This window comes from Rhodoglobus aureus, from assembly GCF_039527955.1.
Taxonomy (GTDB): Bacteria; Actinomycetota; Actinomycetes; order Actinomycetales; family Microbacteriaceae; genus Rhodoglobus; species Rhodoglobus aureus.
Genome location: NZ_BAAAKW010000034.1, coordinates 55937 through 113607 on the forward strand (window position 1 = coordinate 55937; position 57671 = coordinate 113607).

The 57671-nt window shown below is 61.7% G+C and carries 48 protein-coding genes, 2 pseudogenes and 1 riboswitch (1 of these 51 cut by a window edge); of the genes and pseudogenes, 21 read left to right on the top strand and 29 right to left on the bottom strand.

All coding sequences use genetic code 11. The annotated features are described in order from the left end of the window. Positions 1-405, top strand: the 3' end of a protein-coding gene (locus ABD112_RS10680; protein ID WP_343925718.1) for a transketolase family protein. It extends 1626 nt beyond the left edge of the window; 405 of the gene's 2031 nt are visible here — the last part of the coding sequence; its start codon lies beyond the left edge, outside the window; it ends in the stop codon at positions 403-405. Positions 406-409: 4 nt separating this feature from the next. On the opposite strand, the gene ABD112_RS10685 is transcribed toward ABD112_RS10680, so the two are convergent. The 4 genes from ABD112_RS10685 to ABD112_RS10700 form a co-directional block, all read right to left on the bottom strand. After that, positions 410-1963, bottom strand: a complete 1554-nt coding sequence (locus tag ABD112_RS10685; RefSeq protein ID WP_343925720.1) for an FAD-dependent monooxygenase — start codon at positions 1961-1963, stop codon at positions 410-412. Between the two features lie 83 nt (positions 1964-2046). Next, positions 2047-2628, bottom strand: a complete 582-nt coding sequence (locus ABD112_RS10690) for a TetR/AcrR family transcriptional regulator (protein WP_343925722.1) — start codon at positions 2626-2628, stop codon at positions 2047-2049. A 113-nt stretch (positions 2629-2741) separates the two neighbouring features. Then, a complete protein-coding gene (locus tag ABD112_RS10695; protein WP_343925724.1) occupies positions 2742-5369 on the bottom strand; it encodes a multicopper oxidase domain-containing protein in 2628 nt (875 codons plus the stop codon). Beyond that, positions 5366-6520 (bottom strand): hypothetical protein, encoded by a 1155-nt coding sequence (locus ABD112_RS10700; RefSeq protein ID WP_343925726.1) that lies wholly within the window; start codon positions 6518-6520, stop codon positions 5366-5368. The genes ABD112_RS10695 and ABD112_RS10700 overlap by 4 nt, the downstream gene beginning before the upstream one ends. Positions 6521-6597: 77 nt before the next feature. Continuing rightward, a riboswitch (guanidine-III (ykkC-III) riboswitch) is annotated at positions 6598-6662 on the top strand. Between the two features lie 9 nt (positions 6663-6671). On the opposite strand from ABD112_RS10700, the gene ABD112_RS10705 reads away from it, so the two are divergent. From ABD112_RS10705 to ABD112_RS10735, 7 genes are all read left to right on the top strand, one after another. After that, positions 6672-6995 carry a DMT family transporter gene (locus ABD112_RS10705; protein ID WP_343925728.1) on the top strand — a complete coding sequence of 108 codons (324 nt, stop codon included), beginning with the start codon at positions 6672-6674 and terminating at the stop codon, positions 6993-6995. A 219-nt stretch (positions 6996-7214) separates the two neighbouring features. Continuing rightward, complete coding sequence (locus ABD112_RS10710; protein ID WP_343925730.1) at positions 7215-7901, top strand: Crp/Fnr family transcriptional regulator; 687 nt, start codon at positions 7215-7217, stop codon at positions 7899-7901. 224 nt (positions 7902-8125) lie between these two features. Then, positions 8126-8332, top strand: coding sequence for a heavy-metal-associated domain-containing protein (locus tag ABD112_RS10715; RefSeq protein ID WP_343925847.1), 207 nt, complete (start codon positions 8126-8128; stop codon positions 8330-8332). A 41-nt stretch (positions 8333-8373) separates the two neighbouring features. Then, positions 8374-10311, top strand: a complete 1938-nt coding sequence (locus tag ABD112_RS10720) for a heavy metal translocating P-type ATPase (RefSeq protein ID WP_343925732.1) — start codon at positions 8374-8376, stop codon at positions 10309-10311. A gap of 2 nt (positions 10312-10313) precedes the next feature. Beyond that, on the top strand, positions 10314-10526 hold the full coding sequence (locus tag ABD112_RS10725; protein ID WP_343925734.1) for a hypothetical protein: 213 nt from the start codon (positions 10314-10316) through the stop codon (positions 10524-10526). Between the two features lie 73 nt (positions 10527-10599). Further along, the gene (locus tag ABD112_RS10730) at positions 10600-10959 is read left to right on the top strand and encodes a cupin domain-containing protein (protein WP_343925736.1); all 360 of its coding nucleotides are present in this window, start codon (positions 10600-10602) and stop codon (positions 10957-10959) included. Positions 10960-11046: 87 nt separating this feature from the next. Continuing rightward, a complete protein-coding gene (locus ABD112_RS10735; RefSeq protein ID WP_343925738.1) occupies positions 11047-11355 on the top strand; it encodes a DUF2249 domain-containing protein in 309 nt (102 codons plus the stop codon). A gap of 62 nt (positions 11356-11417) precedes the next feature. Here the strand turns inward: ABD112_RS10735 and ABD112_RS10740 are convergent, their stop codons facing one another. The 4 genes from ABD112_RS10740 to ABD112_RS10755 form a co-directional block, all read right to left on the bottom strand. Then, positions 11418-12749: a dihydrolipoamide acetyltransferase family protein gene (locus ABD112_RS10740; protein ID WP_343925740.1), complete on the bottom strand. Its 1332-nt coding sequence runs from the start codon at positions 12747-12749 to the stop codon at positions 11418-11420. Positions 12750-12758: 9 nt separating this feature from the next. Further along, complete coding sequence (locus ABD112_RS10745) at positions 12759-13772, bottom strand: alpha-ketoacid dehydrogenase subunit beta (protein ID WP_343925742.1); 1014 nt, start codon at positions 13770-13772, stop codon at positions 12759-12761. Further along, entirely contained in the window at positions 13769-14863 is a 1095-nt protein-coding gene (pdhA, locus tag ABD112_RS10750) for a pyruvate dehydrogenase (acetyl-transferring) E1 component subunit alpha (protein ID WP_425563829.1), read from the bottom strand. Before pdhA ends, ABD112_RS10745 begins: the two co-directional genes overlap by 4 nt. Before the next feature lie 580 nt (positions 14864-15443). Then, positions 15444-16112 (bottom strand): mechanosensitive ion channel family protein, encoded by a 669-nt coding sequence (locus ABD112_RS10755; protein WP_343925746.1) that lies wholly within the window; start codon positions 16110-16112, stop codon positions 15444-15446. 76 nt (positions 16113-16188) lie between these two features. Between ABD112_RS10755 and ABD112_RS10760 the strand changes: the two genes are divergently transcribed. The 6 genes from ABD112_RS10760 to ABD112_RS10785 all read left to right on the top strand — a co-directional run bounded on the left by ABD112_RS10760 (position 16189) and on the right by ABD112_RS10785 (position 22873). Then, positions 16189-17619 (top strand): cryptochrome/photolyase family protein, encoded by a 1431-nt coding sequence (locus ABD112_RS10760; RefSeq protein WP_343925748.1) that lies wholly within the window; start codon positions 16189-16191, stop codon positions 17617-17619. A gap of 278 nt (positions 17620-17897) precedes the next feature. Further along, positions 17898-18311: a hypothetical protein gene (locus ABD112_RS10765; protein ID WP_343925750.1), complete on the top strand. Its 414-nt coding sequence runs from the start codon at positions 17898-17900 to the stop codon at positions 18309-18311. 145 nt (positions 18312-18456) lie between these two features. After that, the gene (locus ABD112_RS10770) at positions 18457-19143 is read left to right on the top strand and encodes a metal-dependent transcriptional regulator (RefSeq protein WP_343925752.1); all 687 of its coding nucleotides are present in this window, start codon (positions 18457-18459) and stop codon (positions 19141-19143) included. A gap of 96 nt (positions 19144-19239) precedes the next feature. Then, positions 19240-20262: an iron ABC transporter substrate-binding protein gene (locus tag ABD112_RS10775; RefSeq protein ID WP_343925754.1), complete on the top strand. Its 1023-nt coding sequence runs from the start codon at positions 19240-19242 to the stop codon at positions 20260-20262. A 38-nt stretch (positions 20263-20300) separates the two neighbouring features. Beyond that, positions 20301-21824, top strand: coding sequence for an ABC transporter permease (locus ABD112_RS10780; RefSeq protein ID WP_343925756.1), 1524 nt, complete (start codon positions 20301-20303; stop codon positions 21822-21824). Continuing rightward, positions 21821-22873, top strand: coding sequence for an ABC transporter ATP-binding protein (locus ABD112_RS10785; protein WP_343925758.1), 1053 nt, complete (start codon positions 21821-21823; stop codon positions 22871-22873). Before ABD112_RS10780 ends, ABD112_RS10785 begins: the two co-directional genes overlap by 4 nt. Position 22874: 1 nt before the next feature. Here ABD112_RS10785 and ABD112_RS10790 read toward each other — a convergent pair whose 3' ends face one another. The 4 genes from ABD112_RS10790 to ABD112_RS10805 form a co-directional block, all read right to left on the bottom strand. Next, the gene (locus ABD112_RS10790; RefSeq protein WP_343925760.1) at positions 22875-25526 is read right to left on the bottom strand and encodes an AMP-binding protein; all 2652 of its coding nucleotides are present in this window, start codon (positions 25524-25526) and stop codon (positions 22875-22877) included. Positions 25527-25669: 143 nt separating this feature from the next. After that, positions 25670-26542: a metal ABC transporter permease gene (locus tag ABD112_RS10795; protein WP_343925762.1), complete on the bottom strand. Its 873-nt coding sequence runs from the start codon at positions 26540-26542 to the stop codon at positions 25670-25672. Continuing rightward, positions 26539-27282, bottom strand: a complete 744-nt coding sequence (locus tag ABD112_RS10800; RefSeq protein ID WP_343925848.1) for a metal ABC transporter ATP-binding protein — start codon at positions 27280-27282, stop codon at positions 26539-26541. Before ABD112_RS10800 ends, ABD112_RS10795 begins: the two co-directional genes overlap by 4 nt. A gap of 56 nt (positions 27283-27338) precedes the next feature. After that, the gene (locus tag ABD112_RS10805) at positions 27339-28301 is read right to left on the bottom strand and encodes a metal ABC transporter substrate-binding protein (RefSeq protein WP_343925763.1); all 963 of its coding nucleotides are present in this window, start codon (positions 28299-28301) and stop codon (positions 27339-27341) included. A 146-nt stretch (positions 28302-28447) separates the two neighbouring features. On the opposite strand from ABD112_RS10805, the gene ABD112_RS10810 reads away from it, so the two are divergent. The 3 genes from ABD112_RS10810 to ABD112_RS10820 all read left to right on the top strand — a co-directional run bounded on the left by ABD112_RS10810 (position 28448) and on the right by ABD112_RS10820 (position 31665). Beyond that, positions 28448-29776 carry a flavin monoamine oxidase family protein gene (locus ABD112_RS10810; protein WP_343925764.1) on the top strand — a complete coding sequence of 443 codons (1329 nt, stop codon included), beginning with the start codon at positions 28448-28450 and terminating at the stop codon, positions 29774-29776. Between the two features lie 165 nt (positions 29777-29941). After that, a complete protein-coding gene (locus ABD112_RS10815) occupies positions 29942-31525 on the top strand; it encodes a sodium-dependent transporter (RefSeq protein WP_343925765.1) in 1584 nt (527 codons plus the stop codon). After that, on the top strand, positions 31522-31665 hold the full coding sequence (locus tag ABD112_RS10820) for a MetS family NSS transporter small subunit (RefSeq protein ID WP_343925767.1): 144 nt from the start codon (positions 31522-31524) through the stop codon (positions 31663-31665). Before ABD112_RS10815 ends, ABD112_RS10820 begins: the two co-directional genes overlap by 4 nt. Positions 31666-31709: 44 nt before the next feature. Here ABD112_RS10820 and ABD112_RS10825 read toward each other — a convergent pair whose 3' ends face one another. From ABD112_RS10825 to ABD112_RS10845, 5 genes are all read right to left on the bottom strand, one after another. Further along, positions 31710-33167, bottom strand: coding sequence for an SPFH domain-containing protein (locus tag ABD112_RS10825; RefSeq protein WP_343925769.1), 1458 nt, complete (start codon positions 33165-33167; stop codon positions 31710-31712). Between the two features lie 122 nt (positions 33168-33289). After that, positions 33290-34702, bottom strand: a complete 1413-nt coding sequence (locus tag ABD112_RS10830; protein ID WP_343925771.1) for an aminopeptidase P family protein — start codon at positions 34700-34702, stop codon at positions 33290-33292. Between the two features lie 44 nt (positions 34703-34746). After that, positions 34747-35457 (bottom strand): GntR family transcriptional regulator, encoded by a 711-nt coding sequence (locus ABD112_RS10835; protein WP_343925773.1) that lies wholly within the window; start codon positions 35455-35457, stop codon positions 34747-34749. Beyond that, the gene (locus ABD112_RS10840) at positions 35454-36401 is read right to left on the bottom strand and encodes an ornithine cyclodeaminase family protein (RefSeq protein ID WP_343925775.1); all 948 of its coding nucleotides are present in this window, start codon (positions 36399-36401) and stop codon (positions 35454-35456) included. The genes ABD112_RS10835 and ABD112_RS10840 overlap by 4 nt, the downstream gene beginning before the upstream one ends. Beyond that, entirely contained in the window at positions 36398-37414 is a 1017-nt protein-coding gene (locus ABD112_RS10845) for a proline racemase family protein (RefSeq protein WP_343925777.1), read from the bottom strand. The genes ABD112_RS10840 and ABD112_RS10845 overlap by 4 nt, the downstream gene beginning before the upstream one ends. A gap of 209 nt (positions 37415-37623) precedes the next feature. Here ABD112_RS10845 and ABD112_RS10850 point away from each other — a divergent pair, with 209 nt between their 5' ends. Further along, positions 37624-38397 (top strand): integrase catalytic domain-containing protein, encoded by a 774-nt coding sequence (locus ABD112_RS10850; RefSeq protein ID WP_343925779.1) that lies wholly within the window; start codon positions 37624-37626, stop codon positions 38395-38397. Between the two features lie 184 nt (positions 38398-38581). Here the strand turns inward: ABD112_RS10850 and ABD112_RS10855 are convergent, their stop codons facing one another. Further along, on the bottom strand, positions 38582-38932 hold the full coding sequence (locus tag ABD112_RS10855; RefSeq protein WP_343925781.1) for an HPF/RaiA family ribosome-associated protein: 351 nt from the start codon (positions 38930-38932) through the stop codon (positions 38582-38584). Between the two features lie 189 nt (positions 38933-39121). Between ABD112_RS10855 and ABD112_RS10860 the strand changes: the two genes are divergently transcribed. Then, the gene (locus ABD112_RS10860; RefSeq protein WP_343925783.1) at positions 39122-40600 is read left to right on the top strand and encodes a hypothetical protein; all 1479 of its coding nucleotides are present in this window, start codon (positions 39122-39124) and stop codon (positions 40598-40600) included. 6 nt (positions 40601-40606) lie between these two features. Here ABD112_RS10860 and ABD112_RS10865 read toward each other — a convergent pair whose 3' ends face one another. The 4 genes from ABD112_RS10865 to ABD112_RS10880 form a co-directional block, all read right to left on the bottom strand. Next, positions 40607-41362 (bottom strand): NAD(P)H-hydrate epimerase, encoded by a 756-nt coding sequence (locus ABD112_RS10865; protein ID WP_343925785.1) that lies wholly within the window; start codon positions 41360-41362, stop codon positions 40607-40609. A gap of 44 nt (positions 41363-41406) precedes the next feature. Continuing rightward, positions 41407-43263: a glycoside hydrolase family 15 protein gene (locus ABD112_RS10870; protein ID WP_343925787.1), complete on the bottom strand. Its 1857-nt coding sequence runs from the start codon at positions 43261-43263 to the stop codon at positions 41407-41409. 245 nt (positions 43264-43508) lie between these two features. Continuing rightward, a complete protein-coding gene (locus ABD112_RS10875) occupies positions 43509-44309 on the bottom strand; it encodes a DUF427 domain-containing protein (protein ID WP_343925788.1) in 801 nt (266 codons plus the stop codon). A 73-nt stretch (positions 44310-44382) separates the two neighbouring features. Continuing rightward, positions 44383-45948, bottom strand: coding sequence for a carbohydrate-binding domain-containing protein (locus ABD112_RS10880; RefSeq protein WP_343925790.1), 1566 nt, complete (start codon positions 45946-45948; stop codon positions 44383-44385). 611 nt (positions 45949-46559) lie between these two features. Between ABD112_RS10880 and ABD112_RS10885 the strand changes: the two genes are divergently transcribed. Further along, the gene (locus tag ABD112_RS10885; RefSeq protein WP_343925792.1) at positions 46560-46883 is read left to right on the top strand and encodes a hypothetical protein; all 324 of its coding nucleotides are present in this window, start codon (positions 46560-46562) and stop codon (positions 46881-46883) included. A 10-nt stretch (positions 46884-46893) separates the two neighbouring features. On the opposite strand, the pseudogene ABD112_RS10890 reads toward ABD112_RS10885, so the two are convergent. From ABD112_RS10890 to mvaD, 7 genes and pseudogenes are all read right to left on the bottom strand, one after another. After that, positions 46894-47388, bottom strand: a pseudogene (locus tag ABD112_RS10890) (SOUL family heme-binding protein); the annotation flags it as partial. Positions 47389-47591: 203 nt separating this feature from the next. Further along, positions 47592-48653 carry a tellurite resistance/C4-dicarboxylate transporter family protein gene (locus tag ABD112_RS10895; protein ID WP_343925794.1) on the bottom strand — a complete coding sequence of 354 codons (1062 nt, stop codon included), beginning with the start codon at positions 48651-48653 and terminating at the stop codon, positions 47592-47594. Positions 48654-49933: 1280 nt separating this feature from the next. Beyond that, positions 49934-50689: pseudogene (locus tag ABD112_RS10900) on the bottom strand (nucleotidyl transferase AbiEii/AbiGii toxin family protein). Continuing rightward, a complete protein-coding gene (locus ABD112_RS10905; protein WP_343925796.1) occupies positions 50686-51267 on the bottom strand; it encodes a type IV toxin-antitoxin system AbiEi family antitoxin domain-containing protein in 582 nt (193 codons plus the stop codon). The pseudogene ABD112_RS10900 and the gene ABD112_RS10905 overlap by 4 nt, the downstream one beginning before the upstream one ends. Before the next feature lie 391 nt (positions 51268-51658). Continuing rightward, positions 51659-53971, bottom strand: coding sequence for a hydroxymethylglutaryl-CoA reductase, degradative (locus tag ABD112_RS10910; RefSeq protein ID WP_343925798.1), 2313 nt, complete (start codon positions 53969-53971; stop codon positions 51659-51661). Then, positions 53968-55026 (bottom strand): mevalonate kinase family protein, encoded by a 1059-nt coding sequence (locus ABD112_RS10915; protein ID WP_343925800.1) that lies wholly within the window; start codon positions 55024-55026, stop codon positions 53968-53970. The genes ABD112_RS10910 and ABD112_RS10915 overlap by 4 nt, the downstream gene beginning before the upstream one ends. Next, complete coding sequence (mvaD, locus tag ABD112_RS10920) at positions 55023-56015, bottom strand: diphosphomevalonate decarboxylase (RefSeq protein WP_343925802.1); 993 nt, start codon at positions 56013-56015, stop codon at positions 55023-55025. The genes ABD112_RS10915 and mvaD overlap by 4 nt, the downstream gene beginning before the upstream one ends. 144 nt (positions 56016-56159) lie before the next feature. On the opposite strand from mvaD, the gene ABD112_RS10925 reads away from it, so the two are divergent. Next, positions 56160-57650, top strand: a complete 1491-nt coding sequence (locus ABD112_RS10925; protein WP_343925804.1) for a hypothetical protein — start codon at positions 56160-56162, stop codon at positions 57648-57650. Positions 57651-57671 lie beyond the last annotated feature (21 nt).

Below are 57671 nucleotides of genomic sequence, written 5' to 3' on the forward strand. Positions count from 1 at the left end.
TTGGATGCCAAGGTCGCCCACGGCGGTTATGTTGCGTGGCAGCACGGTGAGGGTCTCGATCTCGCGCTCATCGCCACCGGCAGTGAGGTATCGCTCGCGCTTGAAGCGGCAGAGGCTCTGGCGGCAGAAGGTGTTTCGGCACGCGTCATTTCGATGCCGGGTGTTGAGTGGTTTGCGGCCAGCGATGCTGCCTACCGGGAAACCGTGCTGCCCGCAGCCATCACCGCCCGCGTTGCCGTTGAGGCCGGGCGGGGCGACGGCTGGTACCGCTGGGTCGGGCTTAACGGCGAAGTCGTGAGCATTGAAGAGTTTGGTGAATCCGGATCGGGTGCCCAGGTGATGGCCCGTCGCGGGATCACCCTGGGTGCCGTGCTGGAAGCTTCGCGGCGCACGCTGGGGCGGTAGTCGGCTAGTCGCCTTGCCCGGCATGCAACAACTGAATCCGACTCGGCAAGGCATAGCCCAATGATTCGGGGTCGGTTCCTGCAGCAGCAATATAGCGATCTGGACGAACCAATACAACAGCAGTAGAGCGCGGACTGCTCTCGCCGTGCTGAAGGTCTGACTCTTCCAACACAACTAGTGGCAACCCCATCCAGCGCGGCGTACCCCCATCACGAGCATCCGGTGTCACTGCGTGGTTGCTGAAGACTACCCAGCTGTAGCCGGTCTTAGGCAGGCGGTCGTAAAGTCGCTCACCGTCGCGAAGTGTTGGATTTGGCAGCCGGTGGCCCGCAACCCACTTGCCGGAGTCATGGATGCGTCGGCGCCGTGAATATGCGAGGTTGAGCATCCCAACGCCCCGTGCCAGTTTCGCCTGCACGAAGGGCCGTGACACGACAATTGGCGCGATCACACTACGGATACGTCGAGCGACGAACCGCGGCGAAGTCATTATCGCGGTCATGCGCGCGACGCCGCCGACCATCGCACCAGCGGTGCCCTGACGCTCACTCTCATACTCCGCCAATAGCTCTTCTGCACGCTCTGGCGTAGCGGCCCGTGATGCAGCGATCCGCCACATCAGATTGTGGGCGTCCTGCACGCCGGTGTTCAGGCCCTGCCCGCCAACGGGGCTGTGAATGTGCGCGGCGTCACCCGCCAAGAAAATCCTGCCAGAACGGAAGCGATCAGCAACACCGTGGCTGAGGTCGAACTGAGATGTCCAACTGACGTCGTGCGCACCGAACGTGATGCCTGCCCGGTCAGCAATAAGGGCGTCGAGCTGGGTGGCATCGACGGAGCCCAATAGGTTCTCGGCGCCGGACGGCACATGGGCGATCATCCTCCATTGGCGAGGCTCAGGCATTGGCACGAGGATGAGCAACCCTTCGGGCGCGAGGAACATGTGCCCTTCATCCTCAATGAGGTCGCTGGTGGTCTTCACATCTGCTAGAAGGAAAGTGGCCCCAGCACCGGTGCGCTTGAGCGCGATGCCCGCCTGCTCGCGAACGGTGCTTCTGCCGCCATCACAGCCGATCACCCACCCTGCTCGGACTACTTCGGCTTGTTCGTCGCCGACAAGTGTGGCCTCAACAAAGTTTCCGCGATCCTCTAGCTGGTGCAGATCGGTAGACCACTCCACCCGACCACCAAGACTGCTCAGGCGGTTCTCTAGAACTCGCTCAGTGTCATGCTGAGGCACAGAAAGCCAGAAGGGAAAAGCGGTGTCTCCCCACGGCTGGGTGAGCAGGTCAACGTGGACGCGCTTTTTCCGGTTATTGAAGTGGAGGTTGAGGGCCGCGAATGGTGTTCCTGCTTCGCGGATGTCGCTGTCTACGCCCATAACGGCGAACACCTCCATCGTGCGAGCGTGCACCACTAGAGCCTTGGAGAACATGCCCCGCTCCGACTTACGTTCCACGATGCGCACGGTCAGCCCGTGACGAAGCGCTTCGATGGCGGCTGTAAGGCCCGTGGGGCCAGCGCCAATAACAAGAACATCGATGTCTGAAGCGTCCACAGTTCTCTCCGTGGGCGACGTCGCGCTGGCGTGGGTCGGGTCTTGGGTCATTCCCTCATGCTACGGAAATGAGACAAGAGTGTCTAGTTTTGTGTGCTGTGCGTTCCCTGAATGCCCAGGGAGAGAGTGCCGAACACGAGCTCGACGACTTCTTCCTCAGAGAGACTCGCGTCCATACGCACCGCCGCCGCGAGCAGTGCCATCAAAGCCGCAACAACCCACCGCACCGAAATTTCAGCCTTGACCTCACCGGCGCGTTGCCCCCGCTGAACGATCACCGCAACCGGCATGAACGCTTCTTCGCGTCGCCGCAAGAACTCGGGATCCTGAGCCGCGCCCTCAAGAAGTAACGGCCGAAACCGGGCACCCAACGAGACGATTCCCGCAACGACTCTCCGGAGCGCTTCCAATGCCGTTCCGTCACCGACCTGCGCCCCAGCAACGACCTCTTTCGCGCACTCCACCGCGTCATCGCGCAGCGCATCAAGCAAGCTCTCGCGACTGCTGAAGTGGCGATACAGAGTCGCTCTTGCCAGTCCGGCACGGCGCGCAACATCGCCCAGAGTCGCGTCAGGGTCGTGCGCGAGAGCACCGGCAGCAGCATCGAGAAGGATGCGGCGATTGCGTTCAACATCCACGCGAGCCACCGGAACGGCATTCATCATAGACCTACCTTCTTGGGCTTACTAGCGCGAGAACGTCACCGTCACTCGGCAGAATTCTAGCGCGGCGCCGCCACCCAAACCATTGATTGTTGGTGCACGCAGCCAGCCGGAAGCTAGTCCGTGACCCGGAACAGCCCGAACGCTCCACGCTCGGAATCCGACATCGTGTGGGTGATGAACGGGTAGTTCCCGGCCTCGGGGAACGCCAGCTCAACAAAGCCGCCCTGGGCCGGTTGCAGACCGAGTGCTTGGGATCCGCCAGTACCGGTACTGCCGCCATCTTTCAGGCGGTAGTCACCCTCCGAATAGACGGTATCGAACTGCCCGCCAACGATGTGGAACGAGCTCGGCAGGTTGGGGCCGGCATCCAGTGCCCACACTCGAACTCGCTCACCGACCTTCACCTCTAGCGGGTCATGCCGATACTGGTTTGCGTAGCCGTTGAAGACGACCAGGTCGGGTATTTGTGCCTGCACCTTCGCGGCATCCGCCGTGCCACCCTGCGGCCCCAAATAGAGCTCGGACTGCACGACGATAAACTCGCGATCCACCGGCGCGAGCCCTGGCGGGTCGATGATGACGGCCCCGAACATGCCGTTAGCGATATGCACAGACCTGGGTGCGGTCGAGCAGTGATAGAGCCAAATACCGGACCGATCCGCGGTGAAGCTGAAGCTGAGACTCTCGCCGGGATCGATCGTGCGCATCGGCTGATCCGGAGCAAGTGAGCCAGCGTGAAAGTCGATCGAGTGACCGATGTCGGCATCATTCACCAGAGTTATGTTGAACCTATCGCCGACGTTGCCTCGCAGGGTAGGGCCCGGTGCGGTTCCGTTGAAGGTCCACAGTGTCTGCGTGACTCCGGGCGATACCTCCACCTCAACATCCTGCGCCGACAGCGTCACATTGTGAACGGTCGCGGATGACGCCGGCGGCAGGGTCGCATCCCGCGCAGTGAAACCGGCTGCAGGTTTCGCCATCAGGTCAAGGTCTTCCGCCGCCGACGGGGCGTCGGAATCACCGTGCCCATGATCATCCGGCATCTCAGCATCGCCTGCCGCGTCGTCGGCCACACCGCCGGTAACGACAATGGTCAGCACCATGCCCATCTGTCGGTGCCCGGCGATGGAACACCAGCCATCCAGGTCCGCCGCAATCACACCAGCGTCGACTGTCACCGCTTTCCCGGACGAAACCCGGCCCGAGGTGACACCGTTCTCGAGCACGAGATCATGGGTCACGGTGTCGACGTTGGAGAGTTCGATCACGAGGCGATCCCCTGCGGGAACTTCGATGGTGTCCGGGGTGAAGCGCATGTTGTTCATTGACATTTCGACGGTCGTTGTGTTGCCCGTCGGCTCAATCGTGGGAGCGCTGGCCTCCATAGATAGGCCCGCGGATGCTGGATCCAGGGCGATGCCAAACGTGGTCGCCACGAGGAGGGTTCCCACCGCCAACAGCGCCGCCCCGCTGTGCCGCTTCGGCCCGGCAGCTGGGCGCGCGGCACTCTCCGAACTCGCAGTAGCCGACGCACCAGTAGGTCCGCCACGAACGTTCTTCCCGACGCGCACCGCACGGATCGCCAACACCAGGAACGACAACAGCGTGGCGAAGACAACAAACGAGACAACCACGGCGACCAAGCTCGGCACCGGGAGCAGGTAGAGGACTATGCCCGCGTTGATGACGAGAAATCGAAAAAATGCGCCCCGATCGAGTTCTGCCGCCGCCGCTCGAGCCGCAGAAGGGCCACCGCCGAGAACCACGGGGAGCAGGTAGCTGAGCGCACCGAGCACGATCTGGGCGGCGAAGCCGACCGCAAATGGTGCCACCAACCAGTCGAGCCCCTCCCCCGCGGCTTCCCAGCTGGGGGCAAGAACAACGATCGCTCCAAGGGCGACAGTGCACACCAGCAGCCAGCCGACCGCAGCCGCAATGCTCCAGGCGGCATACGTGGTTGGCGGAGATGCCCGCCACGCGCGAACGCCCTCCACCACGATCATGCCGAAGCCAACCAAGTAGATGACCACCGCGGCTGCGACGACTAGCGGGATCCCGACAACGCTGCCGATGACAAAAACGCCCACCCCCGAAACGAGGAGCACAAGCGCGCGTCGTGCCGAAGCATCCGTCGTCTCGCTCACTCTGGTGTGCAGCACTGTCGGCCACAGCAGGATGACGGTGCCGATGACGGTAAGCCCGACCCAGCCGAGAAGGTTCGCCCCGAGGTGGCCGACCACGAATCTGTCGTGGAGGTCTGGCGGGAGGGATGCGCGGGCTAGTAAGACGCCGAGCGTCACACCCACGGCCAAGCTGATGCCGGCGAAAACGTAGTACCGCACGAGCGGTGCGAAGCGTGCCGGGAGTCCCCCTCGGCCCTGGATGATCAGACTGGTCGCGTGCGCCAGAGCGTTGAGACCGACCAGAATTCCGCCGATCAGAACAAGCAGCCAGACATCCGCGACCATACCGGAGACAACAAGGACCGCGCCGACCGTGTGCGTGGCCAACCGCACCCCATGAAAACCTCGCCCGCCCCGCGCGGTTCGCCGAAGGAGGGTGTCGGCAAAGTGTTGGCTCCAGACCAGAATTGCCGTGCTGACCGCACCGAGCAGCAGCAGATGCACCATCAACCAGCCGCCGAGCGGCACGAAGCGGTGGATGAGGACCACCACGGCGGAAGCCACCAGCCACAAACCGATCAACGAATTCATGACCAGATACCAGTTGCGACGCTTCACGCGACCACCTCACGCTTGGCTGTGTGCGGCGCACCGGCAATCGCCGATGCCACTGCGAGCACCACGAACGCCAACACCGCAACCACATTGAGGGCGCCACCCCATTGCACCGCTTCGTCGATACCCCGGCTGTCACCGATGAGCACTCGCACAGCGAGCGAGGCATGGAGCAGTACAACGGGAAGGTAGAGGAACCACCGATACGGCAGCGGACGACGGATGACCGCGGGCAGAATCACCGGCGCATGAGCCATGATCATCGACATCACAAAACCAAGGAAGACGGCGTGCAGCACCGCATCGTAGGCGGGGCCCGAGATCACCGGCCCGACGACCAACCAGATTGCCCCAGCGACCACCAGCCAGGCGTAGCCGAGGAGCAAACAGATAGCCATGTACCGGGCAAGGCCCGTGGAGCGAGCCAACCGGGTGGCAACGTCAAATATAAACAGCCAGAGCACAATCGCGAGCATTGCGATACCGAACAATGGGTAGCCGACGACGGGCCAGAGCGGGGCCGCGAGCGCCGTCAGCGCCAAGGCCATGCTGCCGACGAACGCCAAGCACTCCACTCTGGCGTTAACGGTGGGTGAAATGCGCGCCAGCTCCAGTCGTTCGCCAAAGATCGTCAGCACCAAGAACGCGACCATCAACGGTGCAATGAGGGGGATGATGACGCCGGCCAGCCACAGGATCGCGGATGCCAGCCCCGACAACGCACCCAGCACCTGAATGGCGGTGGCTATGCTCGCTTGCCGCGCCCACACCACCCCGTAGATGGCGAGCAGCACGACAAAACCGAGCACAAAGCTCAGCTGCCCAACGGCGAACGGAAGTGTCGAGAGCAGGGCAAAACCACCGAGCCCAAATGCCAGCGGTGAGATGAACCCCCACCAGCGTCGGGCTGCGACGGCCCTCTCCAGCACCACCAGAGTTCCGATGAAAGCGAAGACCATGAGGGGCGCGTGGATGAGCGGAAGCCGTTCGGTGGTCACCGGCGCAGGCAGCCCCAAGAGGAGAAGGGCAGCATCCAAACCACCAAGAAGGGCAATCCCACCCGGGATCACGAACGCGAGCCGTCGGATGAGGAGGGTTCGGTCAGGCGCTGTTGTACTGCCTGTGCGACCAGTCGGCCGCAGAACCGAGCTCATGCCCTCATTCTACTCCGCAGCCGCCGCTGCTCTCTAGGATGCTTCTGCCATCGGGGCGCAGTTTTGATATCTTAGAAAGGTAGCCGCGACGATCGGCTCCCGACGACGGATCAGTACCGGGTATGCGACAAGACTGGCCAAGGAGACTGTTGTGTACTGGCTAATTCTGATCGTTTCTGGCGTGCTCGAAGCCGTCTGGGCCACTGCCCTCGGAAAATCTGAGGGCTTCACGAAACTATGGCCGAGCATCATATTCGGTGTCGCCATTGTTGTGAGCATGGGTGGACTCGCCCTAGCGATGCGTGAGATCCCCATCGGCACCGCCTACGCGATCTGGGTCGGCATCGGCGCTGCGCTCACCGTCACTTACGCGATGATTTTTGGTGGCGAACCTGTCTCGTGGATCAAGGTCCTGCTGATCATGGGATTGATCGGATGCATTGTCGGGCTCAAGCTGGTCGATTCGCCGAGCTAATCTCCCCCGACCGCATCAGGCTATCGCCGCACGGCACGATCGGTATCCGCGTCATACACTGAGAGCAACGGAGGACGAACTGTGAGTGAAGCGGCGCAGAACTCAGACGGCAGTGCACCGAAGAAGGCCGCCCGCCAGACTGAACAACTGTCAATCCGGCGACGGTCTCCGTTGCAACACACCTGCACTCAACCACACGAGTGTCCCAAGCCGATGCGCATGAAGATCCTCGCTCAAGTTCCGCTCTTCGCTGGGCTTTCTGAGCTGGCGCTCGATGGCATTGATCACCGGATGGTGTCCCTTTCTTATGCGGAAGGTGACCGCCTGTACAGCGCTGGCGATCCCGCTAACTATTTGTATGTGGTTGCTGCCGGTCAAGTGAAAACGCTTCAACCGGCGCTGAACGGGAACGATTCCATTCTCGATATCCTCGCGCCCGGCGAGTTTCTGGGTGGTCTTACTGTCTTAGGTCGCCCCGTTTACGGCGAAACAGCGATGGCTTTAGTCACCACCTGCGCGCTACGTATCGGTACCGATGCGTTTCGCGAAGTGCTGCTTGAGTACCCCGAGATCGCACTGCGCGCACTCGACGATGTCACTGCTCTGCTGCAGGAGGCCCGCTCTGACACCAGCCAACGCGCCACCAGTACTGTTGCTCAGCGCGTTGCGACCACGCTGCTGCAACTCGCTGGCAAGTTCGGTCAGCATGGCGGAAGCGGCGACGGCACCCTCATCCAACTGCCTTTGTCTCGTGCCGATCTGGCAGCGATGACCGGATCAACGCCCGAATCGGTCTCTCGCGTCATGAGCCAACTGCGCAAAGACGGCGTTGTCGATACCGGCCGACGCTGGACCTCAATACTTGATCACAACAAGCTCACCGCGATCGCGGCGGCGGAAGAGTAACGGCAGAACTGCGGCAAACTGATGCCCGTCATGGTGCCCGTTGAGCGCCCAACCTAAAGTCATGATTACACCCCTGATCGGGGCAATCATCACCGCAGGAAGGCCACACCATGGACACCACAGACACCACAGACACCACAGACACCACAGACACCACAGACACCACAGACACCACAGACACCACAGACACCACAGACACCACAGACACCACAACAACCCACACCATTTTGCGTGCCGAAGGCTTCTCTTGCCCCTCGTGCGTCGCGAAAATCGAGAAGCAGGTCGGACGCGTAGACGGTGTCTCGGCAGTGAAGGTTCAGTTCGCCTCCGCTCGCATCGAAATTGACCACGACCCATCGGTCGTCAGCGTCGATGATTTGGTCGCGGCAGTCGCAAAGGCCGGCTACACCTCCACTCCGGCAACCTTCTAAGAGTTTCCCTTCGGCGAGGCGATCCAAGAAAGGCAAGTGTCATGAGTGCCATCCGCATCTGGATGAATAACCGGTGGACGATTCCGGCAATCTCAGGGGTGTTGATCATCGCCGCTCTGGTGATCCCGCCACTCTTCGGAGCAGAAGCAGTCGGCAACATCTTCATGGTGGCCGCCGCCGTGGTCGCTGGCACCCGCATCGTGATCAGCGGTGCACGGGCGCTGTGGGCTCACATCATCGGTATCGATCTGCTGGTCTCCATTGCCGCCATCGGTGCGGTCATCATCGGCCAGTATTGGGAAGCCGCGGCCGTTACTTTTCTCTTTGCTATCGGTCACGCTCTTGAAACAGCAACCCTCAACAAGACTCGTTCGGCACTGGCCGAGCTTATTGCCGTTGCCCCCGACGTTGCGATCGTCATGCGCGATGGCGAACAGGTCGAGATCTCGACCGGCGCCGTAATCATGGGTGAAACTGTGCTCGTCAAGAACGGCGCCAAGGTGCCTGTCGATGGCGAAGTTATTAGCGGAACCGGCTCGCTCGACGAGGCATCCATCACGGGTGAATCCATGCCGACGGAAAAGCTGATCGGCGACCAAGTCTTTGCCGGAACTGTCGCCCGCAGCGGCTTCCTTCAGGTGCGTGCGACAGGCGTCGGCGCCGACACCACCTTGGCCCGGATCATTCACCGCGTCGAGGATGCCCAAGACGCCAAGGCCAAAACTCAAGTCTTCATGGACCGTTTTTCGGCCTGGTACACCCCCGCAATCATGGTTCTCGCCCTCGTCGTCGGCGTACTGACGGCAGATGTGGTGCTCGCGCTGACATTGCTTGTTATTGGTTGCCCTGGCGCACTCGTCATCTCTATCCCCGTCTCGATCGTTGCCGGCATCGGCCGGGCCGCAAAGGATGGCATCCTCATCAAGGGCGGCGAGTTCTTAGAGACCTCCGCGAAGATCACCGTTGTTGCGGTCGACAAGACCGGCACCCTGACGATGGGTCGTCCGCGTGTGACCGACGTGATCGTCTTAGACGAGAGCACAACACGGGAGCAGGTGCTGACGTGGGCTGCCCGCGCAGAGGCCGGCTCAGAGCATCCATTGTCCCGAGCAATTCTGGATGCCGCAGCCGACGAAGGCGTGCGCATTACCGGCCTGTCGGAGTCAACCGAACCCGTTCCCGGCAAGGGCATTGCGGTGACCGCAGCAGGCCACCACATTCTGATCGGCAACCTCGCGCTATTAGAGCAATACAAGATTGCTGACGCGGATGCCACCACCAACGCCGCAAACGAGCTGGCCACGCTGGGTCGCACCCCCATGATTGTCGCCGTCGACAACAGAGTCGTCGGTGTGATCGGAGTCGCGGACGAGGTTCGACCTGAAGCGGCTCAGATGGTGGCAGATCTGCATGCTGCCGGCGTCACGAAGGTTGTCATGTTGACCGGTGACACCCTGCTCGTCGCTAACGCTATTGGGGCGGTCACCGGGGTGGACGAGATCCATGCATCGCTGCTGCCCGAAGACAAGCTCGACATTGTCGCGGCACTCCAGGCCGAGGGACACGTCGTTGCGATGGTGGGTGACGGCGTCAATGATGCTCCCGCCCTGGCTACCGCAAACATTGGAGTTGCTATGGGAGCGGCCGGTTCGGCGGTCGCGGTCGAAACGGCGGACATTGCGCTCATGGGTGACAGGCTCCTCAAACTTCCCGAAGCAATCTCCCTCGCTCGCCGCACCGTGAACAACATGCGCCAGAACATTGCCATCGCGCTAATCACTGTTGCGCTCCTCCTGCTTGGCGTGCTGCTCGGCGGCGTGACGATGGCGATCGGAATGCTCGTTCACGAAGCATCCGTGCTCATTGTGATAGTCAACGCCATGCGCCTCATGCGCCGCACCCGCCAGAGCGCCACCATCACGGTGGCACCTGAAACCCGGACACCGATAACCGCTATCGGGTCCACGCCAAGGAGATAATCATGATCGATCCACACACCCTCCCCGAGAGTGATCCACTACGGCACACCATGCAAGTTCGTGCGCGACTGACAGAACTCGCCGAACACCTGCGCGAAGACATCCAGAAAGTGGATGATGCAGCCTTCAAGTCCCTCTTCGACACCACAGCCGAAGTGCTTTTCGGCCTAGAGAAGGCCATCGCCAGCTATGAGGAGAAGGCGAGTAACGCCTAACCGAACCCGCTAAAATCGTGCAGCGCCCGCCAAGGCAACGACCAGATTCGGTTGCAAACCGTACACTGTCGGCATGACCAAGATTTCGATCAAGGCTCTCGCACTCCAACAGCTGCACGCTGCAGCAGAGGCAGGTGGCGGGCGCGCAGCACACACGGTGTACGGCGGCCACGAGAAGTCGCTGCGCCAAACTGTTATCGGGATGATCAAGGGTTCCAGTCTGGGAGAGCACGGCAATCACGACGATGCCACTGTCTACGTACTCCAGGGCCGCATCCAATTGCGCATTGGTGATGATGTGTGGAAGGCGCGCGCTGGCAGTCTGCTGATTGTGCCCCACGAGCGCCACAGTTTCGAAGCACTCGAAGACTCTGCCGTGCTCATGAGTGTTGCTAAGCGCCCGTATCCGCCCGGGCAAATTCTGGCTGATTGACCGACGATTTTGGGCTCGCAAGCCGTTCACGCTGAAGCTGCCATCATCCGTGATGCACCAGCGTCGAGGGAGGTCTATGGTGAAGTTATGGCTGTTGAACCTATTGAACTAAAGACCCCCGACGCCGCTGCAACCAAAGCTAGTGGTTGTGCGTGCGGTCACGAAAACACCTCTGAGATTGTGTTGGATGTTCGCCCAATCCCGCACGCGATTCGTCATGCCACCATCTTTGGTGCGCTGGGCTCGATTGCTCCTGGCTTCAGCCTCGACATCGTTGCTGACCACAACCCTCTCCCGCTGCTTGCTCAGCTTGATGAAAAGCAGCCGGGTAATTTCACCGTCGCCTATGTGACCGATGGACCAGACGAGTGGAAAGTACGCTTCACTCGGGCGTAATCACTACCGCACAGCGTCGGGAATCGCAGGGCGTCACAACCTCAGTCGTGACGCCGTCATTCTCAGACGAGGATGCGCAGCGGCTGCTCGAGGATGCCCTTCAGGTCGCGCAAGAAGGCGGCAGCGGTCGCACCATCCAGAGCGCGGTGATCGACCGTGAGCGTAATCTTCATTTTCTGCACTTCGGCCAGCTCGCCATCTCGCAGCTGCAGCTCTGGGCTCGCCGCCCCGACGGCAAGGATTCCTGCTTCTGGCGGATTGAGCATCGCCGTGAACTCATCGATTCCGAACATTCCGAGGTTGCTCACCGAGAACGTTCCCCCCGACATCTCCTCCAGCTTCAGCTTGCCATCGCGTGCCTTACCCGCGAGCGCCACAACTTCTGCGCCAATCTCGCTGAGAGTCTTGCGGTCAGCATCGGCGACCACCGGAACTAGCAGACCGGCATCAGTGGCCACAGCAATGCCCACGTTGACCCGTCGGTGCCGCAGTAGCGAGTCGCCGTTGAACGACGAGTTCGCTTCCGGGTGTTGACGCAGCGCGATCGCAACAGCCTTCACAATGAAATCGTTGAGGCTCACCTTGATCCCCTGCTCAGCGAGCTCGTCGTTGACCTCGGCGCGCAAAGCCATCAGCCGATCGACTTCCACCACATTGGTGAGGAAGAAGTGCGGGACCTCTTGACTCGCCGTGAGGCGCTTGGCAGTAACTTTGCGGATCTTGTTGAGCGGGATGACCTCGGCATCGTCGTTACTAGCACTGGCACTGGCTGACTTCTCCGGTTTCGCGGCCGTTGTTCCGGAGTTCTTCATGGCACTAATCGCATCGTCGACATCGGCCCGGACAATGCGGCCGCTGGGGCCAGTGCCGGTGAGCGAATCGAGGTCGAGGTCGTTGTCGTGCGCCAGCTTGCGAGCCAGCGGCGACATCCGCAACTTGTCGGCAGTGGATGATGAGGCCTCGGCGGTCTCGGACTCCGGCTCCGGCTCCGGCTCCGGCTCCGGTTCCGGTTCCGTCTCCGGTTCCGTCTCCGGCTCCGGTTCGGATTCTGCACCGGACTCCACGTCAGGCTCGACGTCCGGCTCTGCCCCAGGCTCGTCATCCGGAGCTGCGTCGGGTTTTGCGTCCGGCTCCGGCTCGGATTCAGTCTCGCTGGGTGCACCGTCGCCAATCACGGCAACAGGCTGACCGATCGGCACCATGGTGCCCTCCTCGACGAGGTGCTTCTGCAGCACGCCACTCTCGAATGCCTCCAGATCCATGGTGGTTTTATCGGTCTCGATCTCGGCGATCACGTCGCCCTTCTCCACCACGTCGCCAACCTGCTTCACCCATTTTGCAAGCTCGCCCTCTTCCATGGTGTCGGAGAGCCTGGGCATCGTCACTTCAGACATGATTGCCTCCTACTTCTTAAACCGTGTGGCGTCGAGGGTTTCCCGAATGACGCGGGACAGGTCTGCCGCGTGCGGCATGGCCGCGGTCTCCAGCGGCTTGGAATACGGCAGTGGGACTTCGGATGCTGCGACCCGACGCACCGGAGCATCCAAATAGTCGAAGGCGCCCTCGCCGATGGTGGCCGAGATTTCGGCCCCGATTCCATAGCTGAGCATGTCGTCTTCGAAGATGACAGCCCGGCTCGTCTTGCGCACGGAAGCGCAGATGGTGTCGCGGTCTAGCGGTCGCAGGCTGCGAAGGTCAACAACTTCGATCGACACACCCTCCTGCTCGAACTCTTCTGCCACCTGCAGGGCCGTCACCATTCCGCGCGAGTAGCTGACGACAGTCAGGTCAGTGCCGGTCTTTACGACGGCGGCTTTGCCAATCTCGGCGACCTGTTCGCCATCCGGAACCTCGCCCTTGACGTTATAGAGCGCTAGGTTTTCGAGGAAGATCACTGGGTCGTCGTCGCGGATTGCGGCCTTGAGCATCGACTTCGCCTCGGCGGGTGTCGACGGTGCCAGCACCTTCAACCCCGGGATATGGGCGTACCAGACTTCGAGGTTTTGGGAGTGGGTAGCCGCCAACTGCTGACCACCACCTCCGGGGAAGCGGATGACGAGGGGAACCTTGACCTGTCCGCCAAACATGGCGTGCATCTTGGCCGCATGATTCACAATCTGATCGATCGCTATCAGACTGAAGTTGAGTGTCATGATCTCAACGACCGGCCGAAGGCCGAGCATCGCCGAACCGATCGCGGCGCCCACGAAGCCCTCTTCAGAGATCGGAGTGTCGAGCACCCGCTTGGGGCCGAAGTCTTCGAGCAGCCCGGCAGTGATCTTGTACGAGCCCTGAAAGACACCGATCTCTTCACCAATGAGGAAGACATTCTCATCGCGCTCTAGTTCAGCGCGCAGAGTCTCGTTGAGGGCCTGCCGGTAGGTGATGATGCGAGATTTGGGTTCGTTGGCGGTCATGAGAGAACCACCGCCGGCTCGGCGGGCAGCCGCGTCGAGGCGTTTGCTACAGGACTCGCGTACACCTTGTCGAACAATTCATCGACTGAAGGGTCGGGGCTTTCGTCGGCAAAAGCGACCGCCTCGGTCACGACCTTGTCTGCATCGTCATCAATGGCATCCGCATCCTTCTCAGTAAGTACCCCATCTGCGATGAGCTTTGCGCGGAATGCGGGTACCGGGTCATTGCCCTTCGCCTCGTCGGTGTCTTCCTTTGAACGGTAACGCGCCGGGTCAACCACCGAATGCCCCTTGAGGCGGTAACTCATCAACTCGAGTAGTGCGGGTCGACGTTCTTCGCGCGCTTTCTTCAGAGCTGCACGCGCGGCGTCACGAACCGCGATGGGATCATCGCCATCTACTCTGGTGCCCTCTATTCGGTAGGCGCTGCCACGCTTGTAAAGATCGGGTTCGGCGGATGCACCCTCAACAGGCGTACCCATCCCGAGCCGGTTGTTCACGATCACGTAGACGATCGGCAGATTCCACAACCCGGCCAGGTTGAGCGACTCATGGAAGGCTCCGATGTTGGTGGTGCCGTCACCGAGCAGGCACATGACAGCCTCGGCCTTGGGGCCAGCTTTGCTGCGATAGTTGATCGCTAGCGCCGCTCCTGTTGCTGGAGGAATCTGTCCGCCGACAATCCCGTAGCCGCCGAGCATCCGCTTGCCCATGTCGAACATGTGCATCGAACCGCCCCAGCCGCCAACGACACCGGTCGATTTTCCGAAGAGTTCGGCCATCACCGCAGATGGCTCCATGCCGCGCATGATGGCGTATCCATGATCACGGTAGGTAGTAAAGAGATAGTCGCGATCGTCGAGTGCGGCGGTCAAACCGACGACAGTGGCTTCCTCACCGAGATTCAGGTGGCAGTAGCCTCCGATCTTGGCTCGCGCGTACATTTCGTTCGCGCGCAATTCGAAAGCGCGTACTAGCGACATTCTCTTGTAATAGCTGCGGAGCTCCGTGGCCGCTTGGCCACTGCTGGCAGGCTTTTTCTTGGTCCGACTTGTGGTCGCCATGACAGTCTCACTTTCAACGAGATGCATGATCTAATCTATTCCGCTTCGCTGGGAACGGGCTGTCTTGAATTCGACAGACGACACCTGACCAGCTGCGGAAGTGAAAGCACCGCGTCAGTTCGCGAGGAGTTGACGAAGCACATATTGATGGGTGAGATGCGGGGTGAGGGCAGACGCCGATGCCTACTACGAGAGACCGCGAGGTGTGCTCGATCGATCGAGCACAATCGTCACCGAGATCCGCTAGGTAGACAACCTTTTCTAGAAATATTTGAAAAATAACGGAACGGTAACTAGACAGCGTTATCTTTCCGTTATACATTCATACAGCAGAAGTTGTTTGCTGTGGCAGCTACTGCGGAATGTGATTGCAGGACACTCTTGGTGCAAGGGAGAGGGTCGGTTTCATGCCTCTGAAACCGACCCTCGAACTATTTAACGCGCACCGCTTTATGCCGCACTCGTCAATTTAGGTAGCGCCCCTAAAAGCGAAAAGAAGCACGCCGAATACTTCATGATGCTCATTCAGCGTACGGTCAGCGCGTGTAGCCATATCCTGAGTATTGCCCAGATCAAGAGGTGGCGCCAGTGCGTAGTCGAGGGTGACCTAGTGCTCCGAGCCGCCCGCAATCGAGATGTGCTGCGTGGGAAACGGCATCTCTATTCCTGCTGCCGTCAAGGAGCGCTTGATCGCCTCAAGAACCTGGTCTTGCGCCTCAACCGCTTCACGGCGATCCGGTGGACTAATCCAAAAACGCACCTCAAGAATCACGCTGAAATCACCAAGCGAATTCACCAGAACCGTAGGCGCCGGCTCGGTGACGATGCCGGGCAGAGCAGCGATCGCCTTAAGGATGACGGTGCGGGCCTCAGCAATGCTGTCGTCATAACCGATCCCGACCTCAACGCTGAGCCGTCGAGTGGTGTATGCCGTATTCACGACCACACGTTTGGTGTAAAGCTCGCTGTTCGGGATCACGACCTGACGGTTGTCATACGTGCGCACCAACGTGGCGCGCACCAAAATGTCGACGACCTCGCCCCCGTGATCGTTCGAGACAATCTGATCCCCAATTCGAAACGGTCGAGTAAACAGAATCAGGATTCCGGAGAGCAAATTTTGAAAGATGTCGCGGAAGGCGAACCCAATCACAATGCCGCCAACACCCAGAGTGCCGAACAACGACGCCGGCGTAATCGTGGGAAAAATCACCGTGAGGGCAACCAACAGTCCAAAGGCCAGAATGCCCCACCCAACAAGGCGGCTCAGCACCACCTGCAGGCCCCTCGGCCTTCCCGCACGCCGAACGGCCACCCCGACCAGAGTCGCTCACGAAACGTAGAATAGAGGCGTGAGCAGAAGCGAGAACCGGCCCTCCGTCGTGTGGTTGCGCAACGACCTGCGACTAGCCGACAACCCCGCGCTTACCGCCGCCGCGAGCGAAGACCGACCACTTGTTGTTGTGTACATTCACGACGAAACCGGCGACGGCATCCGGCCGCTGGGTTCGGCAAGCAAGTGGTGGCTGCACCACAGCCTCGCTGCGCTGGATGCCGCCTTGCGAAAACTGGGTGGCCAACTGACGCTGCGCAGCGGCCCAGCCGCGCGCGTGCTGCCTGAGCTGGTCGACGAGCTCGACGCCGCCTCCGTGCACTGGAACCGCCGCTACACGGCAGCCCGCGACATCGATGCCGAGCTCAAGTCGAGCCTGCGCGAACGAGGCCTCACCGTCGAGAGCCACCAAGGCAATGTGTTGAATGAGCCGTGGCAGATTCGCAATGGGCAGGGCGAGCCGTATCGCGTGTTCACGCCCTACTGGCGGTCGGCGCAAGATCGTCCCGTTCGTGAGCTGTGGCCCGCGCCCGAAGCTGTTGAACCCGGATGGCCCGAACGCTCCCCCGCGAGCGACAACCTCACCGACTGGAACCTGCTTCCCACCCGCCCCGACTGGGCGGGTGGCCTGCGCGAGACGTGGACCCCAGGCGAAGCGGGCGCGCTCGACCTCCTCGACAGCTTCGTGGCCGACCGTCTCGCCGACTACCACCGCCGCGATGAACCCGCGGTCGACGCCACGAGCGGCCTCAGCCCCCACCTCCGTTTTGGCGAGATCAGCCCCGCCCAAATCTGGCACCGCCTGCGTGGCACAGGCGCAAGCACGCTACCCACGGCAGCCCGCAGCAACGTCGCCAAATTCTTGAGCGAAATCGGCTGGCGCGAATTCTCGACCGCCCTACTCTTCGACAACCCGCGCCTCGCCGAAGACAGCTACCGCCCCGCCTACAACGCGTTCCCCTGGGGCTACACCGTCGACCAGCTCGGTGCGGTCGACGAACCCGCGGGAGTCAGCGAAGTTGAAGCCTGGCGTCGCGGCCGCACGGGCATCCCCCTCGTCGACGCCGGCATGCGCGAACTCTGGCACACCGGCACCATGCACAACCGTGTGCGCATGGTCGTCGCAAGCTTCCTTATCAAGAACCTGCTCATCGACTGGCGGGCCGGCGAACAATGGTTCTGGGACACCCTCGTTGACGCCGACGAAGCCAGCAACCCCGCCAACTGGCAGTGGGTTGCTGGATCTGGTGCGGATGCCGCCCCCTACTTTCGTGTCTTCAACCCGGGGCTGCAACAGAAAAAGTTTGATCCAACGGGCGAATATGTAGCCCGTTGGATACCGGAACTCGGCACCGCCGACTACCCAGACCCGATCGTCGATCTGGCCGAAACCCGCCGGGAAGCACTCGAGGCGTACAGCGCCGTGAAAGCCGCTTCGGCATCCAACTAGATCGTTTCGCCACCACAATTGGCGGCAATTTCCGCCGCCTGAGTGTTCGGTCAGGCACCCCCCAGACGATGCCCAGCGAGGCGCTTCCCCTCCCGGAATCATGGGCGACTGAGCACTGCTCCCGACGGCCCTCCCGTCGCAAAACGAGCCGCGCTGCCCCAATCTGAGAGAGGAATCAAACCGTTCACAGGGTCGCTCAGAAAGACTCATTGCAGTTCGGGAAAGCCTCGAGCTAAAAGGTCCGGACAGGGGCCACCAACGTACGAAGGAGTTCAGCAATGAACGCAGCTTCCTCCTCAACCTCCACCAGCGCCGATATCCCGGTACTCGTTGCACCCCAGGTCGGCGATGTTGACCTGCTCCGTAGCGACGCACTCGGTGGCGACATCCTTGGCGGCGGCATCCTGGATGGTGACCTCCTGAGCGGCAATGCGATCGCATCCGGCAATGAAGTAAACGCACCGGTCGCTTCGGGCAACGACAACGCAGCGGGCAACATCAGTGACTCCGCCAACGTGAGTGACGTCGCCAACGGCACCACCGTGTCTGACGTTGTCGACGACGCAACGCAGGCTACTGACGTCGTAGACAATGCGACTGATGTTGCAACCGACGTGACCGGCTCGGTCGACGTTGACGACATCCTTGACGACATCACCGGTGACCTTGATCTCGCCGGAATGTCCAACTAACACTTTCGCTCTCTGGCGCCCCTACCCTTTCGCGAGGGTGGGGGCGCTGTGCGTTAACCCACGGTGCGGCATCCTGCAGAATTGAGGCCAGCAGCACCTCAACTACGTCTAGCCGTAGTTGAATCTTCGGCTCTAGACTTGGCGCATGTCGGTCACAGAACTTTCTGTCAGCACCCAGAACTATCTGAAGGCTGTCTGGGGGCTCTCCGAGTGGTCAGACGCCCCCGTCACCGCGACCGTGATCGCCGAGAAAACTGGCCTCACCCTGTCTAGCGTTTCGGATGCCGTGCGTCGCCTCACCGATCAGGGGTTCCTTGACCATGCGCGTTATGGGTCCATCGCGCTCACCGACATCGGCCGCGCTCACGCTGTAGCCATGGTTCGCCGCCACCGTCTCATCGAATCATTCCTAGTGAGCGTGCTCGGCTACGGCTGGGACCAGGTGCACGACGAGGCGGAGAACCTAGAACATGCGGTGTCAGATTTCATGGTCGAGCGCATTGACGAGTTTTTGGAGCACCCCACCCGCGACCCGCACGGTGACCCGATCCCCAGCGCTGACGGCGTCGTGACGATTCCGGATGCCGTACAGCTGAGTCGGGTCTCCCCCGGCAGCACCGTGGTGGTTGAGCGCATCTCTGATGATGACCCCGACCTGCTCAAGTTCTTCGAAGAGCGCGGAATTGTGTTTGCCGCGATCCTCCACGTCAGCGCCGGTGCACCTTATTCTGACGCGCTCGACGTGCAGGTCGGCGAGAACTCCGCCACCGTTTCGCTTGGCCGCGGTGCGAGCGATGCGCTCTACGTTTCGGGCGGAACCAATACGGGGTGAGGCCTCGATCGACTGACAGCGCTTCGAGATAAGTTAGGATAGCCTAATCTAATACCGAATGGATGAAGGGCTACCGCTGTGAAGAGAATCCTGACCGTGACCGCAACACTGGCCGCAGCGAGTCTGCTGCTGAGCGGGTGCACCGGAATCACAAGCACGGATGACGATGGCGCGGTCGTGGATGCCAGCGAAGAAGCGTTGGTGGTTTACAACGCCCAGCACGAACAACTCGCTCAAGAATGGGTCGACGAGTTCACCGCCCAGACCGGAATTGACGTAGTGCTGCGCAATGGTGGCGACAGCGAACTCGGCAATCAACTCATTGCCGAAGGCGATGCTTCGCGCGCCGATGTATTCCTCACCGAAAACTCCCCCGCCATGTCGCTGGTCGAAAATGCCGGACTGCTCGCGCCCGTAGACCCCGCAACACTCGACCTGGTTCCGGAACAGTACCGACCAACCAGCGGGATGTGGACCGGCATCGCCGCGCGCTCCGCCGTCTTCGTCTACAACCCCGACCTTCTCAACGAATCCGAACTCCCCGCATCGATACTCGATCTGCACGACCCCAGCTGGAAAGGCAACTGGGGTGGGGCACCCGCTGGAGCAGATTTTCAGGCAATCGTCTCCGCAATTCTCGAAACCCAGGGCACTGACGCGACGTCTGCCTGGCTCACCGGGATGAAAGATAATGCAACGATCTACCGCAACAACATCGTCACGATGAAAGCGGTCAACGCGGGCGAGGTAGCTGGCGGCATCATCTACCACTACTACTGGTTCCGCGACTCAGACTCCGGAGGCGAAAACAGCGGCAACACCAAATTGCACTACTTCGGCGAGCAGGACCCCGGGGCCTTCGTCAGCATCTCCGGTGGTGGCGTGCTCAAATCAAGCAAGAACCCTGACCAAGCTCAACAATTCTTGGCGTTTCTCGCTGGCGTCTCCGGACAGACAATTCTTGGCGAGGGCTACAGCTTCGAATACCCCGTTGGCAGCGATGTGCCCGCTAAAGACCCGCTACCGACCCTCGATTCGCTCAACGCGCCAATCATTGACCCATCAACGCTCAACGGCCCCGAGGTTCTCGACCTCATGACGCAAGCAGGGCTCCTCTGACAACCCCGGGTGCTGCGCGAGCGTTGCGCGCGGAGCGGTTGAGCGCAACCACAACACCACCCTCACGGGCACTGCTCATTATTGTGGTGATCCTCGCCATCGGGATGCTGATTCCTGTGGGCTATGTCATCGAGGCAACAGCAAGGATCGGCGTTGACGAGCTTGCGACTCTGCTCCTGCGTCCCCGCGTGGGCGAGCTCTTGGGTAACACCGTGCTGATTCTCGTGCTCGGAGTACCCATCACCATTCTGCTCGGGGTCGGCAGTGCCTGGCTTGTCGAACGAACTGACCTCCCGGGGCGGCGCTTCTTCGCCATCCTCACTGTTGCGCCACTAGCTATCCCCGCCTTCGTCAGCAGCTACGGCTGGGCGAGCGTCGTTCCCTCCATCCAAGGCCTCGGGGGCGGCCTCCTCGTGGCGACGCTCGCGTACTACCCGCTCGTCTACCTCCCCGCCCTCGCCACGTTGCGCGGCCTCAACCCGAGTTTGGAAGAGAGCGCACGATCCCTCGGGCTCAAAGAGAGGGCTGTTCTTCTCAGAGTTGTCCTCCCGCAGCTTCGATTGGCCATTCTCGGCGGCGGACTCATCGTCGCTCTCCATCTGCTCTCCGAATACGGAGCGTTCGCTTTCATTCGCTTCGACACTTTCACTACCGCGATTGTGGTCGCCTACCAGTCAACATTTGCTGGCCCATCGGCCGCCTCTCTCGGCATAGTGCTCGCGCTACTGAGCGTCATCGTGTTGGGGATCGAAGCCACTGCACGAGGACGCGCTCGATATGCGTATGTGGGATCGGGTAACGCGCGGCCAGCCCAGCTCGTCAAACTCGGCAAGTTCACCCCACTCGCGATCCTTGCCCTCGTCACGATCGCGACGTTGGCCACAGTCGTACCCATGGTCAGCGTTATTCGATGGTCCCTCGCCACTAAACCTGAGATGCTCGACGGTCTCTGGCGCGCACTAGTTGACACCTCTCTGCTCTCACTCGGTGGAGCAATCGGGGCCATCGTGGTCGCCCTTCCCGTCGCGTGGCTCGCGACGCGGCATCCATCACGACTGAGCCGAGTTCTTGAAGGCGGCTACTCAATCGCCAGCAGTCTGCCCGCGATTATTGTGGCGCTGGCGTTGGTCACAGTGACGCTGAACGTTGCTCCGGGGCTCTATCAGACCGCTGCGACGGTGACAGCGGCCTACGTGATCATTTTTCTGCCCCGAGCACTAGTGACCCTGCGCGCCGGACTCGCCCAGGTTCCTGAATCTCTGGAAGAAGCCGCCCGAGCGCTCGGAACGCCGCCCCTCCTCGCGAGGTTGCGCGTGACAATTCCGCTGCTTTTCCCGGCCATTGCGGCAGCCGGCGCGCTCGTGGCGCTCGGAGCGGCAAACGAATTGACCGCCACGCTCCTGCTCGCCCCAACCGGAACACGAACGCTCGCGACCCAGTTTTGGTCGGCTGCCTCGTCGATCGACTACGCCGGCGCAGCCCCCTACGCCATCTCTCTGGTGCTACTCTCAATTCCCGCTGTGGCTCTACTTTTTGCGCAGACGAGGGGAAGAACACGGTGAAGTTACACATCAGCGGTGTCAGCAAATCTTTCGGCCCAACGCCTGTTCTGACTGACATTGGGTTTGACGTTGCTCAGGGGTCGCGTACCGCGATAGTTGGCCCCTCGGGATGCGGCAAAACCACCCTCCTTCGCCTTATCGCAGGTTTCGTCGAACCGGACAGCGGCGAAATTTCTCTGGGCGACCGCGTACTCGCAGCGCCAGGACGCAGTGTGCCTGCCCACCGACGCGGGATCGGATACGTCGCTCAAGATGGCGCTCTCTTTCCCCATCTTTCGGTTGCCGCAAACATTGGTTTCGGTCTTCCCCGCGCCGGTCGAACAGAACGCATAGTCGAAGTCATGAAACTGACCTCCCTGGATGCGGCTCTCGTCTCGCGCTATCCTCACCAACTCTCGGGGGGCCAGCAGCAACGAGTCGCTCTGGCACGAGCCCTTGCGCCCCGGCCCGAGGTTGTGCTGCTCGATGAGCCGTTCAGTGCACTCGATACCGGGTTGCGCGAGCAAACGCGGGCTGCGGTGATTACCGCACTCGAGCGCAGCGGAACCACCACTGTGCTGGTCACTCACGACCAAGAAGAGGCACTCTCTTTCGGCGATGGTGTCGCTGTGATGATGAGAGGCTCGCTCCCGCAGTCGGGTTCTCCTGAATCTGTTTTCGGCAACCCTGGTACCGCCGAGATTGCTGCGCTGATGGGGTCTATCGTGCTGTTGCCAGCCGTGCGTTTTGGGAACGAAATCGACTCCGCGTTGGGTCGGATAAGCGTGCGGCACGATCGTAGCGCTGGTGCTGAGTCGGTTTCGGCCATGGTCCGTCCCTCGCAAGTGTCACTGAGCGTTGACCTCACCCACGGCAGCGCGTTAGTTACTGGCGTGCGTTACATCGGGCCAACCGCCGTCGTGTCATTGCGCACGCTGGGAGACCCGCCCATCGCACTATCGCTCGCCATTCCCGCTCTGCAAGCGCAATCGCTAGCGGTGGGTGCAGTGGTTGGACTAAAAGTGGATGGCGGAGCGGTTCTCTATTCCGCGAGCGCGACAATTCACTAGGTCAACGAGTGCGCGGGGCAGCGCTGCTAGCTCTCTTGAGTAGGGCACGACCACGACCCAGGGAAAAGGTATAGGCCTTCCAGGCCACCACACCAGCGATCAACGAGGTCACCGTCGCTAGCAATGGCGAGTGCGTTTCGATGCCCGGGTAGATCTGCCAATGAATGAGGTAGATGAAGAAAGACGCCCCCGCCAAAGCGGACACCACCCCGACCAACCAACGCGGTATCGGTAGTGAAGTGAGCCAGAGCAACACCAGCACCCCGCCGATGACAATCGCTTCGCGAAGTGGCTGCCCGAAGAACCCGACAACACACAAGATAGCTAAAGCCGAAACTATGAGGCGCTGAGTTTTCGTAGTGATACGCGCGATCACCCAACCGAGGGCAATACACCAGGCAACCGTCACGACCGCGTACTTCTCTGTGCCCTCCGCCCGAATTCCACCTACTACGACGGTGCGCACAATGAGCGTTAGCGCCAGCACCGCGAGCGCGAAAGCGAACGGCCAGCGACGCTCCCACCGCCGCACTGCTGGTACGGCAAACAGAGCCACGACAGCCAGCATTGACCACAGCATCGCTTCGAGAAACCAGAAGTGCCATTGAGGGGTCCACTGCGCACTGCCAACGAAGTTGTTGCCAAGAAAAACAGTGGCCGTGGCGTAGCTCCCGGTAACCACTCCGACGATTCCGATCCATGTGATGGCAGGAATCGCGACCGCAGCGACGCCCGCCAGCATTGCCCTGGTACGCAGTCGGTGGGATTGATTCGCGAGCTGAAAACGCGCAAGGTTGTAGCCAGCGATCACCAGAAGCAGGTGAGAACCGCCCTGCACAAAGATGAGGTCAGCGTGGGTTGCAACGATGAGAATGATCGCCAGCGCTCTCAGCAGAATAGGCACTTCAATGCGGGGCAATCTCTGCCGGGGCCGTCTCGTCGCCAGCTTCGCGTGAGCCTGACGTGGGACTGTCTCGGGAGCTTCAGCGCCTGAGCTCGAGTCTGGGCCGACTGAAAGCGGTGGCTGAGGTCTCGCCGCTCGTGCAGCGAGCTCGATCATCGACATCGTCGGCCAGGCGCGAGGCAGCGTTCCCAAGAGTTCTTCGAGGTGAATCGAGACCTCAACGAAACTGAGCGAGTCTCCCCCCAGTCCGGCAAACGAGTCGCTGATGACAGCGTGCGGGGTTCCCAAGAGGTATGCGATGCGAGTTCTGAGCGTCTCGGCTGATACGACATCATCAATAGCAGGATTGGCGCCGGCGGTGCTGTCGCTCGCGTAGCGAAGCAGAGCAACTGTGTCGGTCTTGCCGCTGGAGGTTCGCGGAACCTCAGCGATAAAGTGCACCTCCACCGCGTGGGCCGGCAAACCCCACTGTGATGCCGCATGTTCGGCTACGACTGAGTCCTGGCCTGCTGCAGTGACGAAGAGGATCAGCTTTTCGTCAGAACTGACCGCTTTCACGTCAATACCTGAGCTTTCGAAGAGGTGCTCGACGTGGTCGAGGTCAATTCGCAGGCCAAAGATTTTAGTGAATCGGTTGCTGCGGCCCACAATTTCGTAGAGTCCGTCGTTGCGCTGCCGGGCGAGATCTCCGGTAAACAGCTCGTGGCTGGTGGTGCCGAGCGCGAGGTCTGCTGGCTGTTCTCCGTAGCCCATCATGACGTTGGGGCCGCTGTAGACAAGCTCTCCAACTTCAGAGCCAGCAGGGGCATCGATTCGAAATTGGCCTCCGGGGATGGGAATGCCGATGGTGCCGATCGCGGTTTCGGCGAGATCGCTGGGCACGTAGGCCATGCGCGCTGTCGCTTCAGTTTGTCCATACATCGTGATGAAATCGAAGCCACGGTGGTGACCTAGTTGAATGAATCGCCGAGCCCGTTCCGGATCGAGCCTTCCGCCGGCCTGCGTGATGTAGCGCAACGATGCCAAGTCGCGCGTGGCAAAGTCAGTCTTCTCCAGTAGCTCGAAGGTGTGCGGTACACCAGCAAATGAGGTTGCCTGCGCCTCCTCAAAGTCGTTCCACAATTCTGAGTCGAGGACAGATCGTGAGCTCAGGCGCACCGATGCCCCGGAGAAGAGGTGGCTGTTGAGCACCGACAGCCCATAGCAGTAGTGCAAAGGCAGCGTCGTCATGGCACGGTCTGCAGGGTCGAGTTCGAGGTACTGAGAAATTGCTGAAGCATTCGACAGCAGATTGTCGCGTGAAAGACGCACCACTTTCGGTGACCCCGTCGACCCCGATGTCGTTGCCAACATCGCGAGGTCGGGGTGAAGCTCATGCCGCGTGCCGGTTCGTGCTTCGTTGAGGCCCCAGTTGTCACCCTCCGCCGCAGCGATCACGTCGGGGTCGAAACGGCTCACCAGGGATTCGATTCGTGCACGAGAAGCGTGTTCGTTCGTTGTGCTGGCTGGTTCGACCAGCAACACCGGATGTCCAGCCTCGAGGGACGCGAGGTAGGTGATGACGGGTTCGACCGTCATGGCGGCTTCGATCATCACTAATCGTCGCGTGGAGCCCAGCTCGTCTCGCCGGGCTTCTACACGCCCGCGAATGTCGTCGTAGGTTAGTTCGCCGTCATCCGTAACCAACGCAATGTGGTGGGGCGCTCCACGGGACAGGCTTAACGCGGCGAATTCAGTCTGAACAGTCATGATTATGCGTAGGCTCAGCTGGCTGAAGTCGGGTCGGCACTGCGCGGGTGTGGGCTTCCCACTGATTTGGTTCGGCGTGTACCGGTCATCCGACTTCCCTCAAGTTGATTAGGTAAGCCTACCCTATTATTCGGTACCGGCAACTACCGTGCTGCGAGCATCCGTCGACGCCGTTGGGCGCCAACCCGCTTGCCAATGAGCCCGTGCCGCGGGCTGAACAGAAAGACCAGCGCGAAGACGCAGCCCTGGACGAGCACGATCATGCCGCCGGACGCCGTATCGAGGTAGTAACTGAGATAGAGCCCGGTGACTGCCGCGAGCGCCGACATCACCGGGGCGATCACGAGCATGCGGGAGAACCGGTCGGTGAGCAGGTAGGCGGTCGCGCCGGGGATGATGAGCAGCGCGACGACCAACACAACGCCGACAGCTTGCAGCGCCACGACTGAGGTGAGTGCGAGCAGCCCGAGCAGGGCAGCGCCGAGAACCTTGGGGTTGAGGCCGATGGCATGGGCGTGGGTCGCATCGAAGGCGTAGAGCGTGAAGTCGCGGCGCTTGACAATGAGGATGCTGAACGTGACGACACCCAATATCACCACCTGGAGAAGGTCGGCCCACGAGACACCGAGCAGGTTGCCGAAGATGATGTGGTTGAGGTCAGTCTGCGATGGGATCACCGAAATGAGCACGAGCCCCAAGGCAAAGAGGGTCGTGAAGACGATGCCGATAGCAGCATCCTCCTTGATGCGGCTGGTGTTTCTCACGACGCCGATCAGGCCGACGGCGAGGAAGCCGAAGATCAGCGCGCCGAGCGCGAACGGCGCACCCACCACGTAGGCGAGAACGACTCCGGGGAGCACGGCGTGCGAAACGGCATCCCCCATGAGCGACCAGCCGACGAGCACCAACCAGCACGAGAGCACGGCGCACACGATCGCGGCGATCACGCTGGTGGCCATCGCTCGCACCATGAAGTCATAGCTCAGGGGTTCGATGAGAAAGTCGAGTGGGTTCATTCGCTGTCGCCCCGCTGGAGAACATCGAGCCCGAAGGCGCGGGCGAGGTTGGTGGGTTGCAGCACTTCGGCGGGGGTTGAGTGCATCAGCACGCTGCGCATCAGCAGGATTGCTTCATCGGCCAGTTGGGGCAACGCGTTCAGGTCGTGGGTCGACACCAGCACTGTTGCTCCGTCGGCGGCAAGCTCGCGAAGCACCGTGGCGATGGTGGCTTCTGAGCGCTTGTCGACACCGGCGAACGGCTCATCCAGCAGCAGGACACTCGCGCCCTGAGCAATACCCCGAGCAACGAAGGCCCGCTTCTTTTGACCGCCGGAGAGTTGACCGATTTGTCGATCGGCAAGGTCGGCGAGGTCGACTCTGGCGAGGGCGTCATCCACCGCCGTGCGGTCGGCAGCTTTGGGGCGTCGAGCCAGGCCCATGTGACCATAGCGGCCCATCATCACGACATCCCGCACCGAGATGGGGAACGCCCAGTCCACTTCTTCGCTCTGTGGAACGTAGCCAACAGCGCCAACCTTGCGCGCGATTGCTGGTGCACGGCCACCCAGCGTGACGGTTCCGCGGTCGGGGCGAATCATCCCCGTGATTGTCTTGAACAGGGTCGACTTGCCCGAACCATTCATTCCGATCAGCCCGCACACCTGGCCCGCCGCAACGTCGATGCTCACGTCGTCAAGAGCCAGTACCTCGCCGTAGTGCACCGTGACATTGTGCACGCTGATTGCGGGTGCGATCACCGGTGCGGATGCCGCGGCTCCCCCGCGCCCGCTTGCTGGAGTCTGCTCTGCTCGCGTCACGATCCGGCTCTCGTCAGCCCGTCGATGATGAGTTCGGTGTCGTGCCTCAACAGCTCAAGATACGTCGGAACCGGCCCCCCAGCCTCCGACAGCGAATCGACGTAGAGGGTGCCGCCGAAGGCCGCGTCGCTCGCTTCGACCACTTGCTGCATTGTGCGGTCGGAGACGGTCGATTCGCAGAACACGGCGGGCACCTCATTGTCGCGAACGAAGTCGATGACCGCGGCGACTTGCCGCGGGGTGGACTGCTGCTCGGCGTTCACTGCCCACAGGTAGTGCTCGCTGAGGCCGGCATCCCTGGCCAAATAGGAGAAGGCGCCCTCGCAGGTGATGAGTGCGCGCTGGTTTGGCGCTAGCGTGGCGAGCTCGTCGGTGAGTTCGTCGCTCACCGCCTGCAGCTCTGTCTTATACGCTGCGGCGTTTGCCGCGTATTCTGCAGCATTGCCCGGGTCGAGTTCGCCGAATGCGGTAGCCATGTTATCGACATAGATCTGGGCGTTCAACGGGCTCATCCAGGCGTGTGGATTCGGCAAACCCTCGTAGGCATCCTCGGCGATGCTGATCGTCTCAACACCGTCAGACACAACGACGTGGGGAACGTCAAGGCCGTCAACGAACTGCGAAAACCACGCCTCGAGATTGAGCCCGTTGTCGAGGATGAGGTCAGCCTCCGCCGCTTTCGCGATGTCGCCGGGGGTCGGCTGGTAGCCGTGAATCTCAGCACCCACCTTGGTGATGGATTCCACCCGAAGGTGCTCGCCGGCCACATTCTGGGCCATATCGGCGAGCACAGTAAAGGTCGTGAGCACGACGGGGCGTTGGTCACTCGGATCGACGGTGGCCGCGGCATCCGGCGTGCTGGTGCAGGCGGCAAGGAAGGTCAATGCGGTGGCCGCGAGTGCGGCAGTCAGTGCCGTTCGGATGCTCTTCCGCCGCATTGCGTTCGTGATCCTGCCCATCTTCTGATCCTATGTTGGCCGCGCCAAATAAGAAACTACGTCTTGCCGTAGTTTTACCAAATTGTGCCCGCGACGCAAAAGTCGCCGTTCTTTCGGCCGCGCAAGCTCGGTCGTCTCGGCAACCAGCGAGTTGCTACTCTGACCCCATGAAGGACTTTGACACTATCGTCGTCGGCGCAGGCGTTTCCGGGCTTACCGCCGCACGGTTCCTCGCGCAGGCTGGGCACAGCGTCGTCGTGCTCGAGGCCCGTGATCGCATCGGCGGTCGAACTTGGACCGAACGCTCCGATGGCATCATCAGTGACCGTGGAGCTTCATGGATACACGGCATCGATGACAACCCCTTGACCGACGTGGTTCGCGGCTTTGGCATGCGAACGGTCGAGTTCACTGTCGGCAGTTACCAGCCAGACGGGCGACCCATCGCCTACTACTCGCCGACCGGTGAGCGCCTGAGCGATGCTGAAATCCAAGAGTTTGCCGATGACGTTCGGGCCTTCGACCGGCACCTCGCGACGACAGTCGGGGCCTCCGAACTCGGGAGTTCATACGAGGATGCGATCGATGCGACCCTTGCGGCGATCGGCTGGGATGCCGACCGCGCCGCGCGCGTACGGGAGTTTGTGCTGCACCGCTCCGAAGAGCAGTACGGAGTGCGGGCCGGGCTTCTCGATGCCCACGGCCTCGATGACGACACTGTGGAGGGCGACGAGGTCGTCTTCCCCGACGGCTTCGACCGACTCGCGACAAACTTGGCCACGGGGCTCGACGTCAGGCTTGAGCACGAGGTTACGAGCATCGCATGGTCGGCCGCTGGAGCCACAGTTAGCTCAACTCAGGGCACGTTCACCGCAACTCAGGTCGTCGTCACTGTGCCGATTGGCGTGCTGAAATCTGGCGATCTGAGCTTTGATCCCGCGCTGCCCGAGTGGCTCACCGGCGCGATTGCCGGGTTCGAGATGAACAACTTCGAAAAGGTCTTCTTGCGCTTCCCGACCAAGTTCTGGGATGACGACGTCTACGCGATTCGCCAACAGGGTGCGGCCGGAGAATGGTGGCACTCTTGGTACGACCTCACCGACCTCCATGGGGTGCCGACACTTCTCACCTTCGCGGCGGGGCCGAGCGGAGTCGAAACTCGCGAGTGGCGCGACGACCAGATCGCCGAGTCGGTGTTGGATGCCCTGCGTGGCCTCTATGGCGAACGCGTTGAAACTCCCTCCCAAGTTCTGGTCACCCGCTGGAAGGATGACCCTTACTCCCACGGCTCGTACGCCTACATGAAGCCAGGGTCGACCCCTGAAGACCATGACCTGTTGGCCACCCCCGTTGACGGAGTTTTGCACTTCGCGGGCGAGGCAACATGGACGGATGATCCCGCGACAGTCACCGCGGCTCTTCGCTCAGGCCACCGCGCAGCCCAGAACATCCTCGGTCGGGATCTGCCGTTTGACGGCCTAACGGATCCGCTCTAGGAACGAACTTCGACCAAGGGCCTCTGGCGCCCCGAAACCGTCATATGTAGCAACCGAGCAACCCCGAGTGTTAACGTAAGAACAGCCCATTGGGGCAGTGGGGCCGCACATTCGGGATGGCCCCAAGGACGGCCATTCGGGTGGCCTTCACGCAGAGGAGCAACTGTGTCGGTGCAGCAAGGATCTGGACAACAGGGAACGGTCGCATCGCGACCACGTGAACAGTGGTCGGGTCAACTTGGCTTCATTCTGTCGGCAATCGGCTCGGCCGTAGGGCTGGGAAACATTTGGCGCTTCCCCGGTGTCGCGTACGAGAACGGTGGCGGGGCCTTCCTTATCCCGTACCTGATCGCACTGGTCACGGCCGGCATCCCGATTCTCTTTCTCGACTATGCGATCGGTCACCGCTTTCGTGGTTCCTCGCCAACCGCATTCCGTCGCTTGGGCGGCAAGGCCGGCAAGTGGCTCGAGTCGCTTGGCTGGTTCCAGGTGTGGATTTGCATCGTCATCGCCGTCTACTACGCGGCCGTCGTCGCCTGGGCTGCCAGCTACTTCACGTTCAGCTTCGATCTGCGCTGGGGAGATGACACTGCGGGCTTCTTCGTCACCGAGTTCCTGCAGACCTCCGAGCCCGGCTTCAGCTCGCAGTTCGTGCCCGCGGTGCTCATCCCGCTCGTACTCGTCTGGGTTGCTGTACTGGCCGTCCTCGGCTCCGGCATCGCGAAGGGCGTGCAGCGCGCTAACCTGATTTTCCTGCCGCTGCTCGTCGTGGCCTTCCTCATTCTTGTCGTGCGCGCACTGTTCTTGGATGGCGCGATGACCGGCCTCGACGCCCTATTCACTCCCGACTTCTCGGCCCTCGGCGACCCCAACGTGTGGATCGCCGCCTACAGCCAAATCTTCTTCTCACTGTCGATCGCCTTCGGCATCATGATTACGTATTCCTCCTACCGCAACCGTCGCGCTAACGTCACTGCACCCGCTCTGGTCGTGGCATTCGCTAACTCGTCGTTCGAGATCATCGCCGGCATCGGCGTGTTTGCGACCCTCGGCTACTTCGCCTTCCAACAGGGTGTCGGCGTCGACGAGCTTGAAGGAATCACCGGGGTCGGGCTCTCGTTCATCACCTTCCCGGCAATCGTGTCGCAGATGCCCGGCGGCCCACTCTTCGGTGCGCTGTTCTTCGGCTCGCTCGTGATGGCCGGATTCACGTCGCTGTTGTCAGTGCTTCAGGTGGTGTCATCCGCGTTCCAAGACAAGTTCGGGATCACTGCCCGCCAAGCTTCGATTCGCGTCGGATCCGCGCTGGCGATCGTTTCGGTGCTGCTGTTCTCGACAACAACCGGACTCATCACTCTCGACACCGTCGACCAGTGGGCAAACAACATCGGCATCGTAGGCGCCGCAATTGCCGCCACGATTCTGGTGATCTGGGTGTTGCGCAAGGGCCCCGAGCTCGCCGCACACCTCAACGCCGTCTCCACCTTCAAGGTGGGGCCCATCTGGCAACTGCTCGTCGGCGTACTCGCCCCGATCGTGTTGCTGTACATGCTCATCCAGCGGATCATCGTGCTCACCACCGAAGGCTACGAGGGGTACCCGCTGTGGTACCTGGCCGTTGCTGGCTGGGGAACCGTCGCCGTGATTCTGATCGGCGCCATCAGCATGACGGCCCTGCGCTGGAAGCACGACCCCGACGATTTCACCCCGTGGCCTAGCGCCGAAGCACTGAAGGAGCTCAAGAAATGAGCGGCATTGCCATCACATTCTTCGTCGTCGCCGCCGTGCTCGTCTGGGGCGGGCTCATCGCGAGCATCATCTTCCTCGCGCGCAAGCCCCAGCTCGATGTCTACCCGGATGGTGCTGACGACGTCAGCGACAACGATTAGCGTTCACGGTCGGGCATCCACTCGGACACCCGACCATGACCGTGCTACTGGGAGTTGTCGTTCTCCTCGGGCGAGGAAACGGCAGCATCAGCATCAGCAAAAGCGCCGGTAGCTACTTGCGCGAGGCTGGCATCAAGCGCGCTGTCATTCGAGCCGCCGCGAGCGCCTTCGCCGACAGCCTGACCGACAGCGCGACCCTGGATGATCGACGCGAGGTCGAGGCCGGTAGCAGCCTTGATCGATTCGAAGGAACTGCGCAGCGCAATGGCACTCTCGTTTCCGATGGTGTCTGCTGCACTTGATCCGCTGCCACCGATGACAGTGACGGAGCCGATCTGGCCGTAGCCCTTGGCCCACTGCTCCATGACGAGAGGCAGTGATTCGAGGGCGCGTTGCGCGAGGAGCGCATCTTGGTGCTTGGCGAGAGCCGCGGCTTCTGCCTCGATGCTTGCTGCCCTAGCTTCACCGGAGAGACGAACCGCATCCGCGTCAGCTGCGGCCCGAACGCGCACAGCTTCAGCTTCAACGGCGGCGATCTGAGCCTGAGCTTCCGCACCCTTGACGAGGCGGTAGGCGTCGGAGTCGGCGTCTTTTTGTGCCTTGTAAAGGTTGGCGTCTGCGACGCGCTTCACGTCAGCGTCGAGCTCGGCCTGACGGTTTTCAGCACGCTGCTGAAGAACACCCTGCTCGGCAGTGGCGCGAGCGAGTGCTTCTGCCTGTTCGGCCTCAGCGTTTGCCTTGCCAACTTCAGCCTTCGAGTCTGCGGTGTTCTTGTCGAGCGCGGTCTGCTCAATCAGGTTTGCCTCAGCGACGGTGATGTTGCGCTTCGAGATTTCGCGGTTTGCGTCAGCGGTTGCGAGTTCTGCTTCGCGACGCTTCGACTCAATCTGCGGCGTTCCGAGCGACTGAATGTAGCCAACCTTGTCGCCGATTCCCTTGATCTGGAAGGAGTCAAGAATGAGGCCCTGCTCCGACAGCTCGGTGGAAACATCGGTAGCAATCTGGTCAGAGAACTTCTTGCGCTCACGCATGAGTTCAACAACCGAAAGAGTCGCGACGACACCACGAAGAGCACCTTCGAGCTGCTCGGTAGTGAACTGCTCGATTGCGCTGTCCTGCGAAGCAAACCGCTCCGCGGCGCGGCGCACGAGATCAGAGTCTGATCCGATCTTGACGATAGCCACCGCTTCAACCTGAAGGGTAACGTTATCTGCCGACTGCGCTTCTGCAGTCATAGAAACCTGACGCGAGCGAAGAGAGATCGTCTCGTGGCGCTGCGTGATCGGGTTGACCAGTGCCTTGCCATTGACGATGACAGTGACCGCGGAGTCCTTACCGCTCGCATCCTTCTGCGAGCGACCGGAGACGACGAGAGCCTCATCGGCGCGAGCAACCTTGAACCATGCCCGTGCGATTAAGAGGAGCACGAGGAGCAGTACGACAAGTACTACCAACCCGACTCCGATCAGGACGGCAATTCCGCCGTTAACCAAGAAATCCATGTATCCACCTTTCGAAAGTGAGCTATCTACATCCATTGTCGCGGTTCAGAGCACATCCTGCTGAGACGGATGGCGAAATTGCGGTGAAGGATCGGGTGCCGCTGACGCGGTCAGCGTGAGGGCTAGAGCGCGCGCATCCATTCTTCGATGCCGTCTGCAGTAATGGGAAGAGCGTCAGACAGCACCTCTGAACCTGTTGGTGTGACGAGAACGTTGTCTTCGATGCGCACGCCCATGCCGCGCAATTCGGGCGGCACGGTGTTATCCCAGGAGTGGAAGTACAGTCCTGGCTCAACTGCCATCACCATTCCGGGCTCCATCGGCGCTCCCTGATAGGCGGCATAACTCGACTGGGCGCAGTCGTGAACGTCAAGACCCAGGTGATGCCCGATGCCGCAGACGATGTAGCGACGGTGATGTTGACCTTTCGCGCTGAGTGCCTCATCGACCGAGACCGGGAGAATCCCCCAACTGTGAAGGCCCGTAGCGATGACCTCAAGCGCCGCATCGTAGAAGTCGCTGAACTGTTTGCCAGGAGCGACTGCCGCAAGGCCCGCCCGATGGGCGACCTCAACCAGGTCATGCACCTCGCGCTGTGCCGCCGAGAAAGTTCCGGATGCGGGCAACGTGCGGGTGACATCTGCCGTGTACAGCGAGCGCGCTTCGACGCCCATGTCGAGTAGCAGCGCAGCGTCCTCTTGTACGGGACCGTCACAGCGCACCCAGTGCAGGATGGGAGCATTCGCTCCGCTGCCCACAATCGTGGAGTAGCCGGGGCCGTTTCCCACCGTGCGTGCGTGGCGGTCGAATGTTCCCTGAAGCCAACGTTCCCCACCGAACTTGATGGCCTGAGGAATCTCGCGCGCCACAGCCTTGAAACCGTCAACGGTGTCGTTAACGGCACCGCGAAGGGCCGCGATCTCCCACTCATCCTTGATCATTCGAAGTTCAGAGAGCACCCGGCCGAGGTCGCTCGACACCGGGATCGAGTGCAACAGCGGATTCGCTCCAAGAAGAGAGCCGGCGAGGGCAATGTCCGACGCGCGGGCCAATGCCGCCTCGAGCTCAGCGAGGGGCCTCGTCTCGATCTGAAGAGCCGCGGTCCACTCGGGCATTCCTGGGGCAGAACCGACCCACAGTTCACCGTGCGCGGCATCCGCAAAGAAGTCTGCCTCACCCGGGTATGCGGGTGCTGGAATGAAGAGGGTTGCGTCATGACCGCCGCCGATCGGGCTCATCACCACAACGGCTTCTTCTGCGGAGCAACCGGTGAGCCAGAAGAAGTTGCTGTCGGGGCGGAACCCGTAATAGTTGTCGTTGACACGAACGGGAGCTTTGCCTCCGGCCAGCACGATCGTGCGCCCCATAAAGGCAGGGCTCAGTCGGGCGCGGTGCGCAGCGGTCGCGCCCGCGATGCCCGGAACTGTGTCAGGGGTGCGATCGGGTGTTGCCCACCCTGTTTCCATGTACTCGACGAAGCCGGTAGCTTCACGGAGTTGGGGAAGTCGGGGATCGCCCTGGGGTGGGCGGGGCATTGACGTGGCTGGCGCCGTGTGTTGATGCGAACTCGAACTGGAAGTCATTGGACCGTCTTTCGTTGATTGGAGTGTGGGGCGCTCGCTGGCGGAGCCGCCCAGTCGGTGCGCACGTGGCCGATGTGCTCGCGCATGAGTTGTTCCATGGCTGTGCGGTCGTGGCTGAGTGCCGCATCGATCATGGCGTAGTGCTCCCGAGTGGACTCCACCAGATCCCCGGCCTCGGCTACCGATCTCAACCCGTCGAGTCGACTGCGATCACGGAGTCGTCGAACTGTCGTGACCAGCTCGTCATTTCCGTGCAGCGCGAGAAATTGCGTGTGGAAAGTGGTGTCGGTGTTCAGGTAGTTGGTCAAATCTTGTCGCTGAGCCGTGTCAATCATGGAGTCGACGAGTGGCCGGAGAAGTTCAAGCTGCACGTCACGCTCAGCGCTGACGGCCGCCGCGATTTCTCCCATGATGGGCACTTCGAGCAGCAGTCGAATCTCGGCGATGTGGTCAAGCTCTGCGGCCGTCACCTCAGTGACCCGAAAGCCCGTGTTTGGGGCAACATCCACCATGCCGTCGCGAACCAGATCGAGCATTGCTTCACGAACCGGGGTTGCTGAGACACCGAGTTGCGTCGCCAGCGTCGGGGCTGAGTACACCTGGCCGGGCACCAGTTCTCCGGCAATTAGCGCGGCCCGGAGTGTGGCAGCGACATACTCTCGAACGCTTTGACGCGGCGGCCGCCCGGGCACTCCGCCAACGGTCACTGGTTGACCTCGGCGGTGCGAATGATCGCAGCCGCAATTGCCAGATCTTCCCAGCTCATGCCCGAGCTCTTGAACACGACCGGGCGCTCAGGGTCGAGCTGCGTTGTGCCCCGAATGACGTCGGCCATGGGGATGAGGGTGCCTACGGTGAGCGCACCCTCGTCGATTGCCATGATCACGTCGCCACATTCCCGCAGCGCTGTCGGAACATCCTCGACGACTACTTGGGCCCGGCCCAAGAGCGCGCTATCGAGTTCTCGGGCATCCAGCTCATGCGAACCGACAGCAATAACCACCGCATCGGCACGCACGTCAGCAGAGTCGAAAACGGGGGTGCGGGCGGTCGTCGCGCAGATGATGAGCCCGGCCGCAGCGACCGCATCCGCCGCTTCTACACTGCCCGCCTCGACCACGTGAGCCTCTGCGATATCGACGGTGCGTAGCGTGCGCACCACGACAGTCACGGAGGAGACTGCGCGTTGCTCGCCGAGAACTGCACGAAGAGTCGCAAGATGCTCAATCGCTTGCGGACCAGCGCCAAAGATCACGACATCGAGCGGATCAGTTGTGCGCACTAGCGCACTTGCCGTGGCCGCCAACGAAACAGCGGACGTGCGGATGCTCGTCAATGCAGCGCCATCGAGCAGCAGTCTCGGCGTGAGCGTTTCAGCATCAAACAGAATGTAGAGGCCTTGGATGCGCGGCAGCCCCTGAGTCGGATTGTCCGGGTTGACCGTGATGATCTTGATGCCGGCGTCCTGGCCCACCTCGGAGGGCATCAGCAAGAACTGCCCGCGGGTGAGTTTTTCGAACACGCGAGCATGATCCGTGCCGGGATCGAAACCCGCTCGGAGCGCATCCTGAACTGCCTCAACCGCTTGGGCTGGACTGATCGCGGCACGCACGGCAGCCTCGTCAAAGTACTGGGGGGTCGTGACGGTCATCGCAGCACGAACCCTGGTGTGAGGGTGTCGCGCGGATCAACGGTGAAGAGGTTCTCGCCCGTTTTGAACGCCATCCCGGTGACTTGTGGTATCACTGCCAAGTGACCGGCAATCTCGGTGTGGTCGAGAACAACAGCGGTGAACTGTGAGCCGACGATCGAATCGTGAACGAGAGTGCCGTTCTCAGGCAGTGTGCCGTTGGCGGTGAGGGTCGCGATTCGCGCGCAGGTTCCCGAGCCACACGGCGAGCGGTCCAGTTCTCCGTCAGCAAAGATTGTTGCATTCCTTTGACGCACCGAACCGTCGTCGGCGGGTTCGAGTGCTTCGAACACGATGGTTCCGTAGATTCCGCTCAATCGATCGTCGGTCGGATGCACGGCATGAACTGAGTCGTTGAGTGCCCACTTGATCTCCCGCCCGATCGCGATCACCGCGGCGGCATTCTCCGGGGTGACGGTGAGCCCGACCGTTGCGGCATCCAACTGGGCGTAAATTGCGCCACCGAAGGTGACATCCACCTCAACGTCGCCTAGAGAAGTGGAGACCGGCACCCGCTCAGCCAGAACGTAACTGGCGACATTGATGAAGTCGACCGAGGTGACCAGGTCGTCGGTCGTGTGAACGCGGGCGGTTACACGCCCAGATGGGACGTCGATCACGACATCGGTGACCCCGCTAGGTTCCGCAGCAACGAGGCCGCTCTCGATTGCCCAGACACCGAGAGCGATAGTGCCGTGACCGCAGGCAGTCGAGAACCCATCTTTGTGCCAGAACAACACGCCGAAGTGTGCGCCCGCATCATCGGGCTCCACTATGAAGCCGCCATACATGTCCGCATGCCCGCGGGGCTCGAAGCAGAGGATCTGCCGGATCCGCTCAATCTCGACTGAGTTCATGGCGAAGACGCGCTTCTCGGCGACACCGTTGCCTTCGATTGTGACCGGCAGCGATGCGACGATTCGGAACGGTTCCCCGCCGGTGTGGTAATCAACAGTCGAGTACTGCTCTGGCATTCGTGGCCCGCTTTCGGTCAACGCACTCGTCTTTAGGGGAGTGCAATTGCAATGGTACAGGGTTAGGTGCTCCGGGCAATCGACCGCGTTGACTCATTAGAAACCTCCGCGTAGCCCTATACGTTGCCTCAGATGAAAACCTCCGTTTCGGCGTGGTTTCACAGGATCGGCATCGGATGTGGGTTACGCCCGTTTCTATGGAGCTAACGATGAAGCAGCGGCAGGCTGTGACGAAGAAGAAAGCGCTCACCTATCGGAGTGCTGACCGTGCGGGCAAGTCCCGAATCCTGGACGAGCTGGTCGTGTTGGTCGGCCATGAGGGCGGCAACGCCTCGGGTGAACACTGTTTCGCCCTGACGGTCACTGACATCGCGACCGGGTGGACGGTGAATCGTTCCGTTCAGAACAAAGCCTCGAAGTGGGTGTTTGAGGCACTGCAACACGTGATGGCGGTGTTCCCGTTTCCGATCATCGGGATCGACTCGGATAACGGAAGCGAGTTCATCAACCACCACCTGTTCGACTACTGCGTGGCGAACAAGATCACCTTCACCAGGTCGCGGGCCAACCACAGCAATGACGGTGCTCACGTGGAGCAGAAGAACTGGACCCACGTGCGCGAGCTGGTCGGTTACCTCCGCTACGACACGGCCACCGAACTGGCCAAACTCAACGAAATCTGGGAGCTCGACCGGGTATTCACGAACTACCTCCTGCCCCAACAGAAGCTGATCTTCAAGCAACGCAACCGCGCAAAAGTGACCAAGAGATACGACACCGCGACCACCCCGCACCAGCGCGCGGTCGCCCGCCACGACATGGCCAAACGACCGATCATCCGGATGAACGCCGAGTTCAAACGGCTCAAGCCCGCAGCCCTGTCCCGCAACATCCTCGCGCTGACGGGCGAGCTTGAGACCCTCGCCCTGGCCAAGAAACCCGCCGACGTGAAACCAGCTATCAACCGGACCTTCAACCAGTGAACTCGGCGGAGGTTCTCAATTGAGGCAACGAATCACCTTCCCGGAGGTATTGACATGAGGCAATGGGGATACACCCAGATTTGAGGACCGCGATCGGCCCGCCCTTCGACGCGATCTGTGGAGTGACCGCGTGACCGCGTGACCGAAGATACTGCCGTGGTTGTCAGCCCGGCCAGTTGCGTTCCTAAAGCGGCTCGACTCCGCCCATCGAGCTGCTGCCCTTGCGGTGGTCAGCCCTCCCAAAAGTGGTCTCGAGCACGTGCTGCATCTTGCGAATGGCGCCATTAACCGCGCTCTCAACTGACGAGGCATTGTCGCTGGCGAATTCAGGATTCTTGCCCTCGGGGCGGGCCTCAAGCTGACACTGGATATCGTCGCCCGTGCTGCGACCGGCACTCCCGTCGCTCAAATGCACCTCAACCCGAGTCAGGTGCGAACTGAAATGCGAGAGCTTACTTTCGATCTCAGACACAATTTCGGCAGTTGCTTCCTCGGTGAGAGTGATGTTTTTATCGGTATTGACGATGACCTGCATGGTCGCCTCCTGGCAGTCGTGGTGCATTCACAAATCACGCTACGCCGCCAACCTGTGTGCGGCACCGACCGGTGCGGCTGCCGGCCGCAATCTTGAGCCACCGTGACCTAGAACACAGAAGTGCGAAGGCCGGAAGTGCTGTACTAGGAACGCGGCTGGTGTGCTCAGACTCGAGACGGAGGTAGCAGTATGACTACTTGGGGAGTTCTGACGCGCTGGGAGCTGGCCACCCGCCCCATCCATCCAGAAAGTCAACGGGCGATGCAACGCCGCTGGGCCGAACTGCCGGTAGAAGTGCAGACCGACAATCAACTCCTCGGGCGGAGCGCGATTGGTTGTGAAGGAACGCACGGTGTATTCCCCAAGTGCAACTTAACCTGTTCGCCCTGCTATCACTCCGCGGATGCGAACAAAGTTAGCGTTGACGGGAGCCACACGCTCGATCAGGTCGATAAGCAGATGGCGTTCGCCCGCACCGCGCGTGGTCCTCGAGCCCACGCACAACTGATCGGTGGTGAGGTCAGCCTTCTCCCTGCCGCCGACCACGCAGCTGCCTTAACCATCATGCGGCAGTACGGGCGTGAACCCATGTCGATGACCCATGGTGATTTCGACTACGACTACCTCCTCGATGTGGTGCTCGACGAAGGCGGCCGGCGAAGGTTCGATCGAGTCTCTTTCGCGGCACATTTCGATTCGTTAATGCGCGGGCGCAGGGGTGTCGTGCGACCGCGCAGCGAGGCCGAGTTGAACCCGTCCCGAGCCCAGTTTGCTCACATGTTCACCGACCTCAAGCGTGACCACGGCGTGCAGTCTTATCTAGCGCACAACATGACCGTAACCCCATCAAATTTGCCGGAGGTTGCCGAGACCGTTCGGGCAGTACTGGACATGCCGTTCGACATGATGTCGTTTCAGCCGGCCGCCTACATCGGCGACGACCGGCGCTGGAAGGAAGACTTCTCCGACGTGTCGATCGACGCGGTGTGGTCACAGGTAGAGGAAGGCGCCGGTCAAGCTCTGCCGTGGCGTGCTACCCAGTTCGGGCATCCATCCTGCAACCGTTACACGACCGGCGCCCTAGTCGACGGTCGGTTCATCGTCGCGTTGGATCCCGATGATTCCCGGGATATCGCGGCGCGAGACATCCTCTTGGCACATCTGGGCGGAATGGTGTTCGGGGGCACCCGCTGGCCGGTGTTGCTGACGAAGATCATTCGTGCGGCACTGCGTCATCCCGGCGACGTAGGGGTAACGCTCGGGCAGCTCGGCCGAATCGTCACCCGGGCAGGTGGCTTTCGTCGAGTCATTCGCGCTGCGGTTCGACGGCGAATGTCCATTCGAACCTTCGTGGTCCACAGCTTCATGGATGCGGAGCAGGTTGCACCCGCGTGGAGTCTCCTCGAAGACGGGATAATGAGTGACGATGCGGCCGTGCGGGAGACGCAGGTTCGACTGCAGTCCTGCTCCTATGCGATGAGCCACCCCGAGGACGGACGTCTCGTGCCCGCTTGCGTGCAGCATTCCGTTCTCGACCTCACGGAAACCCGGCAGCTGCGCTCACTTCTCCCCCTGACGCCGGCCGAGGCGAACAATCGGCCTAGTGGTTTGACGTCGGTGCGACGGACTGGATCCCCTAGGGAAGATCACCCGTCGTTGGATTACTGAACTCCGTCAGCCGCATCCTTCGTTGCCCGCATCCTTGGTTAGGCGCACCCGATAGCCAGTTGTGAAGAGCCCCTCTGACAGTTGGACCCCGACCCGCCGGTAAACCTCCCGGGGAATCCCGATGTCCGCCAGCCAGAGCGCCCCGACGGCGTCGGAGTCCAGACCAGTTTTGGGAACGGCGAGGGTCATCGTGTTCGTTGCGCGCACATATGCCCCGAGGGCCATACCGGTTGTGGAGTCGACTCCGGACGGGACGTCGAGGGAGACCACCGGGGCGGTGCCGCTCGACATCCACCTGATCAGCTCGGCGGCAGTGCCATGGGCTGCGCCGCAGAGGCTATAGCCCAACACTGCGTCGACCACCAGTTCAGCCTCCAACTCCCCGAGGTCACTCACCGGCGCAAGTCGTCCTCTGGTGGCACCGTAGAGCGCGAGTTGGTCAGCGGGGACGCCGTGCAACCGTGTGGGGTCCGAGACCACCAGGGTGACATCGCCCCCATGGTTGGCTAAGTGGCGGGCGGCGCAGATTCCTCCGCCCCCGTTTCCTCCGGTCCCTGCCAGCACGACGATCGGTGCCGAGGGCCATCGATCCCCGAGCAGCCCCACACAGAGGGCGGCGAGACTCCTGCCGGCTTTCTCCATCATCTGGTAGAGATTCGGCCCCACCTCCTCGACCGCGACCCGGTCGACCTCCCGCATCTGCTCGGTCGTGATGGCCGGCACCACGAGTCCGGTCAACGTTCGAAAAGTGTCCACCGTCATGATCTGTCCTCCGCGGGATGACCGTAGTCACCCGAACTTCGCTGCTATTGGGCGTTCTCGGCTGCTGTTCCGTCATCGGCGGGCTGGCCGCGCTCAGCCTGATCGATGGCCCACGCCGCGTTGACGAGCCCGACATGGCTGAACGCTTGGGGGAAGTTGCCCAGCTGTTCGCCGGTATCCGAGTCAATCTCCTCAGCGAGCAGACCGACATCACTGATGTGGCTTATGGCTCGCTCGAAGACCTCGCGGGCCTCATCGCCCCGGCCGCCGGCGGCGAGCACGCGGGCGAGCCAGAACGTGCAGAGTAGAAAGGTGCCCTCGTTGCCTTCCAAACCGTCGACGCCGGTGTCAGTTTGGTACCGGTAGACCAGCCCCCGAGCATCCGTTAGTCGCTCGATGATGGCATCCGCAGTAGCAAGCACGCGAGGATCGGATGCCGGCAGAAACCCGACGATCGGGATCATCAGCGCCGACGCATCCAGATCAGAGGAATCAAAGGACTGCGTGAACGCACCGGCCTCGTCGTTCCATCCCTCTTCGAGGATGGTGGCGCGGATCTGCTCGGCCTTCGTTGACCACTCGGCAACTCGGTCGGTAGCGTGCAACTGCTCGGCCATGGCGATCGCCCGGTCGAGCGCTACCCAGCACATGAGCTTTGAATAAAGGAAGTGGCGCGCGGCACCACGGACTTCCCAAATGCCGTTGTCTGGCTGCTGCCATTGGCTTGCCGCGGCGTCGGCGAGGGCGATCAGGAAGGTTCGCGTCGCCGGATCGATATCACCGAGTTGCTCTCTCAGCCGGAACGCCGCATCGAGGAGCTCGCCGTAAACATCGAGTTGCGGTTGATCCCAGGCACCGTTGCCGACCCGCACAGGACCGCTCCCCCGCCACCCCTTGAGTTGCGGGAGCAGTCGTTCAGACAGGTCATGTTCGCCGCCGACGCCGAACATGATCTGAAGATGCCGGTCAGGGTTGGAGTGCGCGGCTGCTGCCGTCATGAAGGAGAAGAACTCGTGGGCTTCGTCTGGGCAGGCCGCGACCCAGAGGGCTTTCATGGTGAAACTGGCGTCGCGAACCCACGAGTAGCGGTAGTCCCAGTTGCGTTCACCGCCAACCTCCTCGGGCAACGATGTGGTGGCAGCAGCAATGATCGCACCGGTGGGCTGGTAGCTCAGCGCCTGAAGCACCCGTCCAGAGTGGTGCACGAGCTCTCGCCACGGCCCGTCATAGGTTTGGTGGATCGCCGACCACTCCTGCCAGCTCGCGATCGTGCCCGCCAGACTGGCCGCAATCTCATCCTGGAGATAGGTGCCGGGCAGCGGCTCGCCGAGGTGGGTGCGCTGCAGGGCAAAATGCTGCTGTTGCCCCGCCTCAAGAGTGAACGTGACGCGGATCTCGCCATCGAGAATGGTCGCCGGGGCGGCAAGCGAGAGCGTGAGCCGGCCGGAACCGCCGGTGGCGACGACACCAGAATCGATCTCCACAAGCACCGGCACTACCAGCCCGTATTCGGGACGAGGGCGGCAGACCATCTCGAAAGTTACCCGCCCACTGATGCAGCGAACGCCGCGCAACAGGGAATGTGGGGCATTTTCGCCGAGGCGGTGAGGGTCGGTCGAGTCGCCCAGTTCGAGGGCGTCGAGGAGTTCGAGGGTTCCATCTTTGCTGTGGAACGTGGTCTGCAGAACCATCGATCCGTCCACGTAGGAGCGGGTTGATGTGCTCGGCGCAGTGGGCCTGATCGACCAGTGCCCGGCATCGTCGTCCAGGATTGATGCAAACACGGATTCGCTGTCGAAGCGGGGAAAGCAGAGCCAGTCGACCGAACCGTTCTTGGTCACGAGCGCGGCGGAGTGCCGATCAGACAGCAGAGCATGGTCGGCGATCGGGATGTCACTCATGCGAGATCTCCCGCATCGACTGGCTTTGCCGCTCTCGACGGAATGACCGACCCCAGGCTCCGTCTTCAGGTGTGAACCGGTGTACGCACAGTGTGGACATGAGTAGGGCCCTTGCTCGAGGTGTATATTGCCTACGGTACGTCGGCCTATGGCGGGTTGTCAGCAACATAGGACACAGAGTAACAAGCGGATGCCGCCAGTGGATGACTCCATTGGCTATCGCGAACCTAGCTGCCGAGCGCTCTTCACTCGCGCGCTGAGCTTCCTGTCGTGGTCTTCTTCGGAAAGAAGTGTGTCTCTGCACGCGGCAGCTCCACGCCATCAATGAAAATATCGACCTTCTCGTTGTAGAAAGCGACCAGGCCGGTGATCGGCAGCAGCTGACGCGTAGGGAAGTCGTACGCCCACGCGAGATCGGCATGCAGCGATCCAGCGACCTGCACCGACCAATAGTCGGTGGTGGTTCCCTTATACGGACACTCGGAGACGGTGTCGTTATGCACAAGATGCTCGAAGTTCACGTCAGTGCGATTGAGGTAGTACCGCGTCGGCAACCCGGTTTCGTAGACCATGACGGGCGACGATGATTCCGCGAGCACAACACCATCAAGCTCAACGCGCACTGTTCTCGTCGAACGCACCGCATCCACCCGGGTGTAGGGGCTGCGGGGATGCACGAAGATCTGCTCGTCCTCTTCGAACCACGAGTCAAGGGCATCCCACTCAAACCGCACCATGCCGGCAAGGCCTTCGAGCGAATCGTCGGTGTACGTTTTCGCCGCCGCCGGATGCTCGCGCTCCCCCACCGTGAAGCCCTGACGCAGGTAGGTGCCGCGCGAATGGTGCTTCTCCTGCACCTCGTCGACGAGCAAGTCAGTGTTTACGTCCCCGATAGGGATGTAGTACTGCGGGTACGGAGACCACTCCCAGACATAGATCGCCTGGGTGGTGTCGAACATCAGCTCGCCGGCGAAGTAGCCACGAATCCGACGGGGAACAGGCTGGATCAAGTTCTTCTGCGTGATCATCGTGGGGTAGTCGTTCATCAGTTCCCTCTTTCGTTGATCTCACCAGCCTGCCACCGTCAGATGTGAGTGGCAATTGCCGCAGCAATCGTCGTTACGGGCGCGGCTGCCCGCCGGGTGCTCCTCCGCCGGCGCCTTCGCCACCCGCGGCTGCGGCGCCCGCTGTGACGGTTCCGGCAGTTGCCCCATCAACAGTGACTGTGTACGTGGCGCCGTTCACTACAGCAGCATCCGAAAGAACGACCGATTGGAAGGACTTGATCGAGGTGAATTCAGCGATGACCGTTCCGCTCTCGTCAAGCACCTGCACGGCCAGACCCGCGCCGTAAGCCTGGTCGAGCGTTGCGCTCAACCAGCCCTGTGCTGAGGAGGCGTCGGGCGAAGTAGCCATGAAGGTGGTTCCGACAGCGAGCACCGTGCCGCTATCGACAACCAGGGAGCCATTGGTGTCCAGTGCTCCCTCGCGGTCCTCCGGCGAACCGAACACCGTAGTGGTGCCGCCAGTGATCATGATCGAGCCATTCGAGTCGATTCCGTCACCGGCCGAATTGATGATGGATTCGCCACCAGTGATGGCGACCATCGCGCCGTCATCGGCCTCAACGATGCCACCAATGTCGGTCGTGGTGCTGGTGCCGCTCGTCGCGTTGATTCCGTCGTCGCTCGCGTTTACCGCGAGCGCGCCGCCCGCGATTGTGACGTAGTACGCCTCGATACCCTCATAGGAATTTTCGACGGCAGTTGTACCGCCCGAGACAACAGCGTAAACCTCGGCCTTTAGTCCGTCGTCGGTAGCGTCAAGAGTCGTCGAGCCACCAGCAATGACGATGTCAGTTTGCGCCTGCACTCCGTCGTCACCCGCGATGAGGGCGACCGTGCCGCTGGCGATGTACACGTAGCCGCGCGTCTCGTCCTCCTCATTGTCAGACTTCAGGGCATCGCCTCCGGCATTCACCGTGACGGTGCCGCCCTCGATAGTGAGTGAATCTTTGCCACGAAGTCCGTCGTCACCTGCGGTGACGGTGATGTCGCCAGACAGTATGACGAGGTCGTCCTGGCTGATGATCCCATCATTTTGGGTGCTGTTGACGGTGAGCGATCCGTCCCCCGTGATTGTGAGGTCGGCGTCGCTGAACAGCGCGGCGTTGGACTCAGCGTCGGCTCCGGTGGACGAGAGGATGTTGCTTCCGCTGAGGGAGACGGCAACATCTTCTGCGCTGAGAACCGCAATCGCGGCGCTCATTGAACTGGAAATCTCTACCCCGTCGAGCACAATAGCTACGACTCCGTCATCCGCAGTATCGACGACAACTTGTCCATCGAACTGCCCGGCCAGCACGTAGGTGCCTGCGGCTGCGATCGTCACGGTGGAGCCATCGACAACAACGCCGTCACCGTCTGCCGAAGCAGTTGCTTCGTCGAGCGTGATGTTCACTGCTCCGTCGAGGGTCCACTCGTCGTCATTAGTTGTCGTCGAGTTTGCGTTCGCGGCGAGCACCTCGGTAGCAACTACGCCAAGGTCAAGCTCGACGCTAGCCTCGCTGACCCCGCTGGACGTGACGGCGGGTGTCTCGACTGCGGCTGCGCATCCGGCCAGCAGGAATCCGCCGATCAAGAAAGTACTGACGGCGGCAGTAAGGGTGAATTTGTTGCGCCTCATAATCAAGCTTCTCAGGAGTTTCGGCGCAATACTCGCGCCCGTTGGTTGGATGGAAAGTCTGGGGTCGTGGTGACAGGCACCATCCCATCCGCAGTCCCTATGACCTTCCTATGAGCGGGGTATGCGCGAGCCGTGCATGTGGCGCCCGCCAATGACCACGACCCATCAGAGCGCGAGACGCGGCCGAAGTCCGTGAGCGATGATGTACTCATGACAGCCACAGGTGCTCGATCTGCCCCGGTAGCCGACCTCTCCGGTTGGGTTCGCTCTCCGTTCACAGGAGCGAGCGCAACCTACGACTGCTATGAAAAGGGCTCGGGACCGGGAGTAGTGCTCATCCCGGAGATTCCCGGAATCACCCCGGAGGTCCTCGGACTCGCCGAGCACCTTGTGGCTGGCGGCTTCACCGTGGTCGTGCCCTCGCCATTTGGAGATCCGGGGCGGGCCAAGTCTGGCGGCTACATGATGGGGACACTGCTCCGGCTCTGCGTATCGTCAGAGTTTCGGGCTTTCGCCACAAATTCATCTCGGCCGATCACGAACTATTTGAGGGCAGTCGCCTCTGATCTCGCCGCTCGATCCCCGGGGAGAGGCGTCGGGATGATCGGCCAGTGTTTCACGGGCGGCTTCGCCCTGGAGTCTCTCCAGGGGAATTCGATCGCATCGCAGCGCGGGCGAATGCCGGGGAGGTTTGCGCCCTCGGCTTGCGGTTCAGCGAAGACAGCGCGGCTCCACGAGCGCGATTCGACACCATCAAGGCGCGCCTCGGTGATGCCTTCGAGATCATCCAACTGGATTCGTCACCAGGTAACCCCGACGGCTATGCGACCTCGGCACACTCAGTGCTCACGGGTGAGGTTCGGGAGAATCCTGCGAACTCGGCGTCGGTCGCCCGCGATCGCGTTGTTGCGTTTCTCAAGGAGCGAATCGGCTAGGGCGAACTGATTACGGTCGCGAAGCCTCCGCCAGTTCAATGAGGACCTCGTTGTGCCGAAGAAACGACGGTTTGAACGGCGGATCGAAACGCGCGAACCACGGATCGCCCACAATGGCGAGCCCGGCATCCGTCACCGCGGAGAGCAACTGATCACGATGCTTCTCGAACGAGGTTTCGCTCCATCGACCTCTGAAGCGCACGGCGGCTACGAGCCGTTCCGGAACAGTGCGCAGAGACACAGCTTCACTCGTGGGCAGCGGGGCGGATGCTTCACTCAGCGTCGCGGGGAGAACAAACGCGACCGTGTAGTTACCACCGGACCCGGTCTGGACCACGGGTGCCGTCATCGCGATGCGTTGCGAGCGGGACTGAACCACCGGGGCCGTCATCGCGATTGACTGTTTCGCGATGTTATCGCCGGTGATGTAACCGAAGAGGAACCGGAACGCGCGGTTTCCGGCATCCTCGAAATCAGCCGAGACATCGGCCTCTGCAATAAGATGCTCGGGATAGCGTCACACCTCAAGCACGCCCTCGGTGCGAAGGAGGTCGTAGGGCTGTTTCTCGGTCATGCGCCGAGGGTACGCCCGGCCGCTGAGAAGCGGCTCGCAGTTTTTGCGCGGTTCGCTGCTCCGGATGCTCGAACCCACGTGAGAGCGTCAGCCCACGGAGTCCGGGCGGCCCCAGAATGGTTGCGCTGTGCTCGTCATTGTGACTCTAGTGACGCACGCACTGGCAGGAATATCCGTACGACGTGATAGCTCATCGCAACGAAAGTGACGAGCCACGCGGCGAAGGCGATCCACAGCTCGACCTTGCCGATCCAGAGCACGACTGGAAGGTGGTCGGTGGCTCCGAGGGAGAGGCTCGCGACCGCATACATGCCGAGCGGAAAGATGATGCTCCACATGGTCGGCTCATAGCGGAGCGGAATTCGGTGAAGGAGATGACGCCAGAGGCCGGCTGCGACCAGCGGCGGGATGAACCAGGTCGCAATACCCCAGAACACAACAGAGAGCCCCGCGATCAGAGCCCCGGCCGCATCCACCATGGGCGCCTCCGCCATGTCCTCGATCCGTGCACCGGCGAGTACTGTGATGGCCAGCGCCCCCATGGTGACCCAGTACGGCGGAGTGAAGTCTTGTGGGCCGAAGGAATACAGCATCAGCCGTAGCGCCACGAATACGGCGGTCGCGCCGTACAGCAACACACCAACTGACCAAGCAACAACGGCTACCAGTGCGAACACGGTACGCGCAGAACCTGCCTCGGGTTCTAGCGTGGCGGCGGCGATCGCGATTGACTGACTGGCGACCACCCAAATGAACCAGGTGCCATTGGCGGTGGCAATAACAGATTTAGTCTGCTTGCTGAGCGCCGCTGTCCACGGGATGACGTAGCCAATCACAAGGAAGATACCACCCGCGATAAGCAGCAACGCCCCCGTGAGCCGGGGGTAGCCCGCCATATGGAATCGAACACCCAGAACGTTCGCGCCAGCCACGAGAGTGAAGAACCCGAACGCCCGTCGCGGATCCATGAAGTCGTCGCGGATCGCACCCGGGTACGAGATTGCGCGCCAGATGGTCAGCACAATCAGCACAACGAACGACGCAGCGCAGATCACCAGCAAGACGAGCGACAGAATCTTGAAGCCCTCGAGTTCCATCCCAACCGAGACAATGCCGCTTGCCATTGTCAGCGCGAAGTACCCCGGGGTAAGTGTCTTGATCGACAATCCCAGTCGCTGCGACGCGGCGGTGCTCATCTTCGTAGGATAACGACTCGATCGCGATCTGCGTGCTACTCAGGACCGTGATAAATCCACGAATTTTCGTCGGCGACAGAAAGGCCTCGGGCGGGATAACGACAATTCGTATCCTGGTCGGACTCCTCAAGTCTGACGGCGGGCGCGCCACCTTACCCGGTGGCGACCCGTGGAAGGATCCCGTCGAGCTCCTTCGTCACTCGGATTGACTCGCGGCGCACAGCAGATGTCGCTCACTTTGATGTGGCAGCGAAACGTCTGCGCGACCGAGTCGATATTCCCGCTGACTATCCTCGACCAGTTGGTCTCGGGAACTCCCGGCCGCTGATTCGGCGAGCCGCGATGCTTATCACGACGTGTTTCGGTGATGGATCGAGTGTGACGAGTGTGCGGAGGGCGGCCGGTAGAGTCGGATCGTCTTCCGAAAGCATCCGTGAAGTGCCTTCAACAATGACGCTCGTGTGATACTCAACGGCTCTGCCGCCGGCAGGGCTCCTCCTGCTGGTCGTGCCGTTCCTGCTTGCGGGCAGTTCATTGCGAAACGGATACTACGATCGCGCGGAGTACGTGCCAGCGAGCATGGCCTTCTCGGGCGCTGTCGTCCAGACCAAAGATCGCGTCACGCTGTTCCCGCCCGTGCTTGAGTGCTCGTATACGACTGCAATCGAACCAGTCAGCTCGGACTACGTCATCGTAGAACACGACCTTGGCACCGGTTGGTGGATTGGCGCCCCGGCTAGCTTCTTAGCCGCGGCTGCCCTCTGGGTGGTTAGCCGAAAGCGTGCTGCTCTCACAGCGAGTGAGCAGGCGCAGCCCATCGGCGCAGCCCCCGGGCCGAGCATCAGAAGATCAATATGTCAACTTCGCTGTTGCGCCGAGATCCGGCCAAACACTGGGTAAACGTAGCTCCACAACGCTCGCATTGGAGCGGTTATCGGCCCGACAGTTTTCGAAGTGTCGGCAAAATGTGGGCAAAAGAAAAACAGGCCCGACCGCACTCCACGAGAAAGTGCTGGTCAGACCTGTTTTATTTGGTGCGTCCGGAGGGATTTGAACCCCCGGCCTATTGATCCGTAGTCGAAAACCGTTCCCGCAGAACTATGCGGAAGTGCCCAAAATTGCTGCAAAATGCTGGTGACTGGGCGCGACTCCGCGGCCGCGAGTTGACCACGATGCTCTCTGAGCGTGGGTGAAATGTGGGCACGATCAACCTGATGATTCCTCGCAAAAAGTGTTATGGATCAGGATCTCGGTGACCTCACTCGGGTGATAGAGCGGCTTCAGATCCAGGTTTTCGAAGTCGGGTCCCACGCTGCCCACTTCTGCTGCGCTATCTCATCGTGACCGCTCAGTGAGACAGAAGGGGCTGACAGCGTGACCCCGCGGTACTTCACCACTTCCTCGATCGCCTTACGCAATGTGGTCGCCTCGAAGCTCCGGCTGCGAGAAAGCGACAGCAGATCCATGTAGTCACGCCAGCGCGTGCTCGTGACTCCACGTTGCAAGATAGTGACCGCCTTCTCCGCAATAACGGTTTCGAGCGCATATCCCATCAGTGTGAACTCGCCGCCAAGGATGCGCGGCATCGTCACCCGCTGCGCTTCGGGAAACATCGGGTCCCCTGTGCTGATGTCGAGCTTCACCGCTATCCGCGCACTGTGAAGGTGGGCTCGGATATGCACCCTTATCCCCGAATACTCTTCTTCGTCACGAATCTGTTCGATACGAATCGGGACCGCCTCGAACACGACACCGTCGCCCCCATCAGCCCTCGCTACCGCGGCGGCCACCTACCGGCAGTGTTCCTCGTCAAGAACGAAGTCGATTGCTTGCATGTCAACATCCCGCGTCGGCCGGCGGAGACCGTAGCCAGCGAGTAGGACCCCGCCCTTCAGCACGAACGAATCGGCGAAGGTGGACTCCCCCAGTCTCGCCAAAAACTGCTCGAGCACGTAGAGGGTAAGAAGTTCCTGCACAGCGCGACCCTGTTGCCGGGCGATGCGTTGCAGCGCAGTGAAAGTCTGTTCCGGGGTCATGTCAGTATCTCCAGGGCGGTTCGTAATGGCCCGATCGCTCGCGGCAGGGTCTGCGCTATGGCGAATAGCTTGGCGGGTTGGGATGCTGGGAGCGTCAACCAATTGCGCAGCGCCTCGATACCGGTCTCGTACCCGACAGTGCCTCGCAGCCTGAAAGCATCGACGATGGAACGCTCAGCTGAATAGAGTCCTATGCTCTGACCTTCGTCGCCTGTCGCGAGCAGAGTGCGACCAATCTCGAACGTGGCACGGTCAAACAAATGCCAATCGACCGCCGCCTGAGTCTTCGCAGGCCTCTGGCCCCGAGGGATCGCGATGTCAGTGCGAGTTGGAATTGCATCGATCAACTCGAAGCGTGCAAGAGCCGACTCTAAGCAGATCGTCGCATCAGGACGCCTTCCTACAATCTCGGTCAGATCGAGGTCGGCTATCGGGAGGTCGGTGCGCCGATATAGCCCACGACTGATGCGCTCAATCTGCTGGCTGTCAAGCAACCGATAAAGTTGGCGCGAGTCGACCCCCAAGCGGCTCGCCTCAGATTGCGAGAACGCTCGCATCGGCAGGTCCGTCGTTGACATGTGTCCAATTTAGCATACAGATAGATTTAGCTGTAGCTATTTATAGGCGTGAGTTCGGTTGGATGACCCGCTACTCAAAAGTCAATAGGTCAACCTCGTGCGGTAAACCAAAACCCAGACGAACACTGGGCCGGGAGGAGCCGCAAAGACCGCATTTCACCCGAAAACTGACCCCAAACTTTGTGAAGTGTAGGCAGGGTGTGGGCAAAAGAAAAACAGGCCCGACCGCACGCCTGCGATGTCTCAGGACATCGGTGACAGTTCTGCCTCACGACATAGGGGACTGCTGATAAGGAACGGGCGCACCTCCGCAGGAACCCAACGCTGGCGCTGCCCAGTGTCGCTTGCCAGCGATATGGGACCGCGGGCATCGGCAAGAGGAGGCTGTGCCTCAGCGAATCTCAGTGAGATACGTCACAAATCCAGCCTGACGCATGGCAGAACCGACCGATTCTGCGGCACCGGGTTCCGTGACCGCGATCATCGCGCCACCACCACCACCACCGGTGAGCTTTGCCCCGAGCGCTCCCGCTCGCCGGGCAACACCCACCAGCGTCTCAAGTTCTGGGCTCGAGACCTGCAAGGCACCGAGCAGTCCGTGATTCATGTTCATCAGGTCACCGAGCTCCGCGAGATCACCGCGGCGCAGCGCGCCGACACCGGCCAGCACCAGCTCATCGATCTGGGAGAAAATCGCCTCGTACCTGGCAGGATTCTTCTCCCACGCGGCACGCACGATACCGACGGTGTGCGAGGTGAGCGAACGCACGCCAGTGAGACCGATCACGATCTGGATCGGGCCAGGTGTGACGATGTCCGCGATTTCGGGCGCCGCCGCATCCGACGCCATATTCGGGTTGCGGAACAGGATTGAGCGTCCGAAGGTAGCGACCGTGTTATCGATGCCGGACGGTGTTCCATGCACGATGCGTTCGCATTCGAACGCAAGACTCGACACCTCGCTGTCGCTGATGGCCAGCCCAAATCGGTCGGCGATGGCGCGGATGATCGCCACAGCGAGAGCGGCTGAGGCACCCAGTCCGCTAGCCCGCGGCAAGTGGGGAAAGACGTCGACACGCATGCCCTTGCCTGCGAGGCCGAGGCGCTCAGCGATGAGCGCGGTCACTTGCTCAGCGAGCCCCGCACCAATCGGATCGTAGGCGGCGTCCGTATCCCAGCGGGCGATGACCAACTCCGTGCCATGCTCCTGGTGGGTCACCTCGGCCTGGATGGTGAGGCCGATCGGCGTAGCGATGGCGTGACGGCCGTAGACCACCGAATGCTCGCCGAGGAGAATGATCTTGCCGTAGCCGAAGCTTGCGCTGTGTTCTGCGGGGTCGGGTTCCGGCATCGCGACAGCAGAGTGTGCCGGGATGCTGGCGGTGTGGATCGCGTGAATCGACCCGGTATCGGCGATCCGGCCCTCCAACACGTCCAGGATGTGCCGTGCCTTCCACACCTTGATGTCGCCGCTCGCGACCAGCCGATTGACGACCTCATCGAAGTGTGCGCCAGTCGCACCGGCGGCGACCGCCACACTGCGGGCGTGAAGGCGCATGTGCCCGGGCTGGATGCCGTCCGTGGAGAGCGCCCTCAACGCACCGAAGTTCTGGGCCAGTCCCACCGCCGCCATCACCTCGGCCAGTTCAGCCGCAGTGCTCACGCCAAGAATTGTGTGAGCGATCCGCACGGCAGGGTTGGATTCCACCTGCCCACCGACGGTGCCCACTTTCAGCGGGAGCTCGATTTCTCCGACCAGGTTGCCGGCGTCATCCGCTGTCCAGCTCGTCAGTGGTGCGTAGTGCCCGCTGCTCGCGGCATAAGCGTGTGCTGCGGCTTCGACCGCGCGCCAGTCGTTGCCGGTCGCGATGGCGACGGCGTCGATGCCGTTCATGATGCCCTTGTTGTGGGTGGTTGCGCGATACGGGTCCATCGCGGCGAACTCGGCCGCGAGCACGATGCCGTCCCGAACCTGCTCTCCGGAGAAATCACCCCAGGCGAGTCGGGCCACCGGAATGACGCAGCGCGCCCGCACCATCGCGCGGTCGGTGAGATTCGAGAGGATGCGGAGGAATACCCGCCCGCCACTGATCTGCTCAACCAGCGGTGCGAGCGCCTCGCACATGGTGTTCACCAGGTTCGCGCCCATGGCATCCCGGCTGTCCACAATCAGATGCACGACGAGCAGCTCGCCGTTCGCCGCTGTCTGTCCGCGCAAGAACACCTCGACGTCCTTGGCTCCGCCGCCGCGAGCCAGCATGTTCGGATGCTGTGCGTTGGCGAGATCGAGGATCTCACTCTTGCGAGCCAGCAGCGCCTGCTGCGCGCCGACCGCATCCTCGACATTGACGACCTGGATCTGGCCGATCAGCATCGGCTCATCCGCGACGCTCGTGAATCCGCCGTCATGACGTATCAGGCGCGCGGCGGAGCTGACCGCGGCGATGATGGACGGCTCCTCGACGGCCATCGGAACAAGATAGTCACGCGAGTTAATCTGGAAGTTCAGCCCGAGTCCGAGCGGCATGGAAAAGACCCCGATAACGTTCTCGGTGAGTCGATCGGCGGTGCCGGGATCGAGCATGTATGTCCCGGTCGCAAGCGCACGATAGTCGGCGTCACTGAGCACCCCCCGCTCGTACAGCACCCGCAGACGCTCCTCCACGCCCAGCTGATAGAACCGAGGGATGCGGGAGGAGTTCACGATGTAGACCCGTCTCTCATTCTGAGTGTGGCGGTGGCCGTGCTCGGAGTGATCGTCACCCCATTCGCACCAAAGCCCAACGGTACGGCTTCTGCGCCCGCTTCGGCAAAAGCTTCGGTAAGCTGCGCGGTCGATTCTCCTCTCCTCCCGAACACTAGGCCGACGTCACCGCCGCCCGCACCGGATGTCTTGAAGACGCCGCCGAGGTCGGCCGCGAGTGAGTGCAGCCGCAGGTGGTGTTCGCTGACGATGCCCGCACCGGCATGCGCGTCAAGTTCGACGAGCGCAGAGAAGTAGTCGGATGCGAGACGGAGGAAGTCCTCAGCGGAGTGCACAGCATCCTGTGCCTGATCGGCGAGCGCGGCAAGCCGTTCGATGTCTGCGCGGTATTGGGCGGTGTCTCGTGCCGCGTAGTCTGCGACCTTGCCGACAAGGTCCGTCGTGCTGCTGCCGGTGCCGGTGACGACGGCCATGATCTCGAGTTCCTGCGGCCAGACTAGCGATGTCGGCGCTGTATCGCGCACATAGCCGATGAGGCCGCCGTAACTACTGGAGGCGACATCCCCTCCGCTGCCCGTACCGCGCTGCGCGGAGCGGTGGGCCTCCGTGGCGAGAATCCGGATCTCCTCCCGGCTCGGCGAGCGCCCGGCAGCAATCGAGAGGGCGGCCGTCAGCGCTGTGGCAACCGCCGCGCTAGATCCCAGCCCCAGCTTGTGCCCCGCGGCAAAGAATGCCGTGCTGTCGATGGTGATCGAAAGGGCGCCCGTGCAGCGCACCACGGTCCGCACCGCGTCGAAAACCCGAAGCTGTGTGTGTGTCCGCCCGTCGAGGCCTGCCGGGATGCTTCCGTCAGCCTCGAGTGTGAGGGCGTCCAGATCGAGGCCGGGCGTGCTCAGGTGCCAGCGGTCGTCATCCGATGGTGCGACGGTCACGGTGACGCGACGGTCGACGGCGGTCAGCAGTGCCGGTGCGCCATCCAACACCGCGTATTCGCCGAGCAGGAACAGTTTGCCCGGCGCGGAGGCTTCGATGATCGCCACGGCATCGATCGTCATGGCAGCAGTTGTGCGCCGTGACCGAGCGTGCTGATTCTGGTCTCCTGCACTCCGGCGACCTGGCCCAGAGCATCCGCCACCGTCCCGGCGTGCTCGGGCAGGCACAGGGCCTTCAACTGGGGGCCGGCGTCGATGGTGAAGTAGACCGGTATGCCGCTGGCACGCAGCTCGTACACGGCATGGATCGCAGCCATCGTGGCCGCGTTCCAATACAGCAGCGCGGGGCGCGTGGACATCATGAGCCCGTGCAGCTTGAGGCAGCTGTACTCGGCGAGCTCCCCGAGCTGCTCGAAGTCGCGGTTCGCGATGGCGAGCCGCATGGCCGCGAGGTCATCCTTGCCAGTGTCGACCCAGGCTGGGTAGAACGGCGAGGTCAGTGCGCTTCCGCCCATCCCCGCCGTCGAATTCACGCTCTTCTGCCCGAGTTCGGTGATGGCAACAACGACGGTCAGCGGCCAGGTTTCAGGGGGGAGTACAGGCTCGGCGAAGGAGTCCAGGCCGTCGTCACGGGTTCCGGCATACAACTCGACGATGCCACCGAACAGCGAACGGGCGGCAGACCCGGAGCCGCGGCGGGCGAGGATCGACAGTTCACGGTCATCCAGCGACAGTCCGGCGGCAGCACTGGCCGCGACCGCGAGCGCTGCGAATCCGGATGCCGAGGAGGCGAGTCCCGCCGCCGTCGGAAAGTTGTTTGTCGACTCGACCACGGCCCGGCTGCCGACACCGGAGCTGTCGCGAACGATGTCAAGCAGGTGGCTGGCCCTAGTGGCATCCGCGCGGGTTCCCACCAGCCAGAACTCGTCCTGTTCCAGCCCGGAACGGAAAGTGACCCTGGTGTCGGTCGACAGTGCGTCGAGGGTAAGCGAGATCGAGCCGACGGCGGGAATGTTCAGTGCGGCATCGCGCTTTCCCCAGTACTTGATGAGGGCGATGTTGCTGTGCGCGCGAGCGGTTGCTGTGCGGTCATTACCGAGAGGTTGGTCCACTGGGTGCTCCGATCGCGTTCATGACATTTTAGCAAGGCTTACGCCGCGGCCAACGCACGCAGCGTAAGCCTTGCTAAAATTGACCGTGCAGCTGGGAGCCAGTTGTGGCGAATAACCAAACGAGAGTAGAAACGGTAACTACTGGTGTCTGGAATAAGTGGCCTGTCGCTGTATCTTCCGCAATATCGTGTGCGGCTCGAAGACTGGTCTGAGTGGAATGACGAACCCTGGGGCAGGGTTCAGGGTGTGGTTGGACGATCCTTCCGGATGCGTGGCCCGGGCCAGAGCGTTTACACGCTTGCGGCCAACGCGGTCTGGCGTCTCATCCGCGACTATGACATCGACCCTGCGCGAGTCGGGATGCTCGCGCTCGGCACCGAATCGAGCAGCGATAACTCCGCGGGTGCCATCATCATCAAGGGCATGATCAACGATGCGCTTCTCGCGCACGGCCGCCCCGAGCTGGCTAGGGACTGCGAGGTGCCGGAGTTTAAGCACGCCTGCCTGGGTGGCGTTTACGGCCTCAAGGCGGCACTCCGCTACCTGTCCGCGGATGGTGCAGGCCGCCTAGCGATCGTGGTCTGCGCCGATATCGCTGAGTACGCGATCGGGTCGAGCGGTGAGCCGACCCAGGGTGCTGGCGCGGTGGCAATGCTGGTGGACGGCGACGCGAAGCTTCTCGAGGTCGATCTGGCGGGTTCCGGCAGCGACTCGGAATACCGGATGGTGGACTTCCGCAAACCCTTCGCGCGCTTTCACCAGCCGCCACGCGACGATGGACAGATGCAGGACCTGCCGGTGTTCAACGGTCGCTATTCGACGAGTTGCTACATCGATGCGACTCACCACGCCATGGAGGCGATGCTCACCAAACGCGTCGCTCGACGCGGTGACGGCTACCGGCCGGTCGACTACTTCGACGAAGTTGATGCTGTATTCATGCACCGGCCATACCACCGGATGCCCGCAACCGGCTGGGTGATGGCCTACCTGTTCGAGCTTGCGGCAGACGATGCCGGGCGTGAGCAGTTGCGCACCTATTGTGCTGACGCTGGAATTGATGCGGGTGCGTTGCTCGCTGAACTTACTGCACCTTCACCGTTCCGAGGCCACGGGGTGACCGTGGGAGAAGACACCGAAGACGTCTTCCCTCTCGCCAAAGTCCTGCGCCAGTACCTGCGCAAGACCCCGCTGTGGGCGTCGTTGGTGGGAGAGAAGCTCGGGCTCGGTTCAGAGGCCATGCGCGATCTCGGCAACCTGTACACGGCAGCGCTGCCGGCGTGGATTGCTTCTGGCCTCCGCCAGGCGGTGGACGACAAGCTCGAGATCGCGGGACAGGAGTGGCTGGCTCTCGGTTATGGCAGTGGTGACGCCGCAGAAGCGCTCCCCATGCGGGTTGGTGCCGGATGGCGCGACGCCGCAGCACGCATCAACTTCGCGGAGGCCCTCGGAACGCCGACCGACCTCAGTGAAGCCGAGTACCTCGCACTGCACGAGGGGCGAACCGCACAAGTGCAGGCTGCGCCAGTGCACGATGAGTTCGTTGTCGACCATGTCGGAACCCTCGACGGCCCAGACTTCCACGATCTCGGGATCGAATACTACCGCTTCGTGGGGCCCGCAGCCCGCGGCTGAATCGTGCAAGCAGGTTGCCTT

Bases quoted from the DNA above. Each gene is read 5' to 3' on its own strand.
- ABD112_RS10690 (WP_343925722.1), bottom strand. From the start codon at position 2,628: ATGATGAATGCCGTTCCGGTGGCTCGCGTGGATGTTGAACGCAATCGC.
- ABD112_RS10700 (WP_343925726.1), bottom strand. From the start codon at position 6,520: ATGAGCTCGGTTCTGCGGCCGACTGGTCGCACAGGCAGTACAACAGCG.
- ABD112_RS10710 (WP_343925730.1), top strand. From the start codon at position 7,215: ATGAAGATCCTCGCTCAAGTTCCGCTCTTCGCTGGGCTTTCTGAGCTG.
- ABD112_RS10720 (WP_343925732.1), top strand. From the start codon at position 8,374: ATGAGTGCCATCCGCATCTGGATGAATAACCGGTGGACGATTCCGGCA.
- ABD112_RS10725 (WP_343925734.1), top strand. From the start codon at position 10,314: ATGATCGATCCACACACCCTCCCCGAGAGTGATCCACTACGGCACACC.
- ABD112_RS10730 (WP_343925736.1), top strand. From the start codon at position 10,600: ATGACCAAGATTTCGATCAAGGCTCTCGCACTCCAACAGCTGCACGCT.
- ABD112_RS10735 (WP_343925738.1), top strand. From the start codon at position 11,047: ATGGCTGTTGAACCTATTGAACTAAAGACCCCCGACGCCGCTGCAACC.
- ABD112_RS10740 (WP_343925740.1), bottom strand. From the start codon at position 12,749: ATGTCTGAAGTGACGATGCCCAGGCTCTCCGACACCATGGAAGAGGGC.
- ABD112_RS10745 (WP_343925742.1), bottom strand. From the start codon at position 13,772: ATGACCGCCAACGAACCCAAATCTCGCATCATCACCTACCGGCAGGCC.
- pdhA (WP_425563829.1), bottom strand. From the start codon at position 14,863: ATGCATCTCGTTGAAAGTGAGACTGTCATGGCGACCACAAGTCGGACC.
- ABD112_RS10765 (WP_343925750.1), top strand. From the start codon at position 17,898: ATGAACGCAGCTTCCTCCTCAACCTCCACCAGCGCCGATATCCCGGTA.
- ABD112_RS10770 (WP_343925752.1), top strand. From the start codon at position 18,457: ATGTCGGTCACAGAACTTTCTGTCAGCACCCAGAACTATCTGAAGGCT.
- ABD112_RS10790 (WP_343925760.1), bottom strand. From the start codon at position 25,526: ATGACTGTTCAGACTGAATTCGCCGCGTTAAGCCTGTCCCGTGGAGCG.
- ABD112_RS10795 (WP_343925762.1), bottom strand. From the start codon at position 26,542: ATGAACCCACTCGACTTTCTCATCGAACCCCTGAGCTATGACTTCATG.
- ABD112_RS10805 (WP_343925763.1), bottom strand. From the start codon at position 28,301: ATGGGCAGGATCACGAACGCAATGCGGCGGAAGAGCATCCGAACGGCA.
- ABD112_RS10810 (WP_343925764.1), top strand. From the start codon at position 28,448: ATGAAGGACTTTGACACTATCGTCGTCGGCGCAGGCGTTTCCGGGCTT.
- ABD112_RS10820 (WP_343925767.1), top strand. From the start codon at position 31,522: ATGAGCGGCATTGCCATCACATTCTTCGTCGTCGCCGCCGTGCTCGTC.
- ABD112_RS10825 (WP_343925769.1), bottom strand. From the start codon at position 33,167: ATGGATTTCTTGGTTAACGGCGGAATTGCCGTCCTGATCGGAGTCGGG.
- ABD112_RS10830 (WP_343925771.1), bottom strand. From the start codon at position 34,702: ATGCCCCGCCCACCCCAGGGCGATCCCCGACTTCCCCAACTCCGTGAA.
- ABD112_RS10840 (WP_343925775.1), bottom strand. From the start codon at position 36,401: ATGACCGTCACGACCCCCCAGTACTTTGACGAGGCTGCCGTGCGTGCC.
- ABD112_RS10845 (WP_343925777.1), bottom strand. From the start codon at position 37,414: ATGCCAGAGCAGTACTCGACTGTTGATTACCACACCGGCGGGGAACCG.
- ABD112_RS10850 (WP_343925779.1), top strand. From the start codon at position 37,624: ATGAAGCAGCGGCAGGCTGTGACGAAGAAGAAAGCGCTCACCTATCGG.
- ABD112_RS10855 (WP_343925781.1), bottom strand. From the start codon at position 38,932: ATGCAGGTCATCGTCAATACCGATAAAAACATCACTCTCACCGAGGAA.
- ABD112_RS10860 (WP_343925783.1), top strand. From the start codon at position 39,122: ATGACTACTTGGGGAGTTCTGACGCGCTGGGAGCTGGCCACCCGCCCC.
- ABD112_RS10865 (WP_343925785.1), bottom strand. From the start codon at position 41,362: ATGACGGTGGACACTTTTCGAACGTTGACCGGACTCGTGGTGCCGGCC.
- ABD112_RS10870 (WP_343925787.1), bottom strand. From the start codon at position 43,263: ATGAGTGACATCCCGATCGCCGACCATGCTCTGCTGTCTGATCGGCAC.
- ABD112_RS10875 (WP_343925788.1), bottom strand. From the start codon at position 44,309: ATGAACGACTACCCCACGATGATCACGCAGAAGAACTTGATCCAGCCT.
- ABD112_RS10880 (WP_343925790.1), bottom strand. From the start codon at position 45,948: ATGAGGCGCAACAAATTCACCCTTACTGCCGCCGTCAGTACTTTCTTG.
- ABD112_RS10895 (WP_343925794.1), bottom strand. From the start codon at position 48,653: ATGAGCACCGCCGCGTCGCAGCGACTGGGATTGTCGATCAAGACACTT.
- ABD112_RS10905 (WP_343925796.1), bottom strand. From the start codon at position 51,267: ATGTCAACGACGGACCTGCCGATGCGAGCGTTCTCGCAATCTGAGGCG.
- ABD112_RS10915 (WP_343925800.1), bottom strand. From the start codon at position 55,026: ATGACGATCGATGCCGTGGCGATCATCGAAGCCTCCGCGCCGGGCAAA.